59 protein-coding genes and 1 pseudogene (2 of these 60 cut by a window edge) are annotated in these 53774 nt (G+C 72.7%); 35 read left to right on the forward strand and 25 right to left on the reverse strand.

Translation table 11 applies throughout. The features are described from left to right. On the forward strand, positions 1-312 hold the 3' portion of the coding sequence (locus tag ACIBQ8_RS06620; RefSeq protein ID WP_397177892.1) for a sensor histidine kinase. The gene continues 789 nt to the left of window position 1, outside the view; 312 of the gene's 1101 nt are visible here — the last part of the coding sequence; its start codon lies beyond the left edge, outside the window; the stop codon is at positions 310-312. Continuing rightward, positions 303-947: a response regulator transcription factor gene (locus ACIBQ8_RS06625; RefSeq protein WP_357976023.1), complete on the forward strand. Its 645-nt coding sequence runs from the start codon at positions 303-305 to the stop codon at positions 945-947. Before ACIBQ8_RS06620 ends, ACIBQ8_RS06625 begins: the two co-directional genes overlap by 10 nt. Positions 948-1057: 110 nt before the next feature. On the opposite strand, the gene ACIBQ8_RS06630 is transcribed toward ACIBQ8_RS06625, so the two are convergent. Beyond that, positions 1058-1999 (reverse strand): alpha/beta hydrolase family protein, encoded by a 942-nt coding sequence (locus ACIBQ8_RS06630; RefSeq protein WP_397191365.1) that lies wholly within the window; start codon positions 1997-1999, stop codon positions 1058-1060. Between the two features lie 155 nt (positions 2000-2154). Between ACIBQ8_RS06630 and ACIBQ8_RS06635 the strand changes: the two genes are divergently transcribed. Together ACIBQ8_RS06635 and ACIBQ8_RS06640 are read left to right on the forward strand one after the other, a co-directional pair. After that, positions 2155-2715 carry a TetR/AcrR family transcriptional regulator gene (locus ACIBQ8_RS06635; RefSeq protein ID WP_397191366.1) on the forward strand — a complete coding sequence of 187 codons (561 nt, stop codon included), beginning with the start codon at positions 2155-2157 and terminating at the stop codon, positions 2713-2715. Between the two features lie 83 nt (positions 2716-2798). Beyond that, on the forward strand, positions 2799-3401 hold the full coding sequence (locus ACIBQ8_RS06640; protein ID WP_397191367.1) for a dihydrofolate reductase family protein: 603 nt from the start codon (positions 2799-2801) through the stop codon (positions 3399-3401). Between the two features lie 62 nt (positions 3402-3463). Here the strand turns inward: ACIBQ8_RS06640 and ACIBQ8_RS06645 are convergent, their stop codons facing one another. Further along, complete coding sequence (locus tag ACIBQ8_RS06645; protein ID WP_397177897.1) at positions 3464-4192, reverse strand: TetR/AcrR family transcriptional regulator; 729 nt, start codon at positions 4190-4192, stop codon at positions 3464-3466. 139 nt (positions 4193-4331) lie between these two features. Between ACIBQ8_RS06645 and ACIBQ8_RS06650 the strand changes: the two genes are divergently transcribed. The 5 genes from ACIBQ8_RS06650 to ACIBQ8_RS06670 all read left to right on the forward strand — a co-directional run bounded on the left by ACIBQ8_RS06650 (position 4332) and on the right by ACIBQ8_RS06670 (position 7326). After that, positions 4332-4676 (forward strand): hypothetical protein, encoded by a 345-nt coding sequence (locus ACIBQ8_RS06650; RefSeq protein WP_397177898.1) that lies wholly within the window; start codon positions 4332-4334, stop codon positions 4674-4676. A gap of 39 nt (positions 4677-4715) precedes the next feature. Next, on the forward strand, positions 4716-5315 hold the full coding sequence (locus ACIBQ8_RS06655) for an SRPBCC family protein (RefSeq protein ID WP_397177899.1): 600 nt from the start codon (positions 4716-4718) through the stop codon (positions 5313-5315). A gap of 107 nt (positions 5316-5422) precedes the next feature. Beyond that, positions 5423-6337: an RNA polymerase sigma-70 factor gene (locus ACIBQ8_RS06660; protein ID WP_397191369.1), complete on the forward strand. Its 915-nt coding sequence runs from the start codon at positions 5423-5425 to the stop codon at positions 6335-6337. A gap of 57 nt (positions 6338-6394) precedes the next feature. Continuing rightward, a complete protein-coding gene (locus ACIBQ8_RS06665; protein WP_397191370.1) occupies positions 6395-6814 on the forward strand; it encodes an HIT family protein in 420 nt (139 codons plus the stop codon). A 74-nt stretch (positions 6815-6888) separates the two neighbouring features. Further along, entirely contained in the window at positions 6889-7326 is a 438-nt protein-coding gene (locus ACIBQ8_RS06670; protein WP_397191371.1) for a GNAT family N-acetyltransferase, read from the forward strand. A 29-nt stretch (positions 7327-7355) separates the two neighbouring features. Here ACIBQ8_RS06670 and ACIBQ8_RS06675 read toward each other — a convergent pair whose 3' ends face one another. After that, on the reverse strand, positions 7356-8180 hold the full coding sequence (locus ACIBQ8_RS06675) for an alpha/beta hydrolase family protein (protein ID WP_397191372.1): 825 nt from the start codon (positions 8178-8180) through the stop codon (positions 7356-7358). 81 nt (positions 8181-8261) lie between these two features. On the opposite strand from ACIBQ8_RS06675, the gene ACIBQ8_RS06680 reads away from it, so the two are divergent. The 4 genes and pseudogenes from ACIBQ8_RS06680 (at position 8262) to ACIBQ8_RS06695 (ending at position 10849) form a co-directional block, all read left to right on the forward strand. Further along, entirely contained in the window at positions 8262-8879 is a 618-nt protein-coding gene (locus tag ACIBQ8_RS06680; RefSeq protein WP_397191373.1) for a TetR/AcrR family transcriptional regulator, read from the forward strand. A gap of 464 nt (positions 8880-9343) precedes the next feature. After that, a pseudogene (locus ACIBQ8_RS06685) lies at positions 9344-9811 on the forward strand (alcohol dehydrogenase catalytic domain-containing protein); the annotation flags it as partial. A 98-nt stretch (positions 9812-9909) separates the two neighbouring features. Continuing rightward, positions 9910-10446, forward strand: coding sequence for a dihydrofolate reductase family protein (locus ACIBQ8_RS06690; protein ID WP_397177905.1), 537 nt, complete (start codon positions 9910-9912; stop codon positions 10444-10446). Position 10447: 1 nt separating this feature from the next. Continuing rightward, positions 10448-10849, forward strand: a complete 402-nt coding sequence (locus ACIBQ8_RS06695; RefSeq protein ID WP_397177906.1) for a hypothetical protein — start codon at positions 10448-10450, stop codon at positions 10847-10849. A 123-nt stretch (positions 10850-10972) separates the two neighbouring features. On the opposite strand, the gene ACIBQ8_RS06700 is transcribed toward ACIBQ8_RS06695, so the two are convergent. Then, positions 10973-11440: a GNAT family N-acetyltransferase gene (locus ACIBQ8_RS06700; RefSeq protein WP_397191374.1), complete on the reverse strand. Its 468-nt coding sequence runs from the start codon at positions 11438-11440 to the stop codon at positions 10973-10975. A 197-nt stretch (positions 11441-11637) separates the two neighbouring features. Here ACIBQ8_RS06700 and ACIBQ8_RS06705 point away from each other — a divergent pair, with 197 nt between their 5' ends. Both ACIBQ8_RS06705 and ACIBQ8_RS06710 read left to right on the forward strand, forming a co-directional pair. After that, the gene (locus ACIBQ8_RS06705; RefSeq protein WP_397191375.1) at positions 11638-11922 is read left to right on the forward strand and encodes a hypothetical protein; all 285 of its coding nucleotides are present in this window, start codon (positions 11638-11640) and stop codon (positions 11920-11922) included. Between the two features lie 159 nt (positions 11923-12081). Continuing rightward, a complete protein-coding gene (locus tag ACIBQ8_RS06710) occupies positions 12082-12513 on the forward strand; it encodes an SRPBCC family protein (protein ID WP_397191376.1) in 432 nt (143 codons plus the stop codon). Here ACIBQ8_RS06710 and ACIBQ8_RS06715 read toward each other — a convergent pair. Next, complete coding sequence (locus ACIBQ8_RS06715; protein WP_397191377.1) at positions 12510-13181, reverse strand: response regulator; 672 nt, start codon at positions 13179-13181, stop codon at positions 12510-12512. The two genes, ACIBQ8_RS06710 and ACIBQ8_RS06715, sit on opposite strands and share 4 nt — an antisense overlap. Then, positions 13174-14286 (reverse strand): sensor histidine kinase, encoded by a 1113-nt coding sequence (locus ACIBQ8_RS06720; RefSeq protein WP_397191378.1) that lies wholly within the window; start codon positions 14284-14286, stop codon positions 13174-13176. Before ACIBQ8_RS06720 ends, ACIBQ8_RS06715 begins: the two co-directional genes overlap by 8 nt. Before the next feature lie 405 nt (positions 14287-14691). On the opposite strand from ACIBQ8_RS06720, the gene ACIBQ8_RS06725 reads away from it, so the two are divergent. Next, a complete protein-coding gene (locus ACIBQ8_RS06725; protein ID WP_397191379.1) occupies positions 14692-15789 on the forward strand; it encodes a hypothetical protein in 1098 nt (365 codons plus the stop codon). A 50-nt stretch (positions 15790-15839) separates the two neighbouring features. Here ACIBQ8_RS06725 and ACIBQ8_RS06730 read toward each other — a convergent pair whose 3' ends face one another. Continuing rightward, positions 15840-16538, reverse strand: coding sequence for a gamma-glutamyl-gamma-aminobutyrate hydrolase family protein (locus ACIBQ8_RS06730; protein WP_397191380.1), 699 nt, complete (start codon positions 16536-16538; stop codon positions 15840-15842). 71 nt (positions 16539-16609) lie between these two features. On the opposite strand from ACIBQ8_RS06730, the gene ACIBQ8_RS06735 reads away from it, so the two are divergent. After that, positions 16610-17473 (forward strand): LysR family transcriptional regulator, encoded by an 864-nt coding sequence (locus ACIBQ8_RS06735; protein ID WP_397191381.1) that lies wholly within the window; start codon positions 16610-16612, stop codon positions 17471-17473. 39 nt (positions 17474-17512) lie between these two features. Here the strand turns inward: ACIBQ8_RS06735 and ACIBQ8_RS06740 are convergent, their stop codons facing one another. The 3 genes from ACIBQ8_RS06740 to ACIBQ8_RS06750 form a co-directional block, all read right to left on the reverse strand. After that, positions 17513-18844, reverse strand: coding sequence for a serine hydrolase domain-containing protein (locus ACIBQ8_RS06740; RefSeq protein ID WP_397174235.1), 1332 nt, complete (start codon positions 18842-18844; stop codon positions 17513-17515). 87 nt (positions 18845-18931) lie between these two features. Next, on the reverse strand, positions 18932-19621 hold the full coding sequence (locus tag ACIBQ8_RS06745; protein ID WP_397191382.1) for a response regulator: 690 nt from the start codon (positions 19619-19621) through the stop codon (positions 18932-18934). Then, positions 19618-20958, reverse strand: a complete 1341-nt coding sequence (locus ACIBQ8_RS06750; protein WP_397191383.1) for a sensor histidine kinase — start codon at positions 20956-20958, stop codon at positions 19618-19620. Before ACIBQ8_RS06750 ends, ACIBQ8_RS06745 begins: the two co-directional genes overlap by 4 nt. Positions 20959-21092: 134 nt before the next feature. Here ACIBQ8_RS06750 and ACIBQ8_RS06755 point away from each other — a divergent pair, with 134 nt between their 5' ends. The 3 genes from ACIBQ8_RS06755 to ACIBQ8_RS06765 are packed head-to-tail and all read left to right on the forward strand — an operon-like array spanning position 21093 to position 23565. Then, entirely contained in the window at positions 21093-22052 is a 960-nt protein-coding gene (locus ACIBQ8_RS06755; RefSeq protein ID WP_397191384.1) for an ABC transporter ATP-binding protein, read from the forward strand. After that, the gene (locus tag ACIBQ8_RS06760) at positions 22049-22846 is read left to right on the forward strand and encodes a hypothetical protein (RefSeq protein WP_397191385.1); all 798 of its coding nucleotides are present in this window, start codon (positions 22049-22051) and stop codon (positions 22844-22846) included. The genes ACIBQ8_RS06755 and ACIBQ8_RS06760 overlap by 4 nt, the downstream gene beginning before the upstream one ends. Positions 22847-22866: 20 nt before the next feature. Continuing rightward, positions 22867-23565 (forward strand): hypothetical protein, encoded by a 699-nt coding sequence (locus ACIBQ8_RS06765; RefSeq protein WP_397191386.1) that lies wholly within the window; start codon positions 22867-22869, stop codon positions 23563-23565. Positions 23566-23633: 68 nt separating this feature from the next. On the opposite strand, the gene ACIBQ8_RS06770 is transcribed toward ACIBQ8_RS06765, so the two are convergent. Then, positions 23634-23993, reverse strand: a complete 360-nt coding sequence (locus tag ACIBQ8_RS06770; RefSeq protein WP_397191387.1) for a hypothetical protein — start codon at positions 23991-23993, stop codon at positions 23634-23636. Between the two features lie 155 nt (positions 23994-24148). Next, positions 24149-25204, reverse strand: a complete 1056-nt coding sequence (locus ACIBQ8_RS06775; protein ID WP_397191388.1) for an alpha/beta hydrolase family esterase — start codon at positions 25202-25204, stop codon at positions 24149-24151. A 7-nt stretch (positions 25205-25211) separates the two neighbouring features. Here ACIBQ8_RS06775 and ACIBQ8_RS06780 point away from each other — a divergent pair, with 7 nt between their 5' ends. Further along, positions 25212-25553, forward strand: a complete 342-nt coding sequence (locus ACIBQ8_RS06780) for a hypothetical protein (RefSeq protein ID WP_397191389.1) — start codon at positions 25212-25214, stop codon at positions 25551-25553. On the opposite strand, the gene ACIBQ8_RS06785 is transcribed toward ACIBQ8_RS06780, so the two are convergent. From ACIBQ8_RS06785 to ACIBQ8_RS06795, 3 genes are all read right to left on the reverse strand, one after another. Next, positions 25540-25848: a MiAMP1 family antimicrobial peptide gene (locus ACIBQ8_RS06785; RefSeq protein WP_352329610.1), complete on the reverse strand. Its 309-nt coding sequence runs from the start codon at positions 25846-25848 to the stop codon at positions 25540-25542. The two genes, ACIBQ8_RS06780 and ACIBQ8_RS06785, sit on opposite strands and share 14 nt — an antisense overlap. Before the next feature lie 223 nt (positions 25849-26071). Further along, on the reverse strand, positions 26072-27265 hold the full coding sequence (locus ACIBQ8_RS06790; RefSeq protein ID WP_397191390.1) for an Ig-like domain-containing protein: 1194 nt from the start codon (positions 27263-27265) through the stop codon (positions 26072-26074). 172 nt (positions 27266-27437) lie between these two features. Further along, the gene (locus tag ACIBQ8_RS06795; protein WP_397174219.1) at positions 27438-29669 is read right to left on the reverse strand and encodes an ATP-dependent RecD-like DNA helicase; all 2232 of its coding nucleotides are present in this window, start codon (positions 29667-29669) and stop codon (positions 27438-27440) included. A gap of 196 nt (positions 29670-29865) precedes the next feature. On the opposite strand from ACIBQ8_RS06795, the gene ACIBQ8_RS06800 reads away from it, so the two are divergent. Both ACIBQ8_RS06800 and ACIBQ8_RS06805 read left to right on the forward strand, forming a co-directional pair. Next, positions 29866-30015 carry a hypothetical protein gene (locus tag ACIBQ8_RS06800; RefSeq protein WP_397174217.1) on the forward strand — a complete coding sequence of 50 codons (150 nt, stop codon included), beginning with the start codon at positions 29866-29868 and terminating at the stop codon, positions 30013-30015. A gap of 753 nt (positions 30016-30768) precedes the next feature. Continuing rightward, on the forward strand, positions 30769-31266 hold the full coding sequence (locus ACIBQ8_RS06805) for a GNAT family N-acetyltransferase (protein ID WP_397191391.1): 498 nt from the start codon (positions 30769-30771) through the stop codon (positions 31264-31266). Positions 31267-31296: 30 nt separating this feature from the next. On the opposite strand, the gene ACIBQ8_RS06810 is transcribed toward ACIBQ8_RS06805, so the two are convergent. After that, entirely contained in the window at positions 31297-32226 is a 930-nt protein-coding gene (locus ACIBQ8_RS06810) for a radical SAM protein (RefSeq protein WP_397174214.1), read from the reverse strand. Positions 32227-32322: 96 nt separating this feature from the next. Between ACIBQ8_RS06810 and ACIBQ8_RS06815 the strand changes: the two genes are divergently transcribed. The 3 genes from ACIBQ8_RS06815 to ACIBQ8_RS06825 are packed head-to-tail and all read left to right on the forward strand — an operon-like array spanning position 32323 to position 33546. Continuing rightward, complete coding sequence (locus ACIBQ8_RS06815; protein WP_397174212.1) at positions 32323-32646, forward strand: DMT family transporter; 324 nt, start codon at positions 32323-32325, stop codon at positions 32644-32646. A gap of 52 nt (positions 32647-32698) precedes the next feature. Beyond that, positions 32699-33253 carry a GNAT family N-acetyltransferase gene (locus ACIBQ8_RS06820; RefSeq protein WP_397191392.1) on the forward strand — a complete coding sequence of 185 codons (555 nt, stop codon included), beginning with the start codon at positions 32699-32701 and terminating at the stop codon, positions 33251-33253. Continuing rightward, positions 33250-33546: a DUF952 domain-containing protein gene (locus ACIBQ8_RS06825; protein WP_397174208.1), complete on the forward strand. Its 297-nt coding sequence runs from the start codon at positions 33250-33252 to the stop codon at positions 33544-33546. The genes ACIBQ8_RS06820 and ACIBQ8_RS06825 overlap by 4 nt, the downstream gene beginning before the upstream one ends. On the opposite strand, the gene ACIBQ8_RS06830 is transcribed toward ACIBQ8_RS06825, so the two are convergent. Both ACIBQ8_RS06830 and ACIBQ8_RS06835 read right to left on the reverse strand, forming a co-directional pair. Next, on the reverse strand, positions 33534-33908 hold the full coding sequence (locus tag ACIBQ8_RS06830; protein WP_397174206.1) for an STAS domain-containing protein: 375 nt from the start codon (positions 33906-33908) through the stop codon (positions 33534-33536). The genes ACIBQ8_RS06825 and ACIBQ8_RS06830 overlap by 13 nt on opposite strands. A 272-nt stretch (positions 33909-34180) precedes the next feature. Then, positions 34181-34471 carry a hypothetical protein gene (locus ACIBQ8_RS06835; protein WP_397174205.1) on the reverse strand — a complete coding sequence of 97 codons (291 nt, stop codon included), beginning with the start codon at positions 34469-34471 and terminating at the stop codon, positions 34181-34183. Positions 34472-34831: 360 nt separating this feature from the next. On the opposite strand from ACIBQ8_RS06835, the gene ACIBQ8_RS06840 reads away from it, so the two are divergent. Then, on the forward strand, positions 34832-35404 hold the full coding sequence (locus ACIBQ8_RS06840) for an SGNH/GDSL hydrolase family protein (RefSeq protein ID WP_397191393.1): 573 nt from the start codon (positions 34832-34834) through the stop codon (positions 35402-35404). A gap of 18 nt (positions 35405-35422) precedes the next feature. On the opposite strand, the gene ACIBQ8_RS06845 is transcribed toward ACIBQ8_RS06840, so the two are convergent. Then, positions 35423-35755 carry a hypothetical protein gene (locus tag ACIBQ8_RS06845; protein WP_397191394.1) on the reverse strand — a complete coding sequence of 111 codons (333 nt, stop codon included), beginning with the start codon at positions 35753-35755 and terminating at the stop codon, positions 35423-35425. Positions 35756-36295: 540 nt separating this feature from the next. Further along, positions 36296-36670 carry a nuclear transport factor 2 family protein gene (locus ACIBQ8_RS06850; protein ID WP_397191395.1) on the reverse strand — a complete coding sequence of 125 codons (375 nt, stop codon included), beginning with the start codon at positions 36668-36670 and terminating at the stop codon, positions 36296-36298. A gap of 285 nt (positions 36671-36955) precedes the next feature. Between ACIBQ8_RS06850 and ACIBQ8_RS06855 the strand changes: the two genes are divergently transcribed. The 4 genes from ACIBQ8_RS06855 (at position 36956) to ACIBQ8_RS06870 (ending at position 42440) form a co-directional block, all read left to right on the forward strand. Continuing rightward, positions 36956-38680, forward strand: a complete 1725-nt coding sequence (locus ACIBQ8_RS06855; RefSeq protein ID WP_397174197.1) for an enoyl-CoA hydratase-related protein — start codon at positions 36956-36958, stop codon at positions 38678-38680. A gap of 16 nt (positions 38681-38696) precedes the next feature. Continuing rightward, a complete protein-coding gene (locus ACIBQ8_RS06860) occupies positions 38697-40226 on the forward strand; it encodes a UDP-N-acetylglucosamine 1-carboxyvinyltransferase (protein ID WP_352326032.1) in 1530 nt (509 codons plus the stop codon). A 116-nt stretch (positions 40227-40342) separates the two neighbouring features. After that, positions 40343-41371 carry a tyrosine-type recombinase/integrase gene (locus ACIBQ8_RS06865; RefSeq protein ID WP_397174196.1) on the forward strand — a complete coding sequence of 343 codons (1029 nt, stop codon included), beginning with the start codon at positions 40343-40345 and terminating at the stop codon, positions 41369-41371. A 91-nt stretch (positions 41372-41462) separates the two neighbouring features. Next, positions 41463-42440: a dienelactone hydrolase family protein gene (locus ACIBQ8_RS06870; protein WP_397191396.1), complete on the forward strand. Its 978-nt coding sequence runs from the start codon at positions 41463-41465 to the stop codon at positions 42438-42440. Positions 42441-42457: 17 nt separating this feature from the next. On the opposite strand, the gene ACIBQ8_RS06875 is transcribed toward ACIBQ8_RS06870, so the two are convergent. From ACIBQ8_RS06875 to ACIBQ8_RS06885, 3 genes are all read right to left on the reverse strand, one after another. Beyond that, complete coding sequence (locus tag ACIBQ8_RS06875) at positions 42458-42709, reverse strand: helix-turn-helix domain-containing protein (protein WP_397174194.1); 252 nt, start codon at positions 42707-42709, stop codon at positions 42458-42460. Between the two features lie 69 nt (positions 42710-42778). Next, positions 42779-44032: an alpha/beta hydrolase family protein gene (locus ACIBQ8_RS06880; protein WP_397191397.1), complete on the reverse strand. Its 1254-nt coding sequence runs from the start codon at positions 44030-44032 to the stop codon at positions 42779-42781. Between the two features lie 168 nt (positions 44033-44200). Further along, positions 44201-44479, reverse strand: coding sequence for a hypothetical protein (locus ACIBQ8_RS06885; protein ID WP_397191398.1), 279 nt, complete (start codon positions 44477-44479; stop codon positions 44201-44203). 13 nt (positions 44480-44492) lie between these two features. Here ACIBQ8_RS06885 and ACIBQ8_RS06890 point away from each other — a divergent pair, with 13 nt between their 5' ends. From ACIBQ8_RS06890 to ACIBQ8_RS06900, 3 genes are all read left to right on the forward strand, one after another. Then, the gene (locus tag ACIBQ8_RS06890) at positions 44493-45800 is read left to right on the forward strand and encodes a sensor histidine kinase (protein ID WP_397191399.1); all 1308 of its coding nucleotides are present in this window, start codon (positions 44493-44495) and stop codon (positions 45798-45800) included. Positions 45801-45828: 28 nt separating this feature from the next. Then, positions 45829-46491: a response regulator gene (locus ACIBQ8_RS06895; RefSeq protein ID WP_397191400.1), complete on the forward strand. Its 663-nt coding sequence runs from the start codon at positions 45829-45831 to the stop codon at positions 46489-46491. A 775-nt stretch (positions 46492-47266) separates the two neighbouring features. After that, positions 47267-48616, forward strand: coding sequence for a flavin monoamine oxidase family protein (locus tag ACIBQ8_RS06900; protein ID WP_397191401.1), 1350 nt, complete (start codon positions 47267-47269; stop codon positions 48614-48616). A gap of 160 nt (positions 48617-48776) precedes the next feature. Here ACIBQ8_RS06900 and ACIBQ8_RS06905 read toward each other — a convergent pair whose 3' ends face one another. Further along, positions 48777-49877, reverse strand: coding sequence for a VLRF1 family aeRF1-type release factor (locus ACIBQ8_RS06905; RefSeq protein ID WP_397191402.1), 1101 nt, complete (start codon positions 49875-49877; stop codon positions 48777-48779). Between the two features lie 210 nt (positions 49878-50087). Between ACIBQ8_RS06905 and ACIBQ8_RS06910 the strand changes: the two genes are divergently transcribed. Next, positions 50088-52334, forward strand: a complete 2247-nt coding sequence (locus ACIBQ8_RS06910; RefSeq protein ID WP_397191403.1) for an ATP-binding cassette domain-containing protein — start codon at positions 50088-50090, stop codon at positions 52332-52334. A gap of 15 nt (positions 52335-52349) precedes the next feature. On the opposite strand, the gene ACIBQ8_RS06915 is transcribed toward ACIBQ8_RS06910, so the two are convergent. Next, positions 52350-53774 carry the 3' portion of an alpha/beta fold hydrolase gene (locus tag ACIBQ8_RS06915; RefSeq protein WP_397191404.1) on the reverse strand. The gene runs 66 nt beyond the window's last position, so 1425 of the gene's 1491 nt are visible here — the last part of the coding sequence; the start codon falls outside the window, past its right edge — the gene reads right to left on this strand; it ends in the stop codon at positions 52350-52352.

Consider the following 53774-nt stretch of genomic DNA (forward strand, 5'->3'; position numbering starts at 1 on the left):
CCGGTCAAGGTGACGTGCGACCTGCCGGGCCGGCCGCCGATGGCGGTGGAGACGGCGGCGTACTTCGTGGTGAGCGAGGCGGTGACCAACGCCGCCAAGCACGCGGCTGCCACACTGGTGACGGTCGAGGTCGGACAGGAGGACGACAGGGTGCTCGTACGGGTGAGCGACGACGGCACGGGCGGCGCGCGCCCCTCGGGAGGCGGCCTGTCCGGGCTGGCCCGGCGGGTGGCGGCGCTGGACGGCGCGTTCGAGGTGGTCAGCCCGCCCGGCGGCCCGACGACGGTGGCGGCGGTGCTGCCGTGCGGGTGATCCTGGCCGAGGACTCCACGCTGCTGCGCGAGGGCCTGGTACGCCTGCTGGGCGAGGAGGGCCACGAGGTGCCGGCCGCCGTGAGCGACGGCGAGGCCCTGGTGGCGGCGGTGGCCGAGCACGCCCCCGACGTCGTGGTGGTGGACGTGCGCATGCCGCCCACCCACACCGACGAGGGGCTGCGGGCGGCGCTGGAGATCCGGCGGCGCTGGCCGCGCGTCAAGGTGCTGGTGCTGTCGCAGTACGTGGAGAAGCGGTACGCCACCGAGCTGATGAGCGCCGACGTCGAGGGCGTGGGCTATCTGCTGAAGGACCGCGTGGCGCAGGTCGGCGACTTCCTGGACGCGCTGGAGCGGGTGGCGGCGGGCGGGGCGGCCTTCGACCCGGAGGTGGTGCGGCAGTTGCTGGCCCGTACCACGCAGGTCGATCCGCTGGCCCGGCTGACCGCGCGCGAGCGGGAGGTGCTGGAGCGCATGGCCCAGGGCATGACCAACGCCTCGATCGCCGGGCAGCTGCACGTGTCGCAGAGCGCGGTGGAGAAGCACGTCAACTCGCTGTTCGACAAGCTGGGCCTGTCGCACGCCAGCGGGTACAGCCGCCGGGTGCTGGCCGTCCTGCACTTCCTGAAGTCCTGAGGCGGGCTTCGCGCGGCGGCGACTGGACCGGGCGGCTCTACCGTTCGGCCTGGGGGCGCCCGTGCGCTGTACCGTTCGCCGGGTTTCGGCCGCCCGCACGAGACCTGCGGCTACCGCCGTCCGGTCGCCTGCTCGGCCTGCCTGCCGTCGATCCGGCCCAGGGGGTGGGGGGCCGACTCCAGGGCGGCGCGGGCGGCGGGCCAGGCGGGGTCGCCGGGGTGCAGGGCGCTGCGGAGGTAGGCGGTGGTGAGCTGCTGCAGCAGGGCCAGGCGTTCGGGGCTCTCGTCGGTGGTCTCGGCGACCTGGTGTCCGGCGACGCCGCCGAGGGTGTGCTCGGCGCCGAACAGCGTCAGCAGGCTCTTGTCGCCGGGGCTGTGGTGGTAGCCGTCGGTGAACCAGTCGGGTCCGCGCGTCGTCAGGGGCGAGTCGTCCTTGTCGCCGGCGACCAGCAGGGCCGGGGTGGTCATGTACGCGAAGGCGGGGTTCATGAAGGGGAAGTGCTCGGCGGCGAAGGGTGACAGGTCCTGGCCGCCGGAGCCGGGCAGGGCGAGCAGCACGCCGGCCGTGACGCGCGGGTCGGACAGGTCCTCCCCTGGCCGGCCGGCGGCGTCCAGGATGCGGGCGCCGAGCAGCATGCTGGCGCTGTGGGCTCCCCAGGAGTGGCCGGCGACGGCGATGCGGTCGCGGTCCAGGCGTCCGGTCAGGCCCGGCAGGGCGGCTTCCAGGACGTCGAGGCCGTCGATGACGCGTCTGAGGTCCTCGACCCTGATGCGCCAGATGTGGGGGGTGCGGGGGTCGTCGGCGGGGACGGCGAGGGTGCGGGAGTCCAGGTGGGTGGGTTGCAGGACGGCGAAGCCGTGGGCGGCCCAGTGGTCGGCGAGGGGGGCGTAGCCGTCCATCGACCAGCCGTGGCCGTGGGACAGGACGACGATGGGCAGGCGGTCGCCGGTGGCGGGGGCCGAGACGCGGACCTGGAGGTCCTGGCCCCGTCCGGGGGCGGGCAGGACGACCGGCCGGACCGACACGACGGGTGCGGTGGGCGTTGCGGGCATGGTGGTGCCTTCCGGGTGTGTTGCCGCAGGTGGGCATGGGAGAGGGCAGGGCTTGGCCCTCGGGCCTCAGCTCTGGCATGATGTGCAAGCGGGACCGTGTCCCGTTTCCGACGATACGGGACCGTGTCCCGTTTAGCAATCCTGGGAGGAACGGCGTGGAGGAGTCGCGTCCCAAACGGGCCGATGCGCGGCGCAACGAGGAGAACCTGCTGCGCGCGGCCGCCGCGGTGTTCGTCGCCTCGGGCGTGGAGGCGCCGATCCGAGACATCGCGGCCGAGGCCGGCGTCGGCACCGCCACGATCTACCGCCACTTCCCCACGCGGGCCGACCTGGTCATCGCCGTCTACCGCCATCAGGTGGAGTCGTGCGCGCAGGCCGGTCCGGACCTGCTGGCCGCGGGCCCGAGCCCGTACGCGGCGCTGCGGGAGTGGATCGGACTGTTCGTCGACTTCCTGGTCACCAAGCACGGGCTGGCCGCGGTGCTCCAGCCGGACAACACCGGCTTCCAGGCGCTGCACGCCTACTTCCTCGACCGCCTGGTGCCGGTGTGCGCCGAGCTGCTGGCGGCCGCGGCGGCCGCCGGGGAGATCCGCGGCGATCTGGACGCCTTCGAGCTCATGCGCGGCGTGGGCAACCTGTGCATCGGGGCCGAGGCCGACCCCCGCTACGACGCCCGTCGCCTGGTCGGGCTCCTGGTCGCCGGGCTGGCCCGGTGAGGCCGGGAGGAAGACCTTAAGAGATCCGTAAGCCGGTCCGGCCAGACTTCAGGCACATCCCACGACGTATGGAGACAATCATCATGAGGAAGATCTGCGCGAACCTGTTCATCTCGCTCGACGGCGTCGTCCAGGACCCGGCGGACTGGCATTTCCCGTACTTCAACGACGAGATGGGCGCGGCGGTGACGGCGCAGATGGCCGACACGCTGCTGCTGGGGCGCGAGACGTACGACAGCTTCGCCGGGGCCTGGCCCGAGCGCGAGGCGGCGGGCGGCGAGGACGCCGACTTCGCCAGGACGATCGGCGACGCGCGCAAGATCGTCGTCTCCCGCCGGCCGCTGGAGTTCACCTGGCGCAACTCCGAGCAGCTCCAGGGCGACCTGGTCAAGGGTGTGAGGGAGCTGAAGGCCGAGCCGGGCGGCCCGATCGCGATGAGCGGCTCGGTCTCGGTGGTGCGGCAGCTCCTGGCAGCCGGGCTGCTGGACGAGCTGCACCTGCTGGTGCACCCGATCGCGGTGCGCAAGGGCGAGCGGCTGTTCGACGAGGGCGACCGCTCGATCCCGCTGGAGCTGGTCAGCTCGCAGACGTTCACCACGGGCGTGCTGTACCTGATCTACCGGCCGGCCGGGGCGGCCGGCGAGGGCTCCTACGACGACGCCAGGACCCACCTGCCCCAGGGGTGACGCGCCCTCGACAGGCCCGGTACCGCCTTGTACGGCGGGCCGGGCCTGTCGTGCGCGCGGGGTCAGCGGGCCAGCAGGTCGTCCAGTTCGGCGGCGAACAGCAGGGCGGGGTCGAAGCCCATGCCGGCGAAGTGGCCGGCCAGTTCCAGGGAGAGCACGCCGTGGATCCGGGTCCAGAAGCTGAGCGCCTGGTGCAGGACGGCGGGCGGGGCCGGGTGATCGCCGGCCCAGTCGCGGTGGGCGGCCAGGTGGTGGTCGAGCGGGGTCTCGGGGCGCCGGGGCGGGGCGGGGGAGGCGGCGTCGAGGAGGAGGGTCATGATCTGGGAGGAGATGGCGGTGATGTCGTCGGGGGCGTGGTAGCCGGGGACGGGGGTGCCGTAGATCAGCAGGTAGCGCTGGGGGTCGTGCAGGGCCCAGTCGCGTACGGCGTGGGCCAGCACGGCCAGCCCGCCGCCTCGGTCACTGCCTCGGTCATCGTCCCGGCCGTCGTCCCGGTCATCGCCGCGTGCGGCGTCTCCTGCGGCGTTTTCTGTGGCTTTTTCGGCGGCTGAGCGGAGGGTGTCGGCGAGGCTGCGGTAGGCGTCGCGGATGAGCTCGGTGATCAGTTCGTCGCGGTTGGCGTAGTAGCGGTAGAGCGCGGGGCCGCTCATGCCCATCTGTTTGGCGATCGCGTTGAGGGACAGCGCGGAGGCGCCCGTCGTGGCGATCTGCTGCCAGGCGTGTTCCTTGATCTCGGCACGGATCTGGGCGCGGTAGCGCTCGCGCGGGGTCGCCGTGCCGGTGTCCGTCATGCCTGTGCCGCCTTCCGCTGCTACACCCAGGAGATTTAGTTAGAGGCTATCACGAACGTTGTTGACACTCCTTTCCCTATGCGGTTATAACTTCTAACGAACGCATGAGCTTATAGCCACCCAGGTGAAGGGGAATGTCATGACCACGTACCAGCCGTCCGCCCGTCCCGCTCGCAGGACGCCGGTGGCGGTGAGCGTCGCCGCCTGGGCGGTGCCCGTCATGGTCGTCGGCCAGTTCGCGCTGCTGGCGGTCGTTCCGGTCGCGATCGTGCTGGTCGGCGCGCTGCGGCACGTCCGGGACCGGCTGGTCCGGTGGGCGGCCGTGCTGGTCGCGCTCACCTATGCGGCGCCGCTCGCCGTGTGGCTGGCCCGTCCCGGCGGTGCGCCGAGCCTGTCGAAGGACATGCACCCGGCCTTCGCCGTGCTGATCGTCGCCGCCTGCGCCGCGCTCGTCGCGGCCATCGTCCGGGCCGGACGGCGCTGACGCCCCCTTTTTCTTCGATCACTCAACGAGAGGAACACCATGTTCAGCAACGTCCGCGTCGCCTCGATCCTGATCCCGCTCGCCGTGGCCGGCGTCCTGGCGGGCAACGCCCCGGCGGCCCACGCCACCGCCGGCGCGGCCCGGTGCCAGGGTGAGGGGGTCGACGCCTCCGCCCGCATCCGCTACCGGGCCGACATCGTCATCAAGGCCCCGCTGAGCAGGATCTTCGGCCTGCAGACGCGGGTGGAGCAGTGGCCCGACTGGCAGCAGCCCGTCCTGTCCAGCAAGCGCCTCGACCACGGCCCGCTGCGCCCCGGCTCGTCGTGGCGGTGGACCACGCCCGCTCCGGCCACCGCCACCACCCCGGCCACCACCATGCACATCACCTCCACCCTCCGGCGCGTCAAGCGCGGGGCCTGCCTGCTGTGGAGCGGGCCGGCGGCCGGCACCGGCGTGCGCATCGACCGCGGCGTGCACCTGTGGACGTTCACCCAGGTCAAGGGCGGTGTGCGCGTGCACACCGAGGAGACCTGGACCGGCGGCCAGGTCGAGGCCGACGTGGACACCGCCACCAAGCTCCTGGGCGCCGGGCTGGAGGCGTGGCTGCGCGACCTGAAGGCCGCCGCGGAGTCCCGCTGACCGCCGCGCGATGTGACGGGCGCCACTGTGGTCCGATGTCACGCGGTGGCGGCGACCGGCGTCTGGTGCATGTGGCAAGGTCGAGAACCGACAGGCGGGAGCACGTGATGGACACCAGCGTCGAACCGGCGGACCAGGTGAACCAGGCCGAGCAGGCCGACAGCGCGACCCGGGCGTTCGTCGAGCATCGCAACCTGCTGTTCACCGTCGCCTACGAGATGCTGGGCTCGGCCGCCGACGCCGAGGACGTCCTGCAGGAGACCTGGCTGCGGTGGGCGTCGGTCGAGCTGGAGTCCGTACGCGACCGGCGCGCCTTCCTGGTCCGCATGGTCACCAGGAAGGCGCTGACGCGGCTGCGCACGATGCGCCGCCGCAAGGAGTCCTACGTCGGGCCGTGGCTGCCCGAGCCGCTGCTGACCTCGCCGGACGTGGCCGAGGACGTCGAGCTGGCCGAGAGCGTCTCGATGGCCATGCTGCTGGTGCTGGAGACGCTGCATCCCACCGAGCGGGCGGTGTTCGTGCTGCGCGAGGTGTTCGGGCTGGAGTACGACGAGATCGGCGAGGCCGTCGGCAAGGCCCCGGCGACGGTGCGGCAGATCGCCCACCGCGCCCGGGGGCATGTGGCCGCGCGGCGTCCCCGGGCGAGCGTCTCGGCCGAGCAGGCGGGTCAGGCGCTGGCGGCCTTCCGGAGCGCGATCGAGACCGGCGACCTGCGGCGGCTGCTCGACCTGCTGGCTCCCGACGTCGTCCTGCTCACCGACGGGGGCGGCGTGGTGCGGGCGGCGCTCGCGCCGGTCGAGGGCGCGGTCACGGTGGCGGGGGTGCTGTCCAGGATCGCCGGCACGGCCCGTCTGCGCCCGGCCCACGTCAACGGCCATCCGGCGCTGCTCGTCGAGGTCGACGGCGAGATCGACAGCGTCGTGGCGATCCGCCTGGACGGCGACCTCATCAGCGGCCTGTACGCCGTGCGCAACCCCGGCAAGTTGTCCCGAATAGGACAAGAGACCGCTGTGAGCCGCTGACGCGCAGCGCGGAAAACCGGGTGCGGCCGCCGCCTGCCGTCGCCGATCATGACCGGTATGGATACGTGCGTCTTCTGCGAGATCGTCGCCGGGCGGACCGTGGCCAGCGTGGTCCACGGCGACGACGACGTCCTGGCGATCCTCGACCATCACCCGGTCACGCCCGGTCACGTCCTGGTGATGCCGCGCGCGCACGTCGCCGGCCTGGCCGAGGCCGGTGACGCGATCGGCGGGCCGATCTGGCGGGCGGCGCGGCGGGTGGCGGCCGCGCTGCGGGCCTCGGGGCTGCGCTGCGAGGGGGTGCGGCTGTCGCTGGCGGACGGCGAGGCCGCCGGTCAGGACGTCTTCCACCTGCATCTGCACGTGGTGCCGCGCTTCGCGGGCGACGGCGTGGTGGTCGGCGCCGAGTGGCGGAGCCGCTCGCGCGCCCAGCTCGACCAGGACGCGGCACTGATCCGCGCCGCACTGCCTGCCTGATCCGCGCCGCGCGACCCCTCGGCCCCGCTGGCCTGAGGGGCCTGCCGCGCGCGGCATGTTGTTATGCTCCCCGCATGTTCCGCGAGGCCCGGCTTGAGGACTTCGAGCACATCGTCCGCCTCTACCGGCAGTTGCAGCCGGACGACCCGGATGTCGTGGACGGCTCCGATGCGGCGGTCTTCCGGCAGATCCTCGCATCCCCCGTGCTGCGCCTGTTCGTGCTCGAACTGGACGGGGACGTCGTCGCGACGACCTACCTCAACGTGATCCCCAACCTCACCCGGTCGGCCGCGCCGTACGCCGTGATCGAGAACGTCGTCGTGGAGGCGTCTCGGCGGGGCGCCGGGCTGGGCAAGCAGATCATGGCCGCCACCCTCCGGGCCGCATGGGAGGCCGGCTGTTACAAGGCGATGCTGATGACGAGCTCCCGCAGGCCGGCGACCCACGCCTTCTACCGCGCCTGCGGCTTCTCCGGCGAGGCCAAGCACGCGTACGTGGCCCGTCCCTCCTGACGGGCCGCCGCCCGGGCAGGGCGGGGCCGTCACAGGGAGCGTTCGAGGAACCCGAGGATCGTGCGGGCCAGGGTGACGCGGTGGTCGGACAGGGCGTGGTCGGTGGGGAAGAGGTGGTCTTCGAGGCGTTCGACGGGGTGTGCCCGGTAGGCGGCGACCAGGGGCTCGTGGTGCACTTCGTGCGGCGTGACGACGTCGTGGCCGGTGCCGGCGAGCAGCACCGGACGGGTGGCCAGCAGGGGCGCGAGCCGGGCCAGGCGCCAGTCGTCGCCGCCCGCCTCCATCTCCTCGACCAGCGCCTGCCCGCTGGTGCCGCGCAGGGGGGCCAGTTCGCCGTCGAACGCCTTGACGTACCCGGCCCGTGCCTCGGGGTCGGCGCGGCACAGCCCGGCGGCCACCCCGAGGTCGAACGCGGCGACGGAGGCGACGGCGGTCACGGAGGGGTCCGCCGCGGCCGTCATCAGCGCCGCGAACCCGCCCATGCTGTGGCCGACCAGGGCCAGGCGCCGCGGGTCGAGCCGGTGGGCGGCGGCCAGGCCGGGCAGCGCGGCGACGACCGCGGCGGCGTCCTCCAGCACGTGCCCCCAGGACCAGGTGCCGCCCACGCCCCATGATCCGCGGTAGTGGAACACCAGGGCGGCGTAGCCGGCGCGGCGCAGCGTCTGGGCGAGGTCGAAGTTGCGCTCGTTGCCGGGGAACCCGTGCAGCAGCACGACGACGGGGTGCGGGCCGGGCCCGGCGGGCAGGTGCAGCACGCCGAGCAGGCGCTCCCCGCCGCTGTCGAACGTCACCTGCGGCGTGGTGGCCGGGAAGTCGGGGTCGCGCGGCGGGTCTGCGGCAAGCGGGTCATACATGGATGAACTCCCCAAGATCGAACCGATCGGTACGACCCGAGACGTTAGCAGCCGATCGAACCGACCGGTACTATCCAAGCCATGCCCGTGGCCAAAGGCTCCACGATCGACCCCGCCCGCACCCGCGCCGCCATCCTGAGCGCCGCCACCGACCTGCTGTACGAGCGCGGCCTCGACGGCATCGGCGTCGCCGGGCTGTGCGCCGCGATCGGCATCTCCAAGGAGACCCTCTACCGCCACTTCGGCACCAAGGAGGGCCTGGTCGAGGCCGTCCTCCAGGCACGCAGCGACCGGGTCGCCCGCGGCCTGGCCGCCCGCGCCCGGGCCGCGGGCGACGATCCGCGCGCCCAGCTGGGCGCGGTGTTCGACGCCCTGCGCCAGTGGTACGCCGACCCGGCCTTCCGCGGCTGCGCCCTGCTGAACGCCGCCGCCCAGCACCACGCCGACCCCGTACGGGCCATCACCGCCCGCCACCTGGACCGCTACCTTGAGCTGCTGACCGGCATCGCCGAACGCGCCGGGGCCGCCGATCCGGGGCTGGTGGGGCGGCAGCTGCTGATGCTGGTCGAGGGGGCGACCGTCGTCGCGGCCCATCATGACGGCGCGGCCGCCGCCGACCACGCCCTCCAGGCCGCCCTGACCCTCCTGCACGCCACGCCCTCGCCGGTGACCGATCCGCCCGGACCGTCGCTGCGGTAGATGCCTTCGGCGAGCTCAGTGCGGTGAGGTGCGGCCGCTGGTCGCCTGGCCATCGTCCGTTCTGCAGGGCATCCACGGCCTGTCGCCGCAGCAGTACCCGCCACCACCCCGCCCGCGACCACGCCGGCCCTGGCCGGATACCCGCGGACGGCGGGGACCGCCTCCTCTCAGCTCGACGAACCCGAGCTCGCCGCCGCGCCGACGCGGTAGGCGCCGTCCGGCGAATCTCAGGGCCTTCGCAGCTCCCGGCGAAATGCCGGGCGAGAGATCCGCTCACCTGTTCCTGCCGCGCCCACCAGGGGAAAGTGCCCCGTGGGTGGGGGAACCGCGCCTGGACGCTGCCGGCGCCGGGTCCGCCGGAGCACTGACCGCCGGCCGGCGAGGCGCCTTCCCGGCGGGCCTGCGGCGCGGCGCGCCGGAAGATCCGCCGCCCTCACTGACATCTTTCGAAGGAGACACCACTCATGCGTGGAGCAGTTCTGCACGGCCCCGGCGACGTGCGCGTCGAGGACCGTCCCGACCCGGCGCTCGTCCGGCCCACCGACGCGGTCATCCGCGTCACCGCCACATGCGTGTGCGGCTCGGACCTGTGGCCCTACCGGGGCGTGGACAGGTCCGACGCGCCGGCGCCGATGGGACACGAGTACGTCGGCGTGGTCGAGCAGGTCGGCGACCAGGTCGAGACGATCAAGCCAGGCGACTTCGTCGTCGGGTCGTTCTTCGCCTCCGACAACACCTGCGAGATCTGCCGGGCCGGCTACCAGTCCCGCTGCGTGCACGCCGAACCGATCGGCGCGGTCGCCGCCGAGGCCGGGCCCGGCAAGATCGTCGCCGTCGTGGGCGACGGCGCGGTCGGCCTGCTCGGCGCCGAACGCATCGTCGCCTTCAGCCGCCACGCCGACCGGCAGAAGCTCGCCCTGGAGTTCGGCGCCCGGCCCGAGAGCGCACTTCGGACAATCGAAGTCGTCTTGACAACTTCATTTGTCGGTGGGAGGGTTGAGGCACCTCAGGAACTCAAGGAGCGACAATCATGCGAAAGATCACTGCGGGCCTGTTCATCTCCCTCGACGGCGTCGTCGAGGCCCCCGACACCTGGCACTTCCCGTACTTCAACGACGAGATGGGCCAGTCGGTCGGCGCGCAGATGCAGGCCGCCGACGCCATGCTGCTGGGCCGGCACACCTACGAGGAGTTCGCCGGCTACTGGCCGCACCAGGACCCCGAGAAGGAGCCGATGGCCGAGGCGATGAACAACTCGACCAAGTACGTCGTCTCCACCACGCTGACCTCGCCGTCCTGGCAGAACACCGAGGTCGTGAGCCTGGCCGACCTGGCGGCGCTGCGGGAGGGCGCCGGCGGGAACATCTCGGTCGTCGGCAGCGCCACCCTGGTCGTCTCGCTGCTGCGCGAGGGCCTGCTCGACGAGCTCAACCTGCTGCTCCACCCGATCGTCGTCGGCTCGGGCAAGCGGCTGTTCGACGACGTGCGCGAGCAGATCCCGCTCACCCTGACCACCTCCACCACCTTCAGCACCGGCGTGCTGAACCTCATCTACACGAGGGCATGACATGGCCGCCAAGACCGTCGCCGACAAGCTGCTCATCAAGCCGGCGACCGCCGTGTGGGTCTCCGACCCCGCCCGTCGGCCGCTCCTGGGGCCGCTGCCCGAGGGCGCCGGCGAGGCCGGATCGGTCAAGGAGGCGGACGTCGCGCTGATCTTCGCCTCCGACGCCGCCGCGGCCCGCCGGATCCTGGACGAGCACCGCGGCGACATCACCACGCCGCCCGTGGTCTGGGTCGCCTACCCCAAGGGCAACACGTCCGACATCAACCGCGACACGCTGTGGCCCATCGTCGGCGAGTACGGGCTGCGTCCCAACGGCCAGGTCGCGGTGGACGAGATGTGGTCGGCGCTACGCTTCCGCGCCCTGAAGGACGGCGAACCCCCCTTCACGGGCGGCCGCAGCTGACCCCACCCGCCACCCGACAGCCACCCGCCCGCAAGCCGCCACCGCCGAGCTCACGCCCAACGGCGGCCCACGCCCCGGCGGGCACGCTCACGCCGCAAACGGGCCCGGCCCCCGCCTGACCGGTCAGGCGGACAGGTCGTCGCCCAGCACCAGCAGCAGATGCTCGTCCTGGCCGTGCCGGACCGTGCCGGCGTGCCGGAACCCGTGGCGTTCCAGCAGCCGCACCGAGCCGGTGTTGCCCGCGTAAGGGTCGGCGTACAGGGGCCTGGTCTTCTCCTCCGCCAGGAACAGCCCCAGAGCCGCGGTGCCGACGCCGCGCCCCCAGAAGGGGCGGCCCAGCCAGTAGCCGACGAACCGCCGCCCGCCCTCCCGCCAGGACACCACGTTCCCGGCCACCTCGCCCCCGACCGTGACCGCGCGCACCAGGACGGTGGGATCGCCGAGGACCCGGGTGGTCCAGTGGGTCATGAAGGCCGCCCGCTCGCGAGGGGCGAACCGGGACCGCCGGACGGCCTCCTCGTCGTGCTCCTGCTCCAGGAACACCTCCAGATCGGCCTGCAGGACGGGCCGCAGCCGCACGTCATCGCTCATGCCCGCCGAGTGTGCCACCAGGCTCCGACAGTTCCGGCGGACCCGCCTTCCGCGCCGCGATTTCCCTCACCCAACGTGATCGCAGCCCTGCCGTTGGGCTGCTGACCGGGGATTTTACCCGGCCATCGAGCTTCACGGAGAGTGACATGGGGTAGTCACGGTGCAGAGTCGCCCGCTCGGGCAGGGAGGAGGAGCGCATGACAGGCACAGCCGTCAGCGGGCCGGGGACCGTCGTCGAGGTGCCGACGGTCACGCCCGCCGGCGGCGTCGTCGCGGCTCGGGCCGCGACGGGCACGGGCACGTCCCCGGTCAGGGCCGCGAGCCGCTGCGGTCACCACGGTCACCCCGACGGTCACCCCCATGACGCGGGGCCGGCCGTTGTCCGCAGCGCAACCGCGTACCGCCCGGCCGGCCGCGCACGGCCGTACCTCACCGCGTACGGCCCGGCCGGTCACGGCGGGAGCTCCTCGCCGGGGTCGTGATCCCGATGCCGGTCCCGCCGCCGGGTCTGACTTCCCCAGTCCTCAGCCCGGCGGCGGGACCTTCACATGCCCCCCGAACCCGGGGCGGGTTCGTCCGGCCGGATGATGAGCACGTACCTCATGTCCCGACGGAGGGACCGGCACACGAGGAGGCCAGCGATGAGACCGGTGTACGCGGGCGCGGCGGTGGAGGTGGCCGCGCGGCCGGAGGAGGTGTTCGCGCTGATCACCGACTGGCCGCGGCACCGCGAATGGATGTTCATGACGTCGGCGCGGCAGGTGGGCGAGCGCCACGTGGAGGCCTACACCGGGGTGCGGCCGGTGGGGTTCCTGGACACGATGACGATCGTGGCCTTCGAGCCGCCGTCGTACGTGCTGATGGAGCACACCGGGCGGCTGGTGCGCGGGCGGGGCGCGATCCGGGTGCGGCCGTGGCGGGGCGGCAGCCGGGTGATCTGGGCCGAGGAGCTGCTGCTGCCGCTGGGCGCGGCGGGCCGGGCGTTGTGGCCGGCGGGACGCCCGGTCGTGACGGCCCTGGCCCGCCATTCGCTGCGCAGGCTGGCGCGGCTGCTGGAGGCGCCGGCCCGCTAGGTGGCGTCGTGGACGACCAGGGCCAGCTGCACCCGGTTGTCCAGGCCCGCCTTGGTCAGGATGCGCGAGATGTAGCCCTTGACGGTGCCCACGCTCATGTGCAGCTCGCCGGCGATGACCGCGTTGGGCTTGCCCTGCCCGACGGCGAGCGCCACCTCGCGCTCACGTTCGCTGAGGGCCGACAGCACGCGGCGGGCCTCGGCGCGCCGCTGGTCGTCCTCCTCGGGCATCAGGTGGGCGATCAGGCGGCGGGTGACGCTGGGCGACAGGCTGGGCTCGCCGGCCGCCACCCGCCTGATGGCCTCGACGATGCCCTCGGGCGGGGTGTCCTTGAGCAGGAACCCGCCGGCTCCGGCGCGCAGCGCCCGCAGCACGTGCTCGTCGGCGTCGAAGGTGGTCAGGATGATGACCTGCGGGGCGCCGGTGCGGGCGCGCAGCCGCCGGGTGGCCTCGATGCCGTCGAGGCCGGCCATGCGGATGTCCATCAGCACCACGTCGGGGGAGTGCTCGCCGACCGCGGCCTGGACCTGCCCGCCGTCGGCCACGGCTCCGACCACGCGCAGGTCGGGGGCGCCCTTGAGCATCAGGGTCAGCCCGGTGCGGACGAGCGCGTCGTCGTCGACGATCAGCACCCGGATCGGGCCGGGCTCACTCCGCGACTCATCCACGGGGCCATGGTAGCCGTGCGGCCAGCCGGAAACCGCCGTCGCCGGCCGGTCCGCGGTCCAGCCGGCCGCCGGCCAGGGTGACGCGTTCCTCCAGGCCGGCCAGCCCCGCTCCGGCGCCGGTGGCGGCCAGTTCCGCCCGCGGCCCGGCGGGCGGCGGGTTGCGCACCTCGACGGTCAGCTCCCGGCCGGCCGTGCCGCGCACCTCGACGGTGACGGTCCTGCCGGGAGCGTGCTTGCGGGCGTTGGTCAGGCCCTCCTGGACGACGCGGTAGGCGGTGCGCCGGGTCGGCTCGGGCAGGTCGGCGAAGCGTATGCCGTGTTCGCGCAGGTCGATGCGCATCCCGGCCTGCCGCGACTCCGTCACCAGCGGCTCCAGCCCGCCCGGCGGCCCCTCCGCGGCCGGCGGGGCCGGGGCGGGCTGGTCGCCGGGGTGGCGGCGCAGCACGCCGATGACGCCGCGCAGCTCCTGCAGCGCCTGGTGGGCGCTGGCCCGGATGACCTCGGCCGTCTCGGCGACCTCGGCGGGCGTGGCGGCGGCGTTGAAGCGCAGCGCGCCGGCGTGCACGGCCAGCAGCGACAGCCGGTGGGCCAGGACGTCGTGCATCTCGCGGGCGATGTCCAGGCGTTCGGCCCGGCGCGCCTCCTCGGCGCGTTGCCGCTGGTCGGCCTCGGCGCGGCGGGCGCGTTCTGCCAGCGAGGCCAGCAGTTGCCGGCGGGTCCTGGCCAGGATGCCCCAGCCGGTGACGGCCCCGCCGAACAGCACCGCGACCAGCGCCCACACCGGGTACGGCGCCAGCCCCGGCGGACGCAGGGCGAACCTGGCCAGCGACGCGGCCACCCACGCCACCCCGACGGCCACGGCCACGGGCGGACGCCGGTAGAGCGCGACGACCAGCGTGGCGATCCCGGCGGCGACCGACGCGGCGGCGGCCGGGATCGCCAGCACGACGGCGGCCAGCCCGGCGGCCACCGGACGGCGGCGGCACCACCACAGCGCCGCGCACGCCGCCGCGCCTCCCGTGACGTCGGCCCACAGGTACCAGCCGGGGGTGCCGGGGGCGAGATCCCCCCAGGCCACGGAGACGGCGCCGGCCAGGGCGAACACGACCCCTCCGGCGACCGCGGCCCGCTCCCGCCGCGACCGCCCGCCGTCTTGCCTGCCGTTTTGGCCGCTGTTTCGGCCGCCGTCTTGCCTGCTGTCTTGGCCTCTGTCTTGCCTGCGGTCTTGCGCGCTGTCTTGGTTGTCGCCGGAGCTGCCGGCCCACCGCGCCCACCGCGCCCGCCATGTCTGCCTGGTGCGCCCGGTCTGGTCGGCCTGTTTCTCGTCGCCCGTCTGCGGGCTGTTCGCCCCGAACACCATGGCCGATCGTAGCCCGCGTGCGTCGTGCCGGGCGGCAACCGTGGTCACCGGCCGTGGCAACCAAAGTCGTCACCGGTGCACGACCGCGGTGGCCACGTACCGGCCGCAAGGCAGCAGCGCCGCCCCCGCGCAAGACGGGAACGTGGGGGCATGGTCTCCCTTCAGGCACGCGGCCGGTGGGCCGCGCTCGTACTGGCCGGGCTCACGCCGGTCGTCGCCGAGCTCACGCTGGGCAATCCGCCGCTGCGCCAGGCGTGGCTGCTGCTGGTGTGGACGCCGATCTACGGCGCGGGCACCGTCCTGATCCGCGAGCTGGTACGCCGTGCCGGTCGCGGGTGGGGGTCGGTGCTGCTGCTGGGGGCGGCGTACGGGATCGTGGAGGAGGGGCTGGCGCTGCAGGCGCTGACCAGCCCCACCCTGTACGGCGCGGCGGGGTGGGCGCCGCGCGTCCTGGGCCTCAACAGCGCCTACACCGAGCTGAACATCCCTTACCACGCGGTGTTCAGCGTGGCGCTGCCGATCCTGCTGGCCGACCTGCTGTTCCCGGCGCTGCGCCACCGCCCCTACCTGGGACGGGCCGGGCTGGTGACGGCGGGCGTGGTGTTCGTGCTGGGGGCGCTGCTGCTGCGCTGGACGGCGGCCTTCATGGACCCCGGCTACCTGGCGCCGTGGCCGGCCCAGGCGGGGTTGCTGCTGGCGGTGGCGGCGCTGGCCGTCACGGCGTTGCGGCTCGTCCCGCCGTCGTCGGGCGCGCCGTCGTCCGGTGCGCCGTCGTCGGGTCCGCTGCCGTCGAGCGCGCTGCCGTCGGGCACTCGGGCCGGGGAGTCGGCGGGGGTGCCTGTTCCGGCGCTGGTGGCGGTGGGGGGCGGGGTCGTCGCGTTCGGGTATCTGGCGCTGCTGTTCCCCTTCGGCGGGGCCCGGCATCCGGCCTTCACCCAGGGCGGCTGGGTGGCGGCGCCGATGGCGGCCGCGGCGCTGCTGGCCGTGGCGTCCGCGCTGCTCGTACGGCGGTGGGCGGCGCGCGGCGGCTGGAGCGACCGGCACAGCCTGGCGCTGGCGGGCGGCGCGCTGATCGGGCACACCGCCTTCGGCGTGCTCGCCAACGGCGAGACGCCCGCCGACCGGGTCTCGCTCACCGCGCTCGGCCTGGTGATGGCCGCTCTCCTGGCGCTGCTGGCCCGCCGTACGCGCCGCCTTTCACCACCGGCAGGAACGCGCCGGCTCTCACCACCGGCCGGTACCCGCTGACCTCCAGCCCCCGCCCGCCGTACGCGCCGACCCGCCGTACGCGCCGGCCTTCAGCGGGCCGCGGCGGCGGGCCGGGCGTGGCGCTGCACGGCGGCGGCGAACGCGGCGACCAGCGGGTGCGGACGCCGTCCGTCCCCGGCCAGCTCAGGCTGGAACAGCGTGCCGACGAAGAACGGGTGGCCGGGCAGCTCGGCCACCCGCACCATGCCGTCCTCGGCATGGCCGGAGAAGACGAGCCCGTGCTCGGCCAGCGTCTCGCGGTAGGCGTCGTTGAGGCCGTAGGAGCAGCTGTAGGCCTCGACGACGGACGTGGTCCCCATGATCTGCTCGATCCGCGAGCCGGGGGTCAGGCGTACCAGCCCCTCGTGCCCGGCCAGCGAGCACGACAGCGGCTCCAGCAGGAACGCCCCGGCGCCGGGGGTGTTCTCGGCGTGGGCGACGTCCAGCCCGCACACGTTGCGGCCGTACTCCAGCAGCATGTGCTGGAAGCCGCCGCAGGTGCCCAGGAACGGGATGCGCCGCTCGCGGGCGGTGCGGGCGGCCTGGACCGCGCCGGCCTCGCTGGCGTACGGGCTGCCGGGCATGATCCAGATGCCGTCGAAGCCGTCGAGGTCGCCGGTCTCGGTGGTGGGAATCCAGTAGGGGTCCAGGGCGATGCCGTCGCGTTCGCGCAGCGCCTCGATCAGGCGGGGGACGCGGGCGTGGGACCGGACGCCGGGTGAACGGTCTGCGACCAGGGCGATTCTCATGCCTCCCATCGTGACCTTCCCCCGCCCTTAAGCGCCAACGATGATGTCTGCACCTGCTATAAGCATTGCTGATGGACCCGAATCTGTTGCGCACGTTCGTGACGGTGGCCCGCCTGCGTTCCTTCTCGGCCGCCGCCCACGAGCTCGGCTACACCCAGTCGGCGATCTCCCAGCAGGTCGCGGCGTTGGAGGCCGATCTGGGGCTGCCTCTGCTGGGCCGCCGTCCGGTGGCGCCGACCCCGGCCGGTGAGCGGCTGCTGGAGCACGCGGGGCCGCTGCTGCTGCGCCTGCGGGCGGCGCGTGCCGACGTGCTGCGCGCGGCGGCCCAGCCGGCCCACCGGCTGCGGCTGGCCGCGACCCCGCTGGCGGTCAACGCCGTGCTGGCCGGACGGCTGGCCGAGGCGCGCGCCGCCCAGCCGCGGCTGCGGGTGGAGGTGCGCACCTGTGACCGGGACCGGCTGGCCGAGCTGCTGGCCGAGGGCGAGGCCGACCTGGGGCTGGCCGACGGCATCGCCGCGCCCAGCGACCCGCTGCGCCTGCCGGAGTCGGGCCCGATGACCACGGTGGGCGTCAGCGAGGAGGACCTGGTGGTGGCGTTGCCGCCGGGGCATCCGCTGGCGGGACGCCGGGCGTTGCGGCTGGCCGACCTCGTCGACGCCCGCTGGCTGCAGACGCCGCTGTGCCCGTTGCAGCGCCTGCGTGACCTGGCCGGTGACGGGTTCGCCGCCGCGCTGGTCTACCAGGGCGATGACGTGCACACCGTGCTCAATCTGGTGGCCGCCGGGCACGGGCTGACGCTGCTGCCGGCCTCGGCCGGGCGGGGGGTGCCGCTGGCGGCGCCGCGCCTGGTGCACCGCGTGGAGCTGGTGCACGGCGCGCTGCCGCCCGGCCCGGCCGCCACGTTGGCCAGGGCCCTGACCGGCCCGCCGGGCTGACGCCGCGGGCCGGTCTTCAAAGGGCTGCGGGTGGCGGGGTCAGGCATGCCAGCCGGTCACCCCGCCCGGCACCGGCGCGGCCGGGCCGTAGGGCTCGCGGGTGAAGATGAACGTGTTGAGGTCGAGGTGGTCGGCGGCCACGCGCAGCGTCTCGCCGGCGTAGTAGCCGTCCAGCCCGAGCCAGGTGCCGTCGTCCTGGGCCACGAACCGGGAGGCGCGCCCGCTGCCGTCGACGGGCGCCAGCGACAGCCCGCGGTCGGGCAGCAGCCGCAGCGCGTACGGCTTGGGCCCCCAGTGCCACAGCCCGGTCAGCGCCAGCAGGTCGGGGTCGGCGGGGGCGGGCTGCCATTCCTCGGGCAGGCGCGGCTCGTGCTGGTCGAGGATGTCGAGCAGGTCGGTGGGCAGGGTGCCGGTCATGCCGCTGGTGGTGTTGGCCATGAACAGCACGCCGACGCGTTCGGCCGGGTCGGCCCACACGGTGGCCAGGAAGCCGGGCATGGACCCGGTGTGCCCGGCCAGGCGGCGTCCGCCGACGCGGGCCAGTTGCAGGCCGAGCCCGTAGCCGGCGGTCCAGGAGTCGCCGTCGGCGACGCCGGCCGGTTCGCGCATCTCGGCCAGGGTGTCGGCCGACAGCACGCCGCCGGTGTCGCCGCCGACGAAGGCGGCCCAGCGGGCCAGATCGTGCGGGGTGGACCACAGCTGCCCGGCCGGGCCCATGGCCACGGCGTCGTGCTCGGGCTCGGTGAGCACCGTGTCGGCCCACGGGTGGACGGCGTAGCCGGTGGCGTGCGGGGCGCGGGGGCGGGCGGTGGTGGCGTTCATCTCCAGCGGCGCCAGCACCTCCTGGCGCACGGCCTGCTGCCAGCCGGTGCCGCGCAGCCGGGCCACCAGTTCGCCCAGCAGCGCGAACCCGACGTTGGAGTAGTGATAGAGGCGGCCGGGCCGGTGTCTGACCTGGTCGGGGCCCACCCGCTTGAGCAGGTCGGGCAGTTCCAGGCCGGGGGTGCGCTCCCACCAGTCGGTCGGCGGTTCGGCGGTCAGGCCGGAGGTGTGCGACAGCAGCTGGGCGATGGTGGCCTGCCCGGCGGCGGTGCCGGGCAGGTGGCGCTCCAGCGGGTCGGTCAGCGCGATCCTGCCCTCGTCGCGCAGCCGCATGACGGCCACGGCGACGATCGACTTGGTGATCGATCCCAGCCGGTACTGGGTGGCCGGGGTCGGCGGGCCGTCGCCGACGCGGCCGCGGCCGCCGAACCACACCGTCCGCCCGTCGCGGACGATCGCCGCCGTCAGCGACGGCACCCTGCACTCGGCCTGTTCGACGGCCAGCCTGCGCAGCAGCGCGCGGGCCGTCACCTGTCCCACCTGACTCATGGGCGACAAGACTAGCGGCGCCGGGCGGGCGCCAGGTGCGTACCTGCCGCCTCGCCGCACCTGTCACCGGTCGTGTCATGGGTCGTGTCAAAGGTCGTGCTGGTGTGGGGCGACCAGGCCGGCGTCGTAGGCGGCGATGACGAGCTGGACCCGGTCGCGGGCGCCGAGTTTGGTGAGCAGGCTGGCGATGTGGGCCTTGGCGGTGCCGGGGCTGATGTGCAGCCGGGCGGCGATCTCGGCGTTGGACAGGCCGCGTCCGGCCAGGGTCAGCACCTCGCGTTCCCGCGCGGTGACGCCCGGCAGCTCGCGCGGCACCGTGCGGGCGTCGGGGCGGGCGTCGGTGCGGGGCCCGGGGCGGGCGGCGAACTCGGCGATGAGGCGGCGGGTGACGCTGGGCGCGATCAGCGCGTCCCCGGCCGCGACCACGTGGACGGCGGACAGGATGTCCTCCAGCGCCATGTCCTTGACCAGGAACCCGCTGGCTCCGGCCCGCAGCGCGGCGTGGACGTTGGCGTCGTCGTCGAACGTGGTGAGCATGATCACGCGGGTGGCGGGGGATTCGGCGGTGATGGCCTGGGTGGCCTCGATGCCGTCCATGCCGGGCATGCGGATGTCCATCACGACGACGTCGGGGCGCAGCCGGCGGGTGAGCTGGACGGCTTGGGCCCCCGTCCCGGCCTCCCCGGCGACGACGACGTCGGCGGTGCCGTCGATGACCATGCGCAGGCCGGCGCGGATCAGCGGCTGGTCGTCGGCGAGCAGGACGCGGACGGTCACCGTGCCTCCACCTGCGGGCTCGGGCCGCCTGCGCGCACGGGGGTGGAGGGTGGCAGGGGGAGGGCGGCGGTGACGCGGAAGCCGCCCTGCGGGCGCGGCCCGGCGCTGAGGCGGCCGTCGAGCAGGGCGGCCCGCTCGCGCATGCCGGCGATCCCGTACCCGCTGCCGGGCGAGACCGCGGTGGCGGTGGTGGCGGTGGTGGCGCGTCCGTCGTCGGTGATGTCGATACGCAGCTCGCCGGGCGCGTAGTCGAGGACGACCCGGCAGTGGCGGGCGCCGGCGTGGCGGACGACGTTGGTCAGCGACTCCTGCACGATGCGGAAGGCGCACCGGTCGACGGCCTGGGGCAGCTCGCGTGGCGTGCCTTGGCGGCGTACGTCCACGTGGAGGCCGGCGGCCGTGGTCGTCGCGGCGAGCCAATCGAGGTCCGCCACCCCTGCCGCCCCCGCCAGTGCCACCTGCACCCCCACCGGCGACCCCGGCCCCAGCCCTGTTCCTGCGCCCGACCCCAGCCCCGACCCCAGCCCCGACCCCAGCCCCGGCCCCGGCTCCGGTTCCCCGGCGGCCGGGGGCTCGCGGAGCACGCCCACCATGTGCCGCAGTCCTTGCAGGGTCTGCCGGCCCGCGGCCTCGATCGCGCCGAGCGCCTGGCGGGCCTGCTCCGGCCGGGTGTCGATCACCCGGGCGCCCGCGCCGGCCTGGATGGCGATGACGCCGATGCTGTGGGCGACCATGTCGTGCAGCTCGCGCGCGATGCGCAGCCGGTCGGCCGTGACCGCCTGGAGCTCGGCCTGCGCACGTAGCGCCTGGCCGTACTCGCGTCGTTGCCGGAGCGTCGTGCCCGCCGTCCAGGCGACCACGACGCCCAGGCCGAGCAGGAGCGACAGCGCCAGGAAGCCCGGAGCGGCGACGCGCAGCCCCTGGGCCAGCAGGGTCCCGTGCCAGGCCGCCTGCTGAACGATCAGCGTGGCGGCCGCCGCGGTCAGGCCGCTGCGGCGGCTGCGGGTGGCCGTGACGAGGCAGACCAGCAGGTCGGCCGCCGGCAGCAGCGGCCAGATCCGCTCGGCGGGCTGCGCCGAGGCCACCACCACGGCCAGTTCGGCCAGCAGCACCGCCAGCACCGCGTACGGCCGCCGCCGGGCCCACACCATCGGGACGGCCGTCGCGGCGGCGAACCCGAGGTGCGCCGCGTCCACCGGCAGCGGGCTCTCGCCGTCGGTCAGCGTCACGACGTACAGCAGCGGCAGGCAGGCCGCCACGGCGCACCACGACAGCGCCGTGCGCACGCCGTGCGGCAGCCGCTGCGTCAAGGGTGGCCTGGGGGTTGGTTCGCGCACCCGGTCGATCGTAGTCACCGGTCGCCGCCGCGGGCATCGGCCTGCGGGCCTATGCCCGCGGGCCACCCCGGCCATACGGGAACCGGCCTGTGGCCAGATGTGCCGCCCGCCCGGCCTGCGACACCGTTGGCCGGGTGATCGAAGTCGACCAACTGACCAAGCGCTACGGCGGGGTGACGGCCGTCAACGCGCTGACCTTCACCGTACGGCCGGGCTGCGTCACCGGGTTCCTCGGCCCGAACGGCGCAGGCAAGAGCACCACGATGCGGATGATCCTCGGGCTGAACAGGCCCACCAGCGGCACCGCCACCATCGGCGGCCGCCCGTTCGCCCGTCACCGCGCCGGCCTTCGCCACGCCGGCGCGCTGCTGGACGCCGGCGACGTGCACGGCGGCCGCACCGCGGCGGCGCACCTGTCGGCGCTGGCCCGCGGCAACGGCCTGCCGCGCCGCCGGGTGGGCGAGGTGCTGCGGGAGGTGGGGCTGGAGGGCGTGGCCCGCCGCCGGGTGGGCGGTTTCTCCCTGGGCATGCGCCAGCGGCTCGGCATCGCCACCGCCTTGCTGGGCGACCCGCCGGTGCTGCTGTTCGACGAGCCGGTCAACGGCCTGGACCCCGAGGGCGTGCGCTGGGTGCGCGGCCTGTTCCGCCGCCTGGCTCGGGAAGGGCGCACCGTGCTGGTCTCCAGCCACCTGATGAGCGAGATGGAGCACACCGCCGACCGGCTCGTCGTCATCGGCCGGGGCGAGCTGATCGCCGACGAGAGCGTGGCCGAGTTCGCCGCCCGCGGCACGGGCGCGTCGGTGACCGTGCGCTGCGGCGACCCCGCCGAACTGTCCGCCGTGCTGGCTCGGGCAGGCGCCCGCGTGCGTCCGGACGACGACGGCGCCCTGACCGTCACCGGCCTGAGCGCCGCCCGCATCGGCGAGCTCGCCTTCGAGCGGCGCATCGTGCTGCGGGAACTGGCCCCGCGCCGCGCTTCGCTGGAGCAGGCGTTCATGGAGCTGACCGCCGACCGCGCCGACTACCGCGCAGGCCACCGCGCAGGCCACCGTGCCGGCCGCGACGCCGCCGCTCTGGCAGGTGAGCGGCGATGACGGCCGCCCGCTTCCGTGACCTGCTGGCCGCCGAGTGGATCAAATTGTGGTCGTTGCGCTCCACCCGCTGGCTGCTCGGCCTCGGCACGCTGGCCGTCGTCGCCTTCGCCGCCCAGAGCAGCCTGAACGCCTTTCGCGAGTGGCCGAGCTTCCCGCCGATGCAGAAGGCCACCTTCAGCCCCTTGAACGAGGCGTTCAGCGGGCTGTCGGCCACCATGCTCATGATCGGGGCGGGCGGCCTGGGCGCGCTGACGATCGTCGGCGAGTACGCCACCGGCCTCATCCGCACCACCCTGACCGCCGTCCCGGCCCGTCACCGCGTCGTGGCCGCCAAGCTCGCCGTCGTCGGCGGCGTGCTGCTCGCCACCGGCGTGCTCGTCTCGGCCGCCACCTTCGGCGTCAGCCAGGCGATCCTGTCCGGCCGCGGCGTCGCCGTCTGGCCGGGTGATCCCGGCGTGCTGCGCGTGCTGGCCGCCAACGCGCTCCTGGCTCCGGTGTCCGGGCTGGTCGGCGTGGGGGTCGGCGCGCTGCTGCGGCACACCGCGGCCGCCGTCGTGTCCGTCTGCGCGGTGCTGGTCATCGTGCCGACGTTCTTCCGGCCGACCGTCCACCAGTGGCTCAACGACCTGTACGCCCTGGTGCCCTTCTACGTCTGGCGTACCTGCCTGGGGCTGCCCCAGCTGCGTGACGATCCCGCCCTGCCCACGGTGGCCGGCTCGTGGGCCGTGTTCGCGGCCTGGCCGCTGGCCGCCGCCGTCCTGGCCGTGCTCGTCGTGCACCGCCGCGACGTCTGACCGCTTTCGAAAGGAATCCGATGAACTTCGTGATGTTCCGGCACCTGCCGGTCGTCCCGCTGCCGGTCGTCCCGCTGGTGGCCTGCCTGGCCCTGGCCGCAACGGCCTGCGCCACGCCCACCGTCACGCCCACCGCCTCGGCCGGCCCCTCCAACCCCGCCGCCACCGTCTCTCCCGCCGTCCCCCGGCTGGAGCTGCCGCGCCCCACCGGCCCCGATCCGGTCGGCCGCGACGTCCTGTCCCTGGTCGACGCCAGCCGTGACCCGTGGGTGCCGCAGTCGGGCCCGCGCCGGCTGATGGCGTCGATGTACTACCCCGCCCGCTCGGCCACCGGCGCACCGGCCCCCTTCATGACGGTGGAGGAGGCCGCGTCCCTGCTGCGGCGCAAGGCCCCCGGCGCCGACCTCCCGGCCGAGATCGTCAGCGACATGCGCACCCACGCCCGCACCGCCGCGCCCCCCAGGAACGGACGCCATCCGCTGGTGGTGCTCTCACCCGGCCTGGGCCTGCCGCGGGCCAGCCTCACCTCCCTGGCCGAGGACCTGGCCAGCCGCGGCTACGTCGTCGCCTCGCTCGACCACGCCTACGAATCGTCGGGGACCGTCTTCCCCGGCGTCGGCCTGCTCACCTGCGCGACCAGCCCAAACCCCCCGAGGGCGGCAAGGCCGCCATCGCCAGGAACCGCGCGAAGGACGTCTCCTTCGTCCTGGACCGGCTGACCGGCCGCCACCCGGCCTGGAAACGCGCCCACCTGATCGACCCCAAGCACGTCGGCATGGCCGGACACTCACTCGGCGGCGAGGCCGCCTCCACCACCATGGCGGCCGACAAGCGGATCAAGGCCGGGATCGACCTCGACGGCACCATCAGCGCCGCCCTGCCCGCCACCGGCCTGGGCGACCGCCCGTTCCTGCTGATGGGCACCCGGAGTGACCACAGCCCCGGCAAGGACGACACCTGGGACAGCGCCTGGAGGGCCCTGCGCGGCTGGAAGCGCTGGCTCACCGTCGCCCAGGCCCAGCACAGCAGCTTCACCGACCTGGCCGTCCCGCAGAGCAGGATCGGCCCGCCGGCTCCGGGCGTCATCGCCGCCGAACGCGGTCTCGCGCTCACCCGCGCCTACGTGGCCGCCTTCTTCGACCAGCACCTCAAGAACTTGCGACGGCCCCTGCTCGACGGGCCCACCCCGGACAACCCCGAGGTCGGCTTCCACAACCCCTGCCCCCGCCGCTTCCCCGTCCGCTGCTCTTCCGCTGACCGCGCGCCCGGTTCTGTCCGTACGGGCGCGCGCCCGGGGGCCGGTCAGCGGGTGGGGGCGCGGTCGAAGGCGTCGAGGATGAGCCGGCTGGCGTCCAGGTCGCGGGCGGTGTCGCCGAGCCCTCGCACCTCGATGGGGCCGGGCCAGGTGTGGCCGCCGCCGTCCACCGTGTACAGGCGCAGCGTGGCTCCCCGCGGGCAGGACGCCCACAGGCGCAGCCGGACGCGGCGCAGGGGATGGCTGGTGGCGGGGGAGGAGCAGCGCTGGGCGGCGGCCCAGGCGTCCATGGTCTGCTCGACCGGGGGCAGCACGATGAGCGCGGCCAGGTGTCGCAGCCGGCCGTCGCCGGGGTCGGGGTGGCCGCCGTCGTAGGGGACCAGGCGGTCGGCGGTGCCGTGGAAGGCGACGATCGTGGTGGGGGCGGGGTGGGCGCAGGGCTGGGCGATGGGGATGCCGGCCACGGCGGCCACGCCGCTCAGGCGTCCGTCCAGGGCGCACACGAGTGAGGCGGCCAGGCCGGCGCCGTAGGACAGGCCGGCGGCGAACTCGCGTCCGGGGTGGGCGCACTGGTGGCGTTCGACCTCGTCGAGCAGGGCGGCCAGGTAGGCGGTGTCGTCGGGGCCGGCGGTGTGCGGCAGGGTCCAGGCCAGCCGTCCGGGCGCCGATCGGGGGGTGATGACGATGTAGCCGCGGCGTGGGCCGAGCTGGGGCAGGCGGCTGTAGGCGGCCTGTTCGGCGGCGTCGGAGCCGAGGCCGTGCAGGTTGAGCAGGACGGGGTGGGGGCCGGGCCCGTCGGGGACGGCCAGCAGGTAGCGGCGGGTCAGGCCGGCGATGGTGAGCTGGTGGGCGCCGGAGGCGAGCCGGCGGGCCGAGGCGGCACATCCACTGCTCGCCGCGCCCCGCCCGGCCTCTCCGGGAGTCCGGCCCAGCGCCGGGTCATGCGCCCACGGGGGAGTCGCCCCCTGGGACGATCCCGGCGAGGGCGCCGCCGCGGAGGATGGCGAGGACGCCTGGCCACCGGCCGAAGGCGACCGCCCGCCTTCGCCTGGCAGGGAGGACACCGCGCAACCGGCCACCACCGCCACCAGCAGGAGCGCCATCAGCACCGTGACCGTGGCACTCGCGCCGGCGCCCCCAGCGCTGTTGACGGTGGCGCTCGCGGTGCTTCTGGCGCGGGTGGCGATGCTCTCGGTGCTCGCGCCCGCGCCCGGGGTACTGGTCGCCGTGGCGCTCGCGGTGCTGGTGCTGCTGCTGGTCTTGCTCGCGCTGGTGGCCGCGCTGGAACTTGTGGTGGCGCTCGCGCTCTTGCCCATCTCGCCCCCCGCGCGTGCCGATGGTCGTACTGGCAAGTGTGCCTCCCACGGCCGCCCGTACGCGCGCACGCCGAAACCGGCCGCCCCCTGTGCGCGGGGGACGGCCGGTCAGGGGTGGCGGGTCAGCACACGATGAAGATGCTCTTCCAGCCGACGGGGGTGCGCTGCTCGGCGTTGCGGTTGGAGGCCAGTTCGAAGTGCATCACGCCGGAGGCGTTGGGCTGGTTGTACATGCGGCCGCTCTGGCCGTCGCCGTACCACTTGTAGGAGCCGTGGTAAGGGATGTTGGACACGCCGCAGGCGTCCAGGACGACCGAGCGGCCGGTGAAGCCGGGGCCTTCGTAGGCGACGTACTGGGAGGCGTACGCGGCGCCGGCCGAGGCGAGGACGAACCCGGCGGTGATCGCGGGGACGAGAAGGATCTTCTTCAACGTGTTCTCCTTCGAGGGTTCCTGACGAATGCCCACGGTGGGTAATCGTATGGCAACCCTTCGTACACGTCGAGGCGTTTTTGCTGATGGCGAGCGCGCGGACCCGTCGAGGACGGTTCACGGCAGCGGCCCGGGACGTCAAAAAGCCGCTCACCGCCGCGCCTGCCGGCGGCGGTGAGCGGCTGGAAGCCTGCCCGCGAAAGGAGGGGGAGCGGGGGAGCGGTCAGGACTTGGCGTGCAGGGCGCTGCCCTTCTTCCACTGCGAGAACGGAAGCTGCCAGTAGCCCCAGCCGTTGTTCCACTCCAGCTCGCGGTTGGTGCCGGTGATCTCCACGACGTCGCCGCGCTGGAAGTTGTCGTAGAACCACTTGGCCTGGTCGGGGCGGGAGTTGATGCAGCCGTGGCTGACGTTGCGCACGCCCTGGGCCCAGACGTTGTCCTTGGCGTGGACGTACTCGCCGGAGTTGGAGATGCGCACGGCGTGGTTGATCATCACGTCGTAGTAGCCGGGGTCGCCCTTCTTGCGGCCGGGGGAGATCATGCGCACCGGGTTGCCGCGTTCCATCGTCAGGTGGACGCCGGAGGTCGTGGTGTACTCGCGGGTGGTGGCCATGCCGGCGCTGATGCGCATGGTCTGCACGCGCTTGTTGTCCTTGTAGACGTACATCATGTGGGTCTTGGTGTTGACCTTGCTGATGACCTTGGCGCCGATCTTGAGGGTGGCGGAGTAGTCCTTCACGCCGTACAGGCCCTGGCCGGCCTTGACGCCGGTGATGCGGGCGTTGAAGGTGACCTTCTGGTGGGCGGGCCAGTACTTGGCGGTGCGGTAGATGACGGTGGTGTCGTTGATCCACCGCCAGGCGCCGGTGACGGGCTTCTCGGCCTCCACCTCCAGGGCGCGCTCGACGGCGGCCTTGCCGGTGACGGGCTGGTTGAAGGTGACGATGATCGGGGCGCCGACGCCGAGGGTCTCGCCCTTGGCGTTGGGGGTGACGTCGGCGACCTGCAGCTCCCGCTCGGGCTTGACCGTGGTGAAGGTGCTGGTGGCGGCGGTGGTGCCGGCCTTGGCCGAGACGTTGTAGTTGGTGGAGGGCTTCAGCGGCGTCCGGGAGACCCATTTGGTCTTGTCGGCGTTGAACCTGCCCTCGACCGTGTGGCCGCCGCCGTCGACGGTGACCTCCTCCAGCGCGCCGCCGGCGGAGGTGACCACGACCTTCTTGTCGGGGCTTACCTTGGCGCTGCCTTCGGCGGGGCTGATGGTGACGGTGGGCGCCTGCGGGGTGGCCACGGTGGTGGCGTCGGGCGCTTCCGGCCCGCGCGAGGCGGCGTTCCCGCTCGAGCAGGATGCCGTCAGGGCCGCCACCGCCAGCAGCGCGAGGCCGGCGGCAGACTTCGTCCATGCGGGCGCAACGTTCAAGACTGTCCTCTCCCCCAGGGCGGCAAACCCACCCCAAAGACTTTAATGCTCCTGCATGTATGACGCAGAAGCATTTAGGAGAGTTCGGTCACATTTGCATCACTAATTGCTGTCAACCCCAGGTCAACCTGCGTCAACGCGACGATCAACGCCCCTCGCCGCCCTCGGGCGCTCAGCGCCGCTCCAGGCGATGGGTCAGGCTCGTGTGCCGCCGTCCGGCGCCCTTGGTCCGTACGGCCTGGGCCAGCGCCCGCCGCGACCCCACGATCACCACCAGCCTCTTGGCCCGCGTGATCGCGGTGTAGAGCAGATTGCGCTGCAGCATCATCCACGCACTGGTGGCCAGCGGGATCACCACCGCCGGATACTCGCTGCCTTGACTGCGGTGGATGGAGACGGCATAGGCGTGGGCCAGCTCGTCCAGCTCGTCGAAGGCGTAGTCGACCTCCTCGTCCTCGTCGGTGCGCACGGTCAGGCTGTGGTCGTCGGGACGGATGCCGGTGACGATCCCCACCGTGCCGTTGAACACCCCCGCCGCGCCCTTGTCGTAGTTGTTGCGCAACTGGGTGACCTTGTCGCCCACCCGGAACACCCGCCCGCCGTAACGACGCTCGGGCATGCCCTCGCGGGCCGGCGTCAGCGCCTCCTGCAACGCGATGTTGAGTGCCCCGGCCCCGGCCGCGCCGCGGTGCATCGGCGCCAGCACCTGCACCTCGCGCCGGGCGTCCAGCCCGAACCGGGCCGGGATGCGCCGCGCGACGACGTCCACCGTCATCGCCGCGATCTCCTCCGGCTCCTCGCACGGGAACAGAAAGAAGTCCGACATGCCGGCCAGCACCGGATGGTGCCCGGTGTTGACCCGGTGGGCATTGGTCACCACCCCCGACTCCTGCGCCTGACGGAAGATCTGCGTCAGCCGCACCCGCGGCACGTCCACCGCGGCCAGCAGGTCCTTCAGCACCTCCCCGGCCCCCACCGAGGGAAGCTGGTCCACGTCGCCCACCAGCAGCAGATGCGTCCCCGGCGCCACCGCCTTCAGCAGCTTGTTGGCCAGCAGCAGGTCCAGCATCGAGGCCTCGTCCACCACCACCAGATCGGCGTCCAGCGGGTTGTCGCGGTCGAAGGTGGCCTCCCCGCCCGGCCGCAGCTGCAACAACCGGTGGACCGTGGTGGCCTCGTGCCCGGTCAGCTCCGACAGCCTCTTGGCCGCCCGCCCGGTCGGCGCGGCCAGGATCACCTTGGCCCGCTTGGCCCTGGCCAGCGTCACGATCGACCGCACGGTGAAACTCTTGCCACACCCCGGCCCGCCCGTCAGCACCGCCACCTTGCACGTCAGCGCCAGCCGTACCGCCTGACGCTGCTCGGGCGCCAGCTCGGCGCCCGTCTGGGCGGCCAGCCACGACTCGGCCCGCTCCCAGTCGACGTCGGCGAAGGACCGCAGCCGGTCATGGCCGCTGTTCAGCAACGACAACAACCCGCCGGCCAGCGACAGCTCGGCCCGGTGGAAGGGCGGCAGATACACCGCCGGCACGCTGTTGTCCCCGGCGGGCACCTGCTCGCGCACCACGCCCTCCTCGGCCGCCAGCTCCTCCATGCACCGCGTGGCCAGCTCGGCCGGCACGTCCAGGATCTTGACCGCGTCGGCCACCAGGTTCGGCGCCGGCAGATAGCAGTGCCCGTCGTCGGCCGCCTGCGACAACGTGTACCGCAGCCCCGCCTTGACCCGCTCGGGACTGTCATGGGGGATCCCCACCGCCTGGGCGATGGTGTCGGCCGTCTTGAACCCGATGCCCCACACCTCATCGGCCAGCCGGTACGGCTGCCCGCGCACCACCGAGATCGACGACTCCCCGTACTGCTTGAAGATCCGCACCGCGATCGAGGTGGACACCCCCACCCCCTGCAAGAAGATCATCACCTCCTTGATGATCTTCTGCTCCTCCCACGCCGCCGCGATCATCTTCGTCCGCTTGGGACCCAGCCCCGGAACCTCCACCAGCCGCTGCGGCTCCTGCTCGATCACCTCCAGCGTCCCCGTACCGAAGTGATCGACGATCCGCTCGGCCATCTTCGGCCCGATCCCCTTGATCAGCCCCGACCCCAGATAACGCCGGATCCCCTGAACCGTGGCCGGCAACACCGTGGTGTAGGACCACACCTCGAACTGCCTGCCGTACCGCGGATGCGACGTCCACCGCCCCCGCAACCGCAACGACTCCCCGACCTGCGCCCCCAGCAACGGCCCCACCACCGTCAGCAACTCCGCCCCCGACCGCTCGGTGGCCACCCGCGCGATCGTGTACCCCGTCTCCTCACTGGCGAAGGTGATGCGCTCAAGTACGGCGCTCAGGTACGTAGCGTTGTCTTCGGAACCCGCCTCCGGGCTCCCCACCGGCTTCCCCACGCCGACGAGACTAGGGCAGACCCTCCCCACCCGGCACCGCCCCGCCAAGCGGCCACATCTTTCGTGATCCCCACCTCGCCGATTGTCCAGCCGGCGAAAGCGGCTTCCAGACAATCCACGGCCCGCCGACACTGAAGCCCCCTTGGGGACACGACCCACGGGGCTCTCGACGGTCACGAACACAGGAGGCGGCATCATGCCCAAACTCGTCACCAAGACCGCAGCGATCGGCGCGGCGATCCTCGCCATTCTGCCGACCGTGGCCTCGGCCGCTCACGCCACCACCAGCGACGGCAAAAGGACGGCCCCCACCATCTCGTACCCGACCGTAAGAAAATGTCGATGACCACCCCAGCGACGACCGGATCGGCAGGGGAGGCTGCCTGAAAGTGGCCGCGGCGGGAACGGGCCCGTTCAGGCCGAAGGTCCAGCGCCACCCTCACTGCTCTGCTCCACGCCCGGCGCCCATGGGCGGTGGCGATCCCAATCTTCACAAACGCTGAGAGTGCTCTGCATGCCGCAGTCGGGACATCGGTAGTACTTGTCCGTTGACCGGACCTTCTGCCAGAACGCCACCACCACAGCGACGGCCACCGCAGAGGCCAAGCCGATGTCCGCGGCCGCAGGCGTCACGGCTGTTCCCACCGCGACCGATCCGCCCCACACGATCATTCCCATGACCGAGAAAACGACGGGACTGTTGACGGTACGCCTCCGCCCGGATTCCACGACCGGCCGAGGCGTGACCGGCGTTGCGCTGAGCGCTTCCCACAGCATGCCGCACTCCAAGCAGCGCCATGGCGCCGTCTCGTGGGCGCCGTCGGGGCGGATGCAACGGTGGGTGCTCAACGGCGTCCTCCGTGTGGCGGTCAGGGCGGATCGGTCTGCCGCGCGTGGCGCCACTGTGTCACACGCGTCCATCCCTACGTCGCCGTACCGATGGCACGTCGTCCCGCTCCACGCAAGGAGTGATCGCCATCGCACGACAGCCGGCCGACGTCACAGACGGGGGAGAGGAACCACACCGCGAACCCGGCCACCCCACGACAACCGCCCCCGTCAGCATCCAAACCACCCACCACCCCTTACAGTGTCGTCGGTGAAGATCCGCGAAGGCCGCCCCGGCGACGACGCCGTCGTCCTGACCATGTTCGACAGCGCCGTGCAATGGCTCGTCAGCCAGAACCGCACCGGCCAATGGGGCACCCGCCCCTTCACCGGCGACCCCAAACGCACCCGGCAAGCCGCCGACTGGCTCGCCGCCGGCGGCATGCGCATCGCCGAGATCGACGACCAACCAGCCGGCTGCATCGTCGTCGGCGACGCCATGCCCTACGTCACCCCCGCCACCGAACCCGAGCTCTACGTCCAGGTCCTCGTCATCGACCAGCGCCACGCCGGCCGATCCGTCGGACGACACCTCCTGCAATGGGCGCTGCAAGAAGCCCGCGACCGCGGCCTGGGACTCGTCCGCGTCGACTGCTACGCCGGCGACGACGAACGCCTCATCGCCTACTACGAAAGCTGCGGATTCACCCGCGACCAGCCCTTCACCGTAGGGGAGTGGCCCGGCATGATCCTCCGCCAACGCCCCTGAACCCGGACCGACCCCGCCCCAGCCCGGCTCTCACACCAGCGCCAACTGGGCCGCCGACGGCCCCCGACCCACCGGCTCCGGCGCACCGCACCGCATCCCATAAACACGGCACAACTGCGCAATCTGCCCCGTGATGCGCTGCTCATAACCGGGGGAGGGGAACCCCGCCCGATCGTAGAGCTCCTCATAACGCTCCACCAGATGCGGATGCGCCCCAGCCAACCACCGCATGTACCACTGCCGCGTCCCCGGCGGCAACCGCAACACCACCGGCTCCACCGCCACCGCCCCCGCACCCGCGATCCGCCGCACCGTGGCCGTCAACTGATCAGCCGCATCACTCAGCAACGGCAACACCGGAGCCATCAGCACCCGGCACTCCACCCCCGCCTCCACCAGCGCCGACACCAACTCCAACCGCGCCTGCGCCCCCACCGCACCCGGCTCCACCGCCCGCCTGATCCGCTCGTCCACGAACGCGATCGACACCGCCACCCGCGCACCCGCCCGCGCCAGCACCCGCGCATCCCGCAACACCAGCGCACTGCGCGTATACACCGTGAACGGCACCCCCGCCGCCCCCAGCGCCGCCACCACCCCCGGCATCAACCGATACGTCTCCTCAGCAGGCTGATAACCATCACCCGCCACCCCCACCGCCAGCGGCTCGCCCTCCCACCGCCCCAACTCCGACCGCAACCGCTCCACCACATTCGCCCGCACCACGATCCGCGAGTCGAAATCAGCCCCCGCATCCAACCCCAGCTTGCGATGACCCGCCCGCGCCCCACACCCCAGACACGCATGCGCACAACCCCGATAAGGCGAAACCGCCCACCGCTCGACGATGCCCGCACTCCCAGGCACCCGCTCGATCACCGTACGGGCCTGCGTCTCATAAAAACCGTCACGCACCACCGCCCGCCGCTCGATCAGCGGCCGCTCATCGACCGCCTCCACAAGCGCCAGCGCATCCCAACCCACCCAACCAGTGGAACACGCATTCGACTACCTTTTCAAGCCGAACCCACAACACCCACACCCCGAAGGAACCCCATGGCCTGGATCCTGCTCGCCCTCGCCATCGCCTCCGAAGTCCTCGCCACCACCGCACTCAAACTCAGCAACGGCCTGACCCACATCGGCTGGACCATCGCCGTCGCCACCGGCTACATCACCTCCTTCGTCCTGCTCGCCCGCGCCCTCAAACTCCAACTCGACATGGGCACCGCCTACGCCATCTGGTCCGGCGCCGGCACCGCCGCCATCGCCATCATCGGCGCCACCCTCATGGGCGAAACCCTCACCCTCACCAAGATCAGCGGCATCCTCCTCATCATCGGCGGCGTCATCGTCCTCAACCTCGCCGGCAGCCACTGAACCCCACCCAAAACCGATTGAACGCCCCCCACCCCCTCCCTACACTGCCCCCGTGCTCACACCCCCGTACCCCCTCACCACCCCCCGCCTCCACCTACGCCCCTTCACCCCCGACGACCTCGACGCCCTCCACGCCTACGAATCCCGCCCCGACGTCGCCCGCTACCTCTACTGGGAACCCCGCGACCGCCCCACCACCCGCACCTCACTCGACAAAAAAATCACCCGCCACACCCTCCACCACGAAGGCGACGCCCTCGACCTGGCCATCACCCTGCGCACCACCGGCCAACTCATCGGCAACGCCCTGCTCATCTGGTCCAGCGCCCAACACCGCCAAGGCGAGATCGGCTACGTCCTGCACCCCGACCACCACGGCCACGGCTACGCCCCCGAAGCCACCCGCCCCCTGCTCCACCTCGGCTTCACCCAACTCGGCCTCCACCGCATCACCGGCCGCCTCGACACCCGCAACAAACCCTCAGCCCGCGTCCTGGAAAAACTCGGCATGCGCCAAGAAGCCACCCTCGTCGACAATGAGATCGTCAAAGGCGAATGGACCAGCGAAACCATCTACGCCATGCTCGAAACCGAATGGACCCCATGACCCTCCACCACCTCGCCCTGCAAACCGACTGGGAACACGCCCAGCAAGCAGGGGAGTACCGCATCTCCACCCTCGGCCACACCCTCGACGACATCGGCTTCATCCACCTCAGCGCCGACCACACCCAACTCCGCACCGTCCACGACACCTACTACACCGCCGTCACCCAACCCCTCCTCGTCCTCGACATCGACCCCACCGGCCTCGACATCCGCACCGAGAACGGCTACCCCCACCTCTACGGCCCCCTCCCCGTCACCGCCGTCACCGCCACCCACCCCTACACCCCCTGACCACCCGTCCACCCCATCGCCCGCAACAACCGCAACACATGCGGCGGCGTCCCCACCAACTGCGTACGCCCCGCCCGGCACGACACCACCAGCAACCGCGCCCCCTCCACCCCCAGAAAATCCAGCCCGCTCACATCCACCACCAGCGACTCGTCGATCCGCCGCGCCCGGCCCAGCGTCTCGGCCAGCGCCACCTGGTTCGTCGCGTCCACCTCGCCCACCAACCGGATGATCGACGGACCCGGCATCGGGCAGCACGTGATGCGCAACTGGTGATCGACATAGAGCAGATGGGGGAGGGACGCACACCCGAGGGGGTCCGGGGTATTCACGACAAAGCCGCCATTCCCGGGCTCTCGCATGCCCGGTATCGGAAGAGGGGAGTGGACCGTGGACCGCGCGGCCGTGACGCACGCCGGGACCGCCGACCCCTCTGCACCAAGGCGGCCCCGCCGAGGCCGGAGGGGTTTCACGCCCCCTATTCACACACCCGCACCCCGACAGCATAGAGCAGCCGTCCGACCGCCGTGCGTAATCACGGGGATCTCCGGAGCCGCACGACCAGCCCTTTTGCGGACGAATTACCCAAACCACACAGAATCCACGTTCTGTTCGGTATGAGTAGTTTGTCCGGCTAGAGGCGGTTCACGAAGCGGGAGGCGGCACGCTGGCTCATCCCGGTCTCGCCGCGTACCAGGAAGACGGCTTCCTGGATCTGGCCGAGCGCCTTGAGCTCCCTAGCCTGGTCCACCAGGTCGACGCTGGGGTTCGGACGGTTGCGGGGGCTCTTGGTGAACCGGACGGCCAAGATGATCAGCCAGATGACGGCGGCGACGACGACGGCCGTGAGTGCGACGAGGCCGGCCGTCGAGGCGGCCAGGGCCGGCGGGGCGGCGAGGAACTGGCTGGACGTCAGGCTGGGCATGGTGGAAATCTGCCCGGCGGGTGACTGTTCATGCGGGATGTTTTTGCTGTGTCGTGGCGTGTGACTGGTTGCTCGATAATGAACATTATGTCAAGTAGACCGGATTGAGGGCCTCCTCCGCGCTTCCCTGTCGCGGGTGGAGTGGGTTCGACAGTTGTGTGGTGGAGCGCTGGGATCGCCGTCGCCGGCGAGGTGGATGGGCGCCCCCGCTTCTGATGCCTGAGGATCGGCGGCGGGTTCCGGCGCTGCTTCGTGGCGGTGCGTGTTCCGGGTGGTACTCCCCCGTGGGGCGTGGGGGCGGTGATCGTCTAGCCTTTCGTGCGTTGTTGTCTTGGCTGTGGTGAGCGGGGTGGTCGGCGGATGGGCACGGTGTGGCTGTTCACGGGTGACAGCGTGACTCAGGGGGCGTTGCACACGTTCGGGTGGCGTGACTACACGCAGTTGTTCGCCGAGCGGGTGCGGTTCGAGTTGAACCGGCCGTCCGATGTGGTGATCAACACCGGGGTGAGCGGTCAGAGGGTCTCTGAGCTGGATGTGGAGCACGCGGTGTTGCGTCATCGGCCCGATGTGGTGGTGATGATGTTCGGGCTCAACGACTGTGTGGCCGGGCCGGAGGGTCTTGCGGCTTTTGCCGGTGACTATGCCGCGGCGGTCTCCCGGGTGCGGGAGGCGGGGGCGAGGGTGGTGCTTCAGACGCCCAATCGGGCGCCGGAGTCCGGTTGGGCGGATCTGCCGGCTTATGCCGAGGTGGTGCGTTCGCTGGAGGCGGATGTGCTGGTGGATCATCATGCGGCCTGGGATGGCGGCGAGCACTGGATGGGGTCCGGGTGTCATCCCAATGAGTACGGGCATCGGGCGTTGGCGAGGAATCTGCTGCGGGCGCTCGGTCTGTGGGAGCCGGTGGGGGTGAGTGGGTCGCTGTTCATCCCGTGAGGGGTGGTCGGGTGCCTTTCAGGACGGGATGGGCGGGCATTCGAGGACTTCGATGGAGTTTCCTGGCATCAGGGCGATGTGTGGGTGGTCGCTGAAGAGCTGTGCCGCGTCGTGGTGGGTTTCGGCTTGCACGATGGCGTATCCGGTCTTGGTGTCGGTGAAGTCTTCGATGCCTTGGGTGGTCACTCGTTTCTTGTGGAAGAGGGGTGCGCCGGGGTCGATCAGGGCGTGTTCGTTGTTGTGGGCCCATGCTGCCCATGCGTGCATGAATGCGGTCTGTTGCTGGTCGGTGAGTTTCGCCTTGTCGGTGTGGTCGGCCGCACCGTGGAGGATGGCGAGATATTTGCCCATGGGCGGAGGGTAGCCGAGGACCTCCTGGTTCGAGGGTGAGGCTGGTGTGGGGTGGGGTGTTGGCGGGCGTTGCTTGTGGGGTTGGTGGGAAGTTTTTTCGTGGGTTTTCGCGTTGTTTGTGATCTTGGCGGGTGAATTGGGATTGTGGGGGTGATCTGGGGTTTCGTGGGGTGGTGGGGTGGTGTGGCGGGGCTCTGCTGGGGGCTGACGGGGGCTTTGACGGCGTGTTGATTCACTGTCTTTGTCATGTTCGGTGGTTTTAGGGTAGAGCTCCTGCTATTCGCTCAGCGAGAGGAGCAGCACGTGGGGAACCAGTCGGTTTTATGTCCGGTGTGTCAGGGGGTTCTGCCTGCTTCCGACAGGGAGGCGTACACCCCGATGCGGGGGCGGTTGATCCTGACGAACGGTTATTGCGGGGGTGGGCACGCCGAGCGGCGTGTCGAGGTGGCGGAGGCCGAGGAGACGCGGCAGGTGGCGCGTCCGTTGCCGGTGCCGGGGGTTGTTGCGCCGGTGCCGATGGGGCGGCGCTGATTTGTCTGGTCATCGGTGGCCTGGGGTGGTGTGCCAGTAGTCGCGGGTCTGTGTGGCCAGGCCGTCGGGGTTGAAGCGGGCGAAGACGCAGCCCGCGAGGGTGATGGGGTGGCCGTTGTCGAGGGCGTGGACCCGGTATTCGATGGCGGCCTGGTCGCCGTCGACGATGGGGGTGGTGAAGGTGACGTGGGGGTTGCTTTCGCCGGTGAATGACTGCCGGATGTAGTCGGCGATGGCGTCTTTTCCGTGGTGGGGTGGGCGGAAGGGCATGCTGGTGTGGGTGGCGTCGTCGCTGTAGAGGGCGATGATGGCGGTGGTGTCGTGGTGGGTCCAGCCGTGTTGCCAGGTGTCGGCGAAGTGCTGGGCGGCGGTGCGGGTGTCCATGTGATCCATTGTGTGCGGTGGGTTTCGGGTGGGGTTCCTGGTCGGGGTTGAGGTGTCTCCCCCGCCAGGATTTTTTTCGGGCATATCAGGGCAATTTGGCTGCTCAGCTCGGCTGTCTGCGGTGATTTGTCAGCATCGGTGGAAGATTCGTGTCAACATCTAGAGATGCCTGGGCCTTATGGGACTGCCGTTAATGCCGGTACTGGTGGTGTTCGTCCGCTCGCGATCGGTTGACGCCTCTCCCCTGCCCGCTGCCCTTGACGTCTCGGCGAAGGAAGTTCCGCGTTGCGCATCCTGCTCCTGTGTTCCTCGTTCAACGGCCTGACCCAGCGTGCCTGGCTGGAGCTGCGGCGGGCCGGCCATGATGTGAGCGTCGAGCTGGCGATCTCCGAGCGGGTCATGGTGGAGGCGGCCGAGCTTGTCAAGCCGGACCTGATCATCTGCCCGTTCCTGAAGGAGCGGGTGCCGGAGGCGTTGTGGCGCGGGCACCGTACGGTGATCATCCATCCTGGGCCGCCCGGGGACCGGGGGCCGTCCTCGCTGGACTGGGCGATCGCCGAAGGCGAGCGCGAGTGGGGGGTGACGGCGCTGCAGGCGGTGGAGGAGATGGACGCCGGCCCCATCTGGGGGTGGCGGACGTTCCCGATGCCGTCGGAGCCGCCGCGCAAGTCGGCGCTGTACAACGGGCCGGTGGCCGACGCGGCGGTGGAGCTGGTGGCGGAGGTCGCGGCCAAGGCCGCCGACCCGTTGTTCGCGCCGGCGCCGCTGGACTACCGCTCCCCCGGTGTGACGGGGCGGCTGCGGCGGCCGATGCGGCACGCCGACCGGGAGTTCTCCTGGGAGCAGCCGGCCGAGGAGATCGTGCGGCTGGTGCGGGCGGCCGACGGCGCGCCGGGCGGCCGGGCCCGGTTGTGCGAGCTGCCGGTGCGGGTGTTCGACGTGCACCGGGGTCCCGATCTGGCCGGCGCGCCGGGGGCGGTGGCGGCCCGGCGTGAGGGCGCGGTGCTGGTGCACACCGGTCAGGGGACGGTGTGGGTGGGCCATCTGCGCCTGGAGGCCGGCCCGGAAGCGGGCTCCCAGGCGGGCGGGGTGAAGCTGCCGGCGACGATGGTGCTGGGTGAGCGGCTGGCGGGCGTGGGTGAGCGGGCCGGCTACAGCGAGATCACCTACGAGCGCGGCGAGGAGGTCGGGGTGGTGAGCTTCGACTTCTACAACGGCGCGATGTCCACCGACCAGTGCCGGCGGCTGGCGGCGGCGTTGCGGTACGCGGCGGCGCAGGACACGCGGGTGCTGGTGGTGCGCGGTGGCGAGGTGTTCTCCAACGGCATCCACCTGAACGTGATCGAGGCGGCGCGTCATCCGGAGGTGGAGGCGTGGATGAACATCAACGCGATCAACGCGGTGTGCCGGGAGATCGTGGGGTGCACCTCGCAGCTGGTGGTGACGTCGATCGCGGGGAACGCGGGGGCGGGCGGGGTGATGATGGGGCTGGGCGCCGACCGGGTGATCGTGCGGGAGCCGGTGGTGCTCAATCCGCATTACCGGACGATGGGGCTGTTCGGCAGTGAGTTCTGGACGTACGTGCTGCCGCGGCGGGTGGGGGCGCAGGCGGCGGCGGAGCTGACCGGGCGGGCGTTGCCGGTGGGGGCCGCCGAGGCGGTGGAGCTGGGGCTGGCCGACCGGATGGCGGGCGGTTCGCGGCAGGAGTTCGAGCGGCGGGTGGTGGACTTCGCCCACCGGCTGGCCCAGGACTCCTCCTACGAGGCGTTGCTGGCGGCGCGGCGGCAGGCGCGGGAGGCCGACGAGCGGCGCAAGCCGCTGGACGCCTACCGGGCCGAGGAGCTGGCGGAGATGAGCAGGGACATGTTCGACGACCGCAACGGGTTCCGGGCGGCGCGGCGGGCGTTCGTGGGCAAGGCGCGGGCGCAGGCCACTCCCCCGCATCTGGCGGGTCATCGGGAGCTGTCCGGCGCGTCGGGACCCGGGGTCGCGGCGGCATCTCATATGTGAGATATGGTCGTGTGTTGTGGCAGATGATTATCTTGTGCGGATCGGCCGGCTCATCCGGGATGCGCGTCAGCATCGCGGTTGGACGCAGCTCCAGCTGGCCGACGCGCTGGCGACGAGTCAGAGCGCGGTCAACCGGATCGAGCGCGGCAACCAGAACATCAGTCTTGAGATGATCGCCCGGATCGGGGAGGCGCTCGACAGCGAGATCGTGTCCCTGGGGTACGCCGGTCCGATGCATCTGCGGGTGGTGGGCGGGCGCCGGCTGTCGGGCAGCATCGACGTCAAGACGTCCAAGAACGCCTGCGTGGCGCTGTTGTGCGCGTCGCTGCTGAACAACGGGCGCACGATCTTGCGCAAGGTGGCGCGGATCGAGGAGGTCTACCGGATCCTGGAGGTGCTGGCCTCGATCGGGGTGCGGGCGCGGTGGATCAACGAGGGCAGCGACCTGGAGATCGTGCCGCCGGCCCGGCTGGAGCTGGAGGCGATGGACACCGAGGCGGCCCGCCGGACCCGTAGCGTGATCATGTTCCTGGGGCCGTTGATGCACCGTACCGGGGAGTTCCAGATCCCGTACGCGGGCGGCTGCGACCTGGGCACGCGTACCGTCCAGCCGCACATGTCGGCGCTGAAGCACTTCGGGCTGGACATCACCGCGACGGGCGGTTTCTACCACGCCAAGGTGGACGGGGGCGCCGCCCCGGCGCGGCCGATCGTGCTGACCGAGCGCGGCGACACCGTGACGGAGAACGCGCTGCTGGCCGCGGCCCGCCATCCGGGGGTGACGGTGATCCGCAACGCCTCCTCCAACTACATGGTGCAGGACCTGTGCTTCTTCCTGGAGCAGCTGGGCGTGCGGGTGGAGGGCATCGGCACCACGACGCTGACGGTGCACGGGCTGGCCTCCATCGAACGCGACGTCGACTACTCCCCTTCCGAGGACCCGGTCGAGGCGATGAGCCTGCTGGCGGCCGCGGTGGTGACCAGTTCGGAGCTGACGATCTGCCGGGTGCCGGTGGAGTTCCTGGAGATCGAGCTGGCGGTGCTGGAGGAGATGGGGCTCGACTGCGACCGCACGGGCGAGTACTGGGCGGCCAACGGGCGTACCCGGCTGGTCGACCTGACGGTGCGGCCCTCCAAGCTGGTCTCCCCCATCGACAAGATCCACCCGATGCCGTTCCCGGGGCTCAACATCGACAACGTGCCGTTCTTCGCCGCGATCGCGGCCGCGGCGCAGGGCTCGACGCTGATCCACGACTGGGTCTACGACAACCGGGCGATCTACCTGACCGAGCTGACCCGGCTGGGCGCCTCGGTCAAGCTGCTGGACCCGCACCGGGTGCTGGTGGAGGGGCCCACGCGGTGGCGCAGCGCCGAGATGATGTGCCCGCCGGCCCTGCGCCCGGCGGTGGTGGTGCTACTGGCCATGATGGCCGCCGAGGGCACGTCGGTGCTGCGCAACGTGTACGTGATCAACCGCGGCTACGAGGACCTGGCCGAGCGGCTGAACGCGCTGGGCGCGCGCATCGAGACCTTCCGCGACATCTGATTTTCGTCGGTGGCGGCCGCTACCGTCTCCTCTGCAGGCAGCATCCCCGCGCGCGGCATCGCGCGCGGCATCGCGCGCGGGGATGCTGCGTCGCCCACATGTGAGGAGGGGAGCCGGTGCGGCCCGCGGAGCTCGACAGGTTGACGGTGGGACAGGCGGCTGACCGCTACGTGGAGCTGGTGGTGGCCAAGACGTCGACGGGCGCGCTGTCCCCGGCCACGGCCGAGGTCTACGCGCGTGACGTGGCCACGCTGGTGGCGCTGGCCGGGGCCGACGTGGTGCTCGACGACCTGACCGGCGAGGACGTCGATGCGATCTTGCTGGCGTTCGCGCGCAAGCCCGACGCGCGGCAGGCGGGCGGGTCGGGTCCGGGGCAGTCGCCGTCCTCGCAGGCCCGGTTCCGGCGGTCGATCTCGGCGTTGTTCAAGCACGCCACGCTGGCCGGGTGGGTGCAGATCAACCCGATGACGGCGGCGACGGTGACGGCCAAGCAGCGGGGCGGGCTGCGTCCGGAGCGGCGGGCGCTGACGCGGGAGCAGGCCCAGGGGCTGATCGGCGCGGCGCGGCAGTTGCGGGAGGCGCCCGAGCAGGAGGGCAAGCGGCGCGACCAGCGCATGCAGTTGCGCGACGCGGTGATCGTGCTGCTGCTGTCGACGGTGGGACCGCGGGTGTCGGAGCTGGTGCGCGCCAACGTGGAGGACTTCTACACCAACGACGGGGTGCGCTACTGGCGGATCTTCGGCAAGGGCGGCCGTACGCGCGACGTGCCGCTGCCCGACGACGTGGCCGAGGTGTTGCAGGCCTACCTGGCGCGGGGGCGCGGCCAGGTCGCCGGCGCCGACGACGGCAAGGCGCTGCTGCTGTCGTGGCGGGGGCGGAGGCTGGCGCGGGGCGATGTGCAGGCGGTGATCGACCGGGTGCAGCGGCACGTCGATCCCGATCAGCGGCGTTCGGTGACGCCGCACGGGTTGCGGCACACCACGGCCACGCATCTGCTGGCCGACGCGGTCGACATGGACGCGGTGCGGCGGGTGCTGGGGCACAGCGACCTGTCGACGCTGGGGCGTTACCGTGACGAGCTGCCCGGGGAGCTGGAGGTGGCGATGCGGTCGCACCCGCTGTTGCGTGACAAGCCGTCCCGGTAGGGGCCCCGGTCCGGGGGCGATCGGGGTCGTGATGGCGGCCATCGGGGACGTGATTGGCCGGGGGCGGGCGGGGGCTGGTTAGCTCGGCCGCGTGAACGGACAGATCACCACCGGATGGGTGGACATCGCGGGCATGGCGGCCTACACGGCCCTGCCCGTGGGGGTGCGGCGGCCCGTGGGCGTGCTGGTCGCCGGTGAGATCTTCGGGGTGAGCGGGTACGCGCGGCGGATGGCCGACCGGCTGGCCGGGTTGGGGCATGCGGTCGTCGTGCCCGACTTCAACCACCGGCACGAGCTGCGGCCCTCCCCTGCGCCTTCGAGGGCTCCTACGGCTCCTATGGCGGGTCCGGCGACGGCGGGTCCGTCAACAGGCCCGGTGGCGGGGACATCGCCGGGCTCCTCCGTGGGCTCCTCGGCTAACCCGGTGGTGGGCCCCTCAGGGGATGCAACAGCGGGCACTGTGGCGGGCTCTTCTACGGGCTTGGTGCAGGAAGGGGGCGAAGCGGGGGCCGGGGTGGCGGTTGCCGTGGATCCGGTGACGGGTGGCCCGCTGGGGCGGGTGGTGGAGTTGCCGGCCGATGCGGCCGGCCGGGAACGGGGGCTGGAGCTGGCCTGGCTGCTGCGCCGGGAGCAGGTGCTCGATGACGCGCGCGCCGCGTCGGAGTATCTGCGGCGCGCGGGCGCCTGGCCGGCCGCGGCGGTCGGGTTCAGCCTGGGCGGGCACGTGGTGTGCTCGGTGGCCGGTGAGCTGGGGCTGGCGGCGGCGGTGGCGCTGTACCCGGGCTGGCTGACGGGCACCGAGCTGCCGCTGAGCCGTCCGGAGCCGACGCTGGAGCGGGCCGCGCGGGCGCCGGGGCGGCTGGTGGTGCTGCTGGGCGCCGACGACCCGATCATCGACGGCGCACAGCAGCGGGCGATCGGCGAGCGGCTGGAGACGGTGGTGTATCCGGGGGCGAGCCACGGGTTCGCCGCCGACGAGCGTGACACCTTCCACCCGGCCTCGGCCCAGGACGCCTGGCGTCGCATCGAGGAGGTGCTGGACGAGGTACGCCGCTCCCGTACGGACTGACCCTCGGCTCGGGCGGGTCAGGTGCGGGCGGGGGTGGCGTGGACGGCCAGGCGGTCGAGGGAGATGCCCAGGACGTCGGCCAGTGAGGCGATGGTGAAGAACGCCGGCGTGGCGATGCGCCCCGTCTCGATCTTGCGGAGGGTCTCGGCGGACATGCCGGCCGCGGCGGCGACCTCGACGATGCTGCGCTCGCCTCGGGCCTGGCGCAGCATGTGGCCGAGCTGCTCGCCGCGCAGCCGCTCCTCGGGGGTCAGCGGGGATCGCACCATGTCCCCCAGCCTACACCCGCGGGATACTTATACCGGTATTGTTATCGCCCCCCTTGTGGGGCATCCGGGTCAGGGGATGCGGGACACCTCGGGGAAGCGGCTGTCGGGCTCCTGGAACAGGCGGGTGGGCTTGCCCAGCAGGTGCAGGTCGAAGAACGCCCCGACGTAGGCGCGCTGGGCCGCCACCGACCGCTGCGGATCGATCGTGCCGACGAAGTCGGCGACCGGCACCCCGCCCTGCCTGCCGTCCCGCTTCCCGTCCCCCGCCTTGGGCAGCGCCGCGGCGATCTGCGGCAGCAGCGCCTGCAGGTCGGTGAACGAGCCGTGCGCGGCGCCCTTGAACCGCAGCTCCCGCTTCCACCCGGTCGAGGCGCGCCAGAACGACTTCCAGCTCGGCTCGTTCTCCCGCGTGTGCGTCTGGGCCGCCAGTTGCAGGAACGGCCTGGTCACCCCGGTGGCGGCGACCGGGCCGACGTAGCCGCCGTCGAGGTTGGCCCCGGCGTCCACCCGCGGGTCGTCGTGGACGAGCTGGGCCGCCACCGACCCGCCCAGCGACTGCCCCAGCGCCCCCACCCGCGTCAGGTCCGGCGCGCCGCGCAACCCGGCCGGCATGTCCTCGCCGCCGATGGCCCGTCCCTGCCCCAGGGCCGTGACCTGGTCCAGCACGAACCGCATGTCGGCCAGCCGCGCCCGCGCGTGCCGCTCCAGCAGCGCCTTGATGACGCGCGGGGTGAGCTTGGCCGGCAGCGGCAGCGCGCGCACGACCCGCCCGCCGGGGAACTCCACCTGGTCGGCCTCGTAGGTGTGGTCCACGGTGACGACGAGGTAGCCGCGCGAGGCCAGGTCCTGCACGAGCGTGGTGCCCAGCGTGCGCGGCCCGCCGTCGCCGGAGCCGAACAGCACGACGGGCAGCCGGTCCGCGCCGCGCTCGACCGGCGCGCCGGAACGGGCGGCGGTGCGGGTGGCGGCCCAGTCGACGGCGCCCTTGGCGATGCCCATGGGCGGTGCGGAGTGGCGGTCCCAGTCGGCGGCGGCCAGGGGTGCCATGTGGGGGGCGAGCGGTTGCGTGCCGCTCTTGGCGGGGTACCACAGGCTGACCATCAGCTCGCGGTACGGCTTCGACCGCACCAGCGGGTCGCGGCGGGAGCGGTCGACCAGGCGCAGGGCGACGGTTCCCACCGGGTGGGGGCCGCCGGGCGCGGGCAGGACGACCGTGATCGCCTGCCGCGCCTGCTGTGCCTGTTGCGCGTGCAGGGGGACGGTGGCGGGCGTGAGGGTCAGGGCGGCGACGGCCAGAGGGGCCGCGTACATCTTCACGGGCATGCCGGTGTTCTCCTCGAACGGGACGAAAGGCGGGGGGTGTGCTTCCGAGGCTGGCAGGCAGGCTCGCGAACGGGCCAGCGGCCACGGGCTGACCTGCGGGTACGACTTTCGGATGAGGGGCCGGGATCCTCCTCCTTGCGGAGGATGGGGGGCGCCGGGGCGCGGCCTTTAGGGTGGGCGCATGACTCCGGCCGCCCGCCCGACCGCGCCGCCCCGCTCGACGACCCGCCCAGAGCCCAGCCCAACGCGCCGCTCGGTGACGGGCTCGGTGACGGGCTCGGTGACGGGCTCGGTGACGGGCTCGGTGACGGGCTCGGTGACGGGCTCGACGGTCCCCCCGGCGATCGGCCCGGCGATCGGCCCGGCGATCGGCCCGGCGATCGGCCCGGCGATCGGCCCGGTAGTCCGGTCAGTGATGGGCTCGGTGCCGCCTGTGGTCGCCGACACGTTGCTGGCCGCTGTGATCTTTGTGGTCACGCTGGGGCCGGGCCGCGTGGCCGAGGGCGGTCCTGCGGTGCTGGCGCTGCAGGTGGCTCTGGTGGCGCCGCTGGTGTGGCGGCGGCGCGCCCCGCTGCTGGTGCTGTGCGTGATCGGCGGCGCGGCCGCCCTGCAGTGGGCCATCGGGGTGCAGCTTCCGGCCGACGCGGCGTTGCTGGTCGCGCTCTACACGGTGGCCGCCCGCCGCCCGTGGCGGGCGACGCTGGCGGCCGCGTTCGTGCTGGAGACGGGGGTGGTGGCGGCCGCGGCGCGGTGGGCGCCGCCGGGCCGGATGCCGTTGACGGTGGCGGCGCTGAGCGCGATGTCGGCCGCCGCGCTGGCCGCCGGTTTGTGGACGCGGGCCCGGCGCGCCTACGTCGCCTCCCTGGAACGCGACCGCGACCAGCGGGCGCGTCTGGCGGTCGCCGAGGAACGCGCCCGGATGACGCGGGACATGCACGACATCGTCACCCACAACCTGTCGGTCATGGTCGCGCTGGCCGACAGCGCCGCCTACGTTCACGACCGCGCGCCGGGTCAGGCTGTGGCCGCGATGGCGCAGATCGCCGACACCGGCCGCCAGGCGTTGCGCGACATGCGCCGCTCCCTCAGCACCGACCGGGGCACCGAGACAAGCGCCGACAGAGCTGCCGCCCCAGCTGCCGACGGAGCCGCCAGTGGAGCTGCCAGTGGAGCTGCCAGTGGGGGCACCAGTGGAGGTGCCGACAGAGCTGCCAGCGGCTCCGTCGGCGGAGGCGCCGGCCAGGGGGTCGGTGAGGGCATCGGTCAAGAGCAGGAGTCCGGCGTCGCCCCGCGGCATCCGGCGCCCGGCGTTGCCGATCTCGGCCCGCTGGCCGACCGGATGCGCGCCGCCGGGCTGCCGACCCGGTTGAGCGTTGACGGCGACCCCGCCGACGTCCCGGCCGCCGCGCAGCTCACCCTCTACCGGCTGGCCCAGGAGGCGCTGACGAACACGCTGAGGCACGCCCCCGGCGCCAGCGCGCACGTCCAGGTGAATCTGACCCGCATGAGGGCCGACATCGAGATCACCGACGACGGCGGCCGTCCGGCGCCCCAGCGGCCCGCCGGGCGGGGACTGGCCGGGCGGGAACTGGCGGGACGAGGGCTGGCCGGGATGCGTGAACGTGTCGCCGCCTACGACGGCACCCTGCACGCCGGACCGGCCCCCGGCGGCGGCTGGCGGGTCGCGGCCGCCCTCGACCTGACCGGCCCCCGCACGTCCGGCCCTCACACAATCGGCCCGGCCGCGACCGGCCCGGACGCGTCATGAGCCTCGACCTGACCGGCCCGGGCGCGCCATGACCGTCCGGCTGCTGATCGCCGACGACGAGGCGCTGTTGCGCATGGCCTTTCGCATGGTGCTGGACGCCGAGCCCGACCTGCACGTCGCCGGCGAGGCCGCCGACGGCGAGCAGGCCGCCTCGATGGCCCGCCGGCTGCGTCCCGACGTCGTGCTGATGGACGTCCGTATGCCCGGTCTGGACGGCATCGAGGCCACCCGCCGGATCGTCCGGGACTGTCCCGACTCCAAGGTGCTCATCCTGACCACCTTCGACCTCGACGAGTACGCCTTCGCCGGGCTCAAGGCCGGTGCCGCCGGGTTCCTGCCCAAGAACACCCCGCCCGCCGACCTGCTCAGCGCGATCCGCAACGTCGCCGCGGGCGAGGCCGTCCTGTCGCCGCGCGTCACCCGCCGCCTGCTGGACAGGTTCGCCCCCCAGCTCACCCCCGCCCCCCGCGAACAGCACCGGCTGCTGGACCTGCTGACCGCCCGCGAGCACGACGTGCTCGTCCAGGTGGCGCGCGGACTGTCCAACGCCGAGGTCGCCGCCGCTCTGCATCTGGCCGAGGCGACTGTCAAGACGCACCTGAGCCGGGTGCTGCTCAAGCTCGGGCTGCGGCACCGCGCCCAGGTGGTGGTGTTCGCCTACGAGAGCGGCCTGATCCGTCCCTCCTCATGAGCCGTGGGTCAGAGGATTCGGAACGGAATCCGGCGTCAACGGGGTTCCCCGCTGGTCAGCGGGCCGAGCGTTGCGGGATTGTGGGGGGTTTGATGGCCGACTCGCCAGGCTCTGGCTCTCAACCAGGCCAGCAGGACGAGCCCGCCCGATCGCGCGAAAGCCGCCCGGACGCTTGGGAACGGCTTCGGCCCTACCTTGAGATCGGCCGGCAGCTCAGAGGCACAGTCGTCTGGGTTCCCCGACGCGGGGTAATCGGGATCGGAGTCGACCTCGCGCTGCCCGTCGGCGGATTCGTCGACGTCCTTCTCCTGCCCTTCGACTCCAGCCGCTGGCCGGCCGAGGGAACGGTCACCGACTTCAAGATCTGGTGGATGGACGACCGCCCCCAGATCCGTCTGGTCCCTGCCGAGCCGATCTATAGGCGGGAGGACTTCGGCAGCTGGATCCTCCGGCAACCGGGCCGAGACCTGTTCCACCCCTGACTCCAGAGCGACCGCGCGGCCGACGTGGCGATCTGCGGGGCGCGTGAGAGTGAACGCCCCGACGTGGCCTCCTTCGCCCGCACTGGCAGGCCCTCGGCGCGGGCGGTCGATGCGCCGCGCCTGGCCGCCCTGGTCCGCCCTGGTCCGCGCTGGTCCGCGCCCGGGCCACCTTCGCAAAGGCACGCTCATCGAGCGGTCGGAGGAGTCATCGGGGATCGAGGAGTCGTCGATCCCCGCTTCAAGATCTTGATCCGCAGATCGTGTCGATTGTTCCCCTGCGTGACCATATGAACGTGATCGACTGTCAGGCACTCGTCATCGGGGCGGGCTTTTCGGGGCTCGCTGCCGCGCACCGGCTGGACGCCGCCGGCGTGGACGTCCGCGTCCTGGAGGCGCGCGATCGCGTAGGCGGGCGCACATTCACGCGCTACCTCCACGGCGGGCTCCAGATCGACCTCGGCGGTCAGTGGTTCGGCCCGGGCCAGACCCGCATGTACGAGCTCGCCGCACAGTACGGCGTGAAGACCTTCCCTCTGCGCGAGGTGGGAGAGAGATTCGCGTTCCTGGGCGGCCGGCGCAACGCCGGACCCGACGCCGAGGTGTCCGCGATCTACGCCGAGCTCGACCGCCTCGCCCGGACCGTGGACCTGGAGCGCCCCTCGCTCACCCCCGGCGCCGCGGAGCTCGACGCCCAGACCCTGCACGTCTGGCTCGCCGACCGCACCGACGCCGAGCGCGCCGCCTATGCCGCCCGCCAGCTGGCCGGGGGGCTGCTGGCCAAGGACGCCAGTCAGGTGTCCATGCTGCAGGTCCTGTTCTACCTGTACTCCGGCGGCGGCGTGGACTCGATGCTCAACACCGTGGGCGGAGCCCAGCAGGATCGCGTGATCGGTGGTCCGTTCGCGATCGCGCAGCACATGGCCGAGGCGCTCGCCGAACCGGTCGTGCTCGGGTTCGACGTCGCGTCGCTGACCCGCGAGACCCGCGGCCGGCGGGCCGCGACCTGGACTGCTCGCGCGCGCGACGGCCGCGAGCTCACCGCAGAGCGGGTGATCGTCGCGGTCCCCCCGGTGGTGCTGGACCGCATCGAGATCAGCCCGGCGATGCCGGGGACCAAGCGCCGCGCGGTGCGCAACATCTTGCAGGGTGACGCGATGAAGTTCCACGCCGTCTACGCCACGCCGCTGTGGAACGACCAGGGCAGGTCGGGGGCGTTCACCAGTTCCACGGGCCTGATCACCGAGGCCGTGGACAACTCCGTGCCCGGCCACGCCCAGGGCGTGCTGACGTTCTTCGTGTACGGGCACGACGCCGCCCGCATCCGCGGCCTGGACGCAGGCGCTCGCCAAGAGCTGCTGCTCGCCGAGATCGCCGACCGGCTCGACGACGAGCGCCTGAGGCGCCCCGTCGACTTCGTCGAGTTCGACTGGGACGCCGAGCCCCACACCGGCGGCTGCTTCTCCGGCAGCTTCGCCGTCGGCACCATGCACGTCTACCGCGACGCCCTGCTCGCGCCGTGGAAGGGCCTGAGGTTCGCCGGGACCGAGACCGCCGACGTCTGGAACGGCTACTTCGAGGGCGCCGTGCGGGCGGGAGAGCGCGAGGCGGCCGCACTGGCCGACGAGCTTGCGGCCGCGCCGTGACCGCTTTTCCGCGCGGTACCGGTGACCGCGCTCACCGTCAGCGCGGCGCGGTGAACCCTCACGCCCCGGTCGGGTCGATGCCGCAGGGGGGCGCCGATGCCTCGGAGCGCCGGCTACCGCGGCCCGCCGCCCGGCGGTGCCTCACGATCGCGGCAACCGCTCACCAGCGCAGCATCGCCGCCACTCCGCCCGCCTCGGCCAGCTCGCCCGCCGCCCCGCTCTCCAGCACGGTGACCTCGCCCCCGTGCTCGAGGGCGAGCTCGATCATCTCCTCCTCCAGATCCTCGGGAGCGACGGGCTCGGGCGGCGCGGCCTTCCACCCGCCGGCGTCATCGAGCAGCAGGTGCTCGACCCGTCCCTGCCGCAGCAGGGACAGGATGTCGTCGAGGCCGACCGCGCCGTTGCCGCCCGACAGGGCCAGGTCCCGGGCGCGCACGGCCAGCGCGGCGTCATGCCGGGCCCGCGCCCCGTCCAGAACGGGACGCACGAACTCCAGCACCTCCGGCGGCGACAGGGCGGGATCGAGCACGGCGTCCACCTGGATGATCTCCGTGCCGGCCGGCAGCGCCTCGCTCAGCACCGAGGTGTCGCGGGGGTCGCCCACCAACAGCAGCATCTCCCAGCCCAGCCGCCGAGCGTGCCCGGCCACGTGCGGGACCGACTCGCGCAGGAACCTGGTCAGGTGTTCCTCGACGCGCTGGTCGAAGCGGTCGGGGTGGATACCGCCCCGGGAGAGCCTGGGCAGCGTCGTCGACCCCCCGCCGGACGAGCCCGCGGTCGCCAGGTCGAAGGTGACCGGCTCCAGCTCGTCGGCCAGACCGTACCGGCAGTCGAACAGCCGCACGCCGTCACGCCCCACCCTGGCCACCCCGGCGGGCCTGTCGGCCTGAACGGCGGTGACGAGCGGCAGCAGATAGGCATGCTCCCGCAGCGTGGCGAGGTCGCCCACCGGGAGCTGGACCCACTCGGTACGGACCTCCTCGCCGGCCACCTGCGCGAACAGGGCGCGCCCGAGACCGGGACCGGCCGGGTCGAGCAACTCCTCGATCCGCGGCTCCAGCAGGTCCAGGCGGAGGCCCGCAAGCCTGGCCCGCTCGTGGTCGGGGTCCGCGGACAGCTCCTGGCGCAGCGCGGCGATCTCGTTGCGCAGCCGGGTGCGCCCGGCCTGCGTGCCCGGCTCCATCGTGGTGTAGAACGACAGCACACCGACTTCGTCGGCGAGGGCCGCCAGCTCACGTAGATCTGCCTGGTCGAACACCATGACGCTCACCTCCGTAGGCGGGGGCCTGGCGCGGGCCCCGGCGGTGCGGGGGTGAGTCCAACTTATCCCGTCGCTCGTTCTGGCCGGTCAGCGGCCTGCCGGAGTGCCGCGTTCAGGCCGTGGCGGCGATCGCTCGCGTCCTCGCACATGGCGGGTCGGCTGGCCTCGCCCCTTGCCGGAACTGTCGGCGCCCGCCGCTAGCGTGGCCGCATGGACGACAGCATCGTCATCACCGGCGCGCGCGTGAACAACCTCAAGAACCTGTCCCTACGCATCCCCAAGAACCGGCTCGTCGTCTTCACCGGCGTGTCCGGCTCCGGCAAGTCCTCGGTCGTCTTCGACACCGTCGCCGTGGAGTCCCAGCGCCAGCTCAACGAAACCTACTCCTGGTTCGTCCGCAACCGGCTGCCCAAGCACGAGAAACCCGAAGCCGAGGCCATCGACAACCTCGGCGCCGCCATCGTCGTCGACCAGAAGCCGGTCGGCGGCAGCTCGCGCTCCACCGTCGGCACCATGACCGACATCCTGCCGATCCTGCGCGTGCTGTTCTCCCGCTACGGCACCCCCAGCGCCGGCTACTCCTACGCCTACTCCTTCAACGACCCCCACGGCATGTGTCCCGGCTGCGACGGCCTGGGCCGGGCCGTCCGGCTCGACCTCGACGCGCTGCTCGACCCCGGCAGGTCCCTCGACGAGGGCGCCATCCGCTTCCCGCTGTTCGGGGTCGGCACCTGGCAGTGGCAGATCTACGCCCGCTCGGGCACCTTCGACCCCGCCAAACCCCTGGCCGACTACACCGAGCAGGAGCGCCACCTGCTGCTGCACGGCGGCGGCTTCACCGTCGAGGTCCGCGGCAAGAACGGCACCCTCAACAAGGTCGACTACGAAGGCGTCGCCGACCGTTTCACCCGCCTCTACCTCAAACGCGACCTGTCGGGCCTGAGTGACAAGACCCGCGAGGCGGTGCTGGCCTTCGTCACCGAGGGCACCTGCCCCCAGTGCCGGGGCGCCCGCCTCAACCAGGCCGCCCTGGCCACCAGGATCGGCCCCCACACCATCGCCGACCACACCGCCATGGAGATCACCGACCTCATCGGCGTCCTGGCCGGGCTCGGCAACCCCGTCGCCGACACCGCGGCCGCCGCGCTGCGCCGCATCGACCAGATCGGCCTGGGCTACCTCACCCTCGACCGCGAGACCACCACCCTGTCCGGCGGGGAGAGCCAGCGCCTGAAGACCGTCCGCCATCTGGGCTCCAGCCTCACCGGCATGACCTACGTCTTCGACGAGCCCAGCGCCGGCCTCCACCCGGCCGACGTCGGCCGGCTCAACACGCTGCTGCTGGCCCTGCGCGACAAGGGCAACACCGTCCTGGTGGTCGAGCACGACCCCGACGTCATCGCCGTCGCCGACCACGTCATCGACCTGGGCCCGGGAGCGGGCCTGCACGGCGGCACCGTCGTCTACCAGGGGTCCGTCGAAGGGCTGGCCCGCTCCGGCACGCTGACCGGCCGCCATCTGCGCGCCCGCACCCCGCTCAAGACCGCCGTGCGCCGCCCCACCGGGCACCTCACCATCACCGACGCCGCCCTGCACAACCTCGACCACCTCACCCTCGACGTGCCCACCGGCGTCCTGACGTGCGTCACCGGCGTGGCCGGGTCCGGCAAGTCCACCCTCATGGGCGAGGTGTTCACCGCCCAGCACCCCGGGGCCGTCACCGTCGACCAGGGGGCCGTCACCGTCTCGGCCCGCTCCAGCCCGGCCTCCTTCATCGGCGTGCTCGACCCCGTCCGCCGGTTGTTCGCCCGCGCCACCGGCACCCAGCCGGGCCTGTTCAGCTACAACTCCACCGGCGCCTGCCCGGCCTGCGAGGGCCGCGGCGTCATCCACACCGACCTGGCCTTCATGGACCCGGTCACCGCGGTGTGCGAGATGTGCGGCGGCACCCGCTACAACCCCGAGGCCCTGCGGCACCGGCTGCGCGGCCACACCATCGTCGACGTCCTGGCCCTGACCGCCGAGCAGGCCGTCGCGTTCTTCACCGAAGCGGCCATCCGCGACCGCGTCGCCACCCTGGTCGACGTCGGCCTGGGCTACCTCACCCTCGGCCAGCCCACCTCCACCCTGTCGGGCGGGGAGCGCCAGCGCATGAAACTGGCCGGCGAGCTCACCAAGACCGGCGCCGTCTACGTCCTGGACGAGCCCACCACCGGCCTGCACCTGTCCGACGTCGACACCCTCATCGACCTGCTCGACCGCATCGTCGACGCCGGCAACACGGTCATCGTGGTCGAACACCACATCCAGGTGCTCAAGCGGGCCGACTGGGTCATCGACCTCGGGCCGGGCGGCGGCAAGCACGGCGGGCGCCTGGTCTTCCAGGGCACCCCCGCCGACCTGCTGACCGCCGCCGGTTCCCGCACCGCCGAGCATCTGGCCGCCGCGCTCGCCTGACCAGCCCGCCCGGCGTCAGCCCTGGGGCTCCTGCGCCGGGCAGGCGATGCCCTTGGCGGGCACGGACGCCGAGATCAGGTAGCTGTCCATGGCGGCCGTGGTGCACGTGGTCATGCCGTAGACGCCGTGCCCCCAGCCCTCGTAGGTGAGCAGGGTCGCCTTGGGGCCGAGCTGGCGGGCCACGTTGGCCGACCACGCGTACGGCGTGTCGGGGTCGTGCCTGGAGGTGGCCACCAGCAGCGGCGTGCCGCCCCTGTACCGCAGCGGGTGCTGGGGGTTGCCGACCGGATGGCCCTGGCAGATCGGCATGTCGCCCATCGGCATCGGGTTGTAGCGCATGTCGGGGGCCACCGCGTTGGCGGCGCGCATCACCTCGGCGTAGTGGGCGTAGTCCCGCAGCGACAGGTTCCAGTCCTGGCACAAGATCGCGGTGGGCAGCTCGGCGTAGGCGCCGTTGACCGGCCAGTTGCCGGGAGGGCCGGGCATGTCCTCCGGCACCGGGCCGCCCGCCAGCGCGAGCAGCACCTCGGCCTCCAGCCGCCAGGCGGGCGCCTCGTTGAGCACCACGCCCAGCCACTGCAGGTTGTGCGCGCTCACCGGCCGGCCGTCGCCCGGCCACAGCAGCTGGCCGCGGCCCGCCTTGGCCAGCAGCCCCTTCCACAACGCCCGGATGTCGCGGCCGCGCAGGACGCACTCGCTGTCGCGGCCGCACCAGGCGACGAACTCCTCGAAGCTGTCCTGGACGGTGGCCGCCTCGCTCACCTGGAACGCCTTGACGTCCAGGCTGTGGTCCATGTTGCTGTCCAGCACCATGGCGCGGATCCGGCCCGGGAACAGCTCGGCGTACATCTGCTGGGCCAGCGTGCCGTAGGAGACGCCGTAGGAGGTCAGCTTGTCCTCGCCCAGCGCGGCGCGGATGGCGTCCATGTCGCGGGCCACGTCGACCGAGTCGAGGTGGTCGTACAGGGGGCCGGTGAGCCTGCGGCAGTCGGCGCGCAGCCTGGTGTCGAAGGCGGCCCAGGTCAGGTAGTCGGCCTGGCTGGTCATGACCGGATAGGGCATCTGGTTGTACACCGAGGCCGAGCAGGTCACCGAGCGGCTGCGGGCGACGCCGCGGGGGTCGTAGCCGACGATGTCGAAGCGCCGCTGGATGTCCTGGCTGAAACCGGAGGGGCGCAGGATGTCGTTCACGCCGGAGTTGCCGGGCCCGCCGGGGTTGCTCAGCAGGGAGCCGATCCGCTGGGACGGGACGGTGGCCTTGCGGCGGGCCAGGGCCAGGCCGACGGTCGGCCCGTCCGGCCTGGACCAGTCGATGGGCACGGCCAGCGTGCCGCACTCGACGGCGGGTTCCTCCTCGCACGGCCCCCAGGTGATGCCGCGTCCGCCGGCGGCATCCGTGACGTCCTGCCGGGTCACCGCCGCGCCGGCCGTCCCCGCCAT

Source organism: Nonomuraea sp. NPDC049646 (assembly GCF_044465525.1).
In the GTDB taxonomy this organism is placed as follows: Bacteria; Actinomycetota; Actinomycetes; order Streptosporangiales; family Streptosporangiaceae; genus Nonomuraea.

What these genes read in the sequence shown, in the direction of transcription:
- ACIBQ8_RS06630 (WP_397191365.1), bottom strand. Translation starts at nt 1,999, where the DNA reads ATGCCCGCAACGCCCACCGCACCCGTCGTGTCGGTCCGGCCGGTCGTC.
- ACIBQ8_RS06640 (WP_397191367.1), top strand. Translation starts at nt 2,799, where the DNA reads ATGAGGAAGATCTGCGCGAACCTGTTCATCTCGCTCGACGGCGTCGTC.
- ACIBQ8_RS06645 (WP_397177897.1), bottom strand. Translation starts at nt 4,192, where the DNA reads ATGACGGACACCGGCACGGCGACCCCGCGCGAGCGCTACCGCGCCCAG.
- ACIBQ8_RS06650 (WP_397177898.1), top strand. Translation starts at nt 4,332, where the DNA reads ATGACCACGTACCAGCCGTCCGCCCGTCCCGCTCGCAGGACGCCGGTG.
- ACIBQ8_RS06655 (WP_397177899.1), top strand. Translation starts at nt 4,716, where the DNA reads ATGTTCAGCAACGTCCGCGTCGCCTCGATCCTGATCCCGCTCGCCGTG.
- ACIBQ8_RS06660 (WP_397191369.1), top strand. Translation starts at nt 5,423, where the DNA reads ATGGACACCAGCGTCGAACCGGCGGACCAGGTGAACCAGGCCGAGCAG.
- ACIBQ8_RS06665 (WP_397191370.1), top strand. Translation starts at nt 6,395, where the DNA reads ATGGATACGTGCGTCTTCTGCGAGATCGTCGCCGGGCGGACCGTGGCC.
- ACIBQ8_RS06670 (WP_397191371.1), top strand. Translation starts at nt 6,889, where the DNA reads ATGTTCCGCGAGGCCCGGCTTGAGGACTTCGAGCACATCGTCCGCCTC.
- ACIBQ8_RS06675 (WP_397191372.1), bottom strand. Translation starts at nt 8,180, where the DNA reads ATGTATGACCCGCTTGCCGCAGACCCGCCGCGCGACCCCGACTTCCCG.
- ACIBQ8_RS06680 (WP_397191373.1), top strand. Translation starts at nt 8,262, where the DNA reads ATGCCCGTGGCCAAAGGCTCCACGATCGACCCCGCCCGCACCCGCGCC.
- ACIBQ8_RS06690 (WP_397177905.1), top strand. Translation starts at nt 9,910, where the DNA reads ATGCGAAAGATCACTGCGGGCCTGTTCATCTCCCTCGACGGCGTCGTC.
- ACIBQ8_RS06695 (WP_397177906.1), top strand. Translation starts at nt 10,448, where the DNA reads ATGGCCGCCAAGACCGTCGCCGACAAGCTGCTCATCAAGCCGGCGACC.
- ACIBQ8_RS06700 (WP_397191374.1), bottom strand. Translation starts at nt 11,440, where the DNA reads ATGAGCGATGACGTGCGGCTGCGGCCCGTCCTGCAGGCCGATCTGGAG.
- ACIBQ8_RS06705 (WP_397191375.1), top strand. Translation starts at nt 11,638, where the DNA reads ATGACAGGCACAGCCGTCAGCGGGCCGGGGACCGTCGTCGAGGTGCCG.
- ACIBQ8_RS06710 (WP_397191376.1), top strand. Translation starts at nt 12,082, where the DNA reads ATGAGACCGGTGTACGCGGGCGCGGCGGTGGAGGTGGCCGCGCGGCCG.
- ACIBQ8_RS06725 (WP_397191379.1), top strand. Translation starts at nt 14,692, where the DNA reads ATGGTCTCCCTTCAGGCACGCGGCCGGTGGGCCGCGCTCGTACTGGCC.
- ACIBQ8_RS06730 (WP_397191380.1), bottom strand. Translation starts at nt 16,538, where the DNA reads ATGAGAATCGCCCTGGTCGCAGACCGTTCACCCGGCGTCCGGTCCCAC.
- ACIBQ8_RS06735 (WP_397191381.1), top strand. Translation starts at nt 16,610, where the DNA reads ATGGACCCGAATCTGTTGCGCACGTTCGTGACGGTGGCCCGCCTGCGT.
- ACIBQ8_RS06740 (WP_397174235.1), bottom strand. Translation starts at nt 18,844, where the DNA reads ATGAGTCAGGTGGGACAGGTGACGGCCCGCGCGCTGCTGCGCAGGCTG.
- ACIBQ8_RS06760 (WP_397191385.1), top strand. Translation starts at nt 22,049, where the DNA reads ATGACGGCCGCCCGCTTCCGTGACCTGCTGGCCGCCGAGTGGATCAAA.
- ACIBQ8_RS06765 (WP_397191386.1), top strand. Translation starts at nt 22,867, where the DNA reads ATGAACTTCGTGATGTTCCGGCACCTGCCGGTCGTCCCGCTGCCGGTC.
- ACIBQ8_RS06775 (WP_397191388.1), bottom strand. Translation starts at nt 25,204, where the DNA reads ATGGCGCTCCTGCTGGTGGCGGTGGTGGCCGGTTGCGCGGTGTCCTCC.
- ACIBQ8_RS06800 (WP_397174217.1), top strand. Translation starts at nt 29,866, where the DNA reads ATGCCCAAACTCGTCACCAAGACCGCAGCGATCGGCGCGGCGATCCTC.
- ACIBQ8_RS06815 (WP_397174212.1), top strand. Translation starts at nt 32,323, where the DNA reads ATGGCCTGGATCCTGCTCGCCCTCGCCATCGCCTCCGAAGTCCTCGCC.
- ACIBQ8_RS06825 (WP_397174208.1), top strand. Translation starts at nt 33,250, where the DNA reads ATGACCCTCCACCACCTCGCCCTGCAAACCGACTGGGAACACGCCCAG.
- ACIBQ8_RS06830 (WP_397174206.1), bottom strand. Translation starts at nt 33,908, where the DNA reads ATGCGAGAGCCCGGGAATGGCGGCTTTGTCGTGAATACCCCGGACCCC.
- ACIBQ8_RS06835 (WP_397174205.1), bottom strand. Translation starts at nt 34,471, where the DNA reads ATGCCCAGCCTGACGTCCAGCCAGTTCCTCGCCGCCCCGCCGGCCCTG.
- ACIBQ8_RS06840 (WP_397191393.1), top strand. Translation starts at nt 34,832, where the DNA reads ATGGGCACGGTGTGGCTGTTCACGGGTGACAGCGTGACTCAGGGGGCG.
- ACIBQ8_RS06845 (WP_397191394.1), bottom strand. Translation starts at nt 35,755, where the DNA reads ATGGGCAAATATCTCGCCATCCTCCACGGTGCGGCCGACCACACCGAC.
- ACIBQ8_RS06850 (WP_397191395.1), bottom strand. Translation starts at nt 36,670, where the DNA reads ATGGACACCCGCACCGCCGCCCAGCACTTCGCCGACACCTGGCAACAC.
- ACIBQ8_RS06875 (WP_397174194.1), bottom strand. Translation starts at nt 42,709, where the DNA reads ATGGTGCGATCCCCGCTGACCCCCGAGGAGCGGCTGCGCGGCGAGCAG.
- ACIBQ8_RS06880 (WP_397191397.1), bottom strand. Translation starts at nt 44,032, where the DNA reads ATGCCCGTGAAGATGTACGCGGCCCCTCTGGCCGTCGCCGCCCTGACC.
- ACIBQ8_RS06895 (WP_397191400.1), top strand. Translation starts at nt 45,829, where the DNA reads ATGACCGTCCGGCTGCTGATCGCCGACGACGAGGCGCTGTTGCGCATG.
- ACIBQ8_RS06905 (WP_397191402.1), bottom strand. Translation starts at nt 49,877, where the DNA reads ATGGTGTTCGACCAGGCAGATCTACGTGAGCTGGCGGCCCTCGCCGAC.
- ACIBQ8_RS06910 (WP_397191403.1), top strand. Translation starts at nt 50,088, where the DNA reads ATGGACGACAGCATCGTCATCACCGGCGCGCGCGTGAACAACCTCAAG.